Annotated in this window: 55 protein-coding genes (2 of these 55 cut by a window edge); 42 read left to right on the forward strand and 13 right to left on the reverse strand. The window is 68.0% G+C overall.

All coding sequences use genetic code 11. The annotated features are described in order from the left end of the window. From ctpL to LT948_RS07870, 26 genes are all read left to right on the forward strand, one after another. Positions 1-1,025 carry the 3' portion of a methyl-accepting chemotaxis protein CtpL gene (ctpL, locus tag LT948_RS07745; protein WP_023092660.1) on the forward strand. The gene continues 949 nt to the left of window position 1, outside the view, so the window shows 1,025 of its 1,974 coding nt (coding positions 950-1,974); its start codon lies beyond the left edge, outside the window; the stop codon is at positions 1,023-1,025. A 159-nt stretch (positions 1,026-1,184) separates the two neighbouring features. Next, positions 1,185-2,960, forward strand: a complete 1,776-nt coding sequence (locus LT948_RS07750) for a protein-disulfide reductase DsbD (protein WP_023092661.1) — start codon at positions 1,185-1,187, stop codon at positions 2,958-2,960. Between the two features lie 143 nt (positions 2,961-3,103). Then, positions 3,104-3,547 (forward strand): type II 3-dehydroquinate dehydratase, encoded by a 444-nt coding sequence (aroQ, locus tag LT948_RS07755; RefSeq protein WP_003095385.1) that lies wholly within the window; start codon positions 3,104-3,106, stop codon positions 3,545-3,547. 23 nt (positions 3,548-3,570) lie between these two features. Beyond that, positions 3,571-4,041, forward strand: a complete 471-nt coding sequence (accB, locus tag LT948_RS07760) for an acetyl-CoA carboxylase biotin carboxyl carrier protein (protein ID WP_023092662.1) — start codon at positions 3,571-3,573, stop codon at positions 4,039-4,041. A gap of 17 nt (positions 4,042-4,058) precedes the next feature. After that, positions 4,059-5,408 (forward strand): acetyl-CoA carboxylase biotin carboxylase subunit, encoded by a 1,350-nt coding sequence (gene accC / locus LT948_RS07765; protein ID WP_003095391.1) that lies wholly within the window; start codon positions 4,059-4,061, stop codon positions 5,406-5,408. A 110-nt stretch (positions 5,409-5,518) separates the two neighbouring features. After that, entirely contained in the window at positions 5,519-6,385 is an 867-nt protein-coding gene (locus LT948_RS07770) for an EI24 domain-containing protein (protein ID WP_003112326.1), read from the forward strand. An 80-nt stretch (positions 6,386-6,465) separates the two neighbouring features. Then, positions 6,466-7,350, forward strand: coding sequence for a 50S ribosomal protein L11 methyltransferase (gene prmA / locus LT948_RS07775; RefSeq protein WP_023092663.1), 885 nt, complete (start codon positions 6,466-6,468; stop codon positions 7,348-7,350). Between the two features lie 95 nt (positions 7,351-7,445). Beyond that, positions 7,446-8,723 carry a DUF3426 domain-containing protein gene (locus tag LT948_RS07780; RefSeq protein ID WP_023092664.1) on the forward strand — a complete coding sequence of 426 codons (1,278 nt, stop codon included), beginning with the start codon at positions 7,446-7,448 and terminating at the stop codon, positions 8,721-8,723. Between the two features lie 203 nt (positions 8,724-8,926). After that, complete coding sequence (gene dusB / locus LT948_RS07785; protein ID WP_003111229.1) at positions 8,927-9,925, forward strand: tRNA dihydrouridine synthase DusB; 999 nt, start codon at positions 8,927-8,929, stop codon at positions 9,923-9,925. Further along, positions 9,922-10,245, forward strand: coding sequence for a DNA-binding transcriptional regulator Fis (fis, locus tag LT948_RS07790; RefSeq protein ID WP_003121116.1), 324 nt, complete (start codon positions 9,922-9,924; stop codon positions 10,243-10,245). Before dusB ends, fis begins: the two co-directional genes overlap by 4 nt. Positions 10,246-10,324: 79 nt before the next feature. Continuing rightward, positions 10,325-11,932 carry a bifunctional phosphoribosylaminoimidazolecarboxamide formyltransferase/IMP cyclohydrolase gene (gene purH / locus LT948_RS07795; protein ID WP_003095406.1) on the forward strand — a complete coding sequence of 536 codons (1,608 nt, stop codon included), beginning with the start codon at positions 10,325-10,327 and terminating at the stop codon, positions 11,930-11,932. A gap of 103 nt (positions 11,933-12,035) precedes the next feature. After that, entirely contained in the window at positions 12,036-13,325 is a 1,290-nt protein-coding gene (purD, locus tag LT948_RS07800) for a phosphoribosylamine--glycine ligase (protein ID WP_023092666.1), read from the forward strand. Positions 13,326-13,428: 103 nt separating this feature from the next. Then, the gene (gene retS / locus LT948_RS07805; protein ID WP_003111227.1) at positions 13,429-16,257 is read left to right on the forward strand and encodes a hybrid sensor histidine kinase/response regulator RetS; all 2,829 of its coding nucleotides are present in this window, start codon (positions 13,429-13,431) and stop codon (positions 16,255-16,257) included. A gap of 561 nt (positions 16,258-16,818) precedes the next feature. Continuing rightward, complete coding sequence (locus LT948_RS07810) at positions 16,819-17,412, forward strand: MarC family protein (protein ID WP_003095417.1); 594 nt, start codon at positions 16,819-16,821, stop codon at positions 17,410-17,412. A 424-nt stretch (positions 17,413-17,836) separates the two neighbouring features. Further along, positions 17,837-19,102: an urea ABC transporter substrate-binding protein gene (gene urtA, locus LT948_RS07815; protein WP_003095422.1), complete on the forward strand. Its 1,266-nt coding sequence runs from the start codon at positions 17,837-17,839 to the stop codon at positions 19,100-19,102. A 158-nt stretch (positions 19,103-19,260) separates the two neighbouring features. Further along, entirely contained in the window at positions 19,261-20,850 is a 1,590-nt protein-coding gene (gene urtB, locus LT948_RS07820; protein ID WP_009314317.1) for an urea ABC transporter permease subunit UrtB, read from the forward strand. Then, entirely contained in the window at positions 20,847-21,926 is a 1,080-nt protein-coding gene (gene urtC, locus LT948_RS07825; protein ID WP_003105139.1) for an urea ABC transporter permease subunit UrtC, read from the forward strand. Before urtB ends, urtC begins: the two co-directional genes overlap by 4 nt. Beyond that, positions 21,923-22,780: an urea ABC transporter ATP-binding protein UrtD gene (gene urtD / locus LT948_RS07830; protein ID WP_003105136.1), complete on the forward strand. Its 858-nt coding sequence runs from the start codon at positions 21,923-21,925 to the stop codon at positions 22,778-22,780. Before urtC ends, urtD begins: the two co-directional genes overlap by 4 nt. Before the next feature lie 136 nt (positions 22,781-22,916). Continuing rightward, on the forward strand, positions 22,917-23,615 hold the full coding sequence (urtE, locus tag LT948_RS07835) for an urea ABC transporter ATP-binding subunit UrtE (RefSeq protein ID WP_003105134.1): 699 nt from the start codon (positions 22,917-22,919) through the stop codon (positions 23,613-23,615). Positions 23,616-23,698: 83 nt separating this feature from the next. Continuing rightward, positions 23,699-24,151 (forward strand): GNAT family N-acetyltransferase, encoded by a 453-nt coding sequence (locus LT948_RS07840; RefSeq protein ID WP_003095437.1) that lies wholly within the window; start codon positions 23,699-23,701, stop codon positions 24,149-24,151. 8 nt (positions 24,152-24,159) lie between these two features. After that, positions 24,160-25,002, forward strand: coding sequence for an urease accessory protein UreD (locus LT948_RS07845; protein ID WP_003116109.1), 843 nt, complete (start codon positions 24,160-24,162; stop codon positions 25,000-25,002). A gap of 1 nt (position 25,003) precedes the next feature. Then, positions 25,004-25,306: an urease subunit gamma gene (locus tag LT948_RS07850; protein WP_003095443.1), complete on the forward strand. Its 303-nt coding sequence runs from the start codon at positions 25,004-25,006 to the stop codon at positions 25,304-25,306. A gap of 8 nt (positions 25,307-25,314) precedes the next feature. Beyond that, positions 25,315-25,833, forward strand: coding sequence for an L-methionine sulfoximine N-acetyltransferase (locus LT948_RS07855; RefSeq protein ID WP_003099390.1), 519 nt, complete (start codon positions 25,315-25,317; stop codon positions 25,831-25,833). Positions 25,834-25,849: 16 nt separating this feature from the next. After that, positions 25,850-26,155: an urease subunit beta gene (locus tag LT948_RS07860; RefSeq protein WP_003095450.1), complete on the forward strand. Its 306-nt coding sequence runs from the start codon at positions 25,850-25,852 to the stop codon at positions 26,153-26,155. 62 nt (positions 26,156-26,217) lie between these two features. Beyond that, on the forward strand, positions 26,218-27,918 hold the full coding sequence (gene ureC, locus LT948_RS07865; protein ID WP_003095453.1) for an urease subunit alpha: 1,701 nt from the start codon (positions 26,218-26,220) through the stop codon (positions 27,916-27,918). A gap of 118 nt (positions 27,919-28,036) precedes the next feature. Further along, on the forward strand, positions 28,037-29,404 hold the full coding sequence (locus LT948_RS07870) for a hypothetical protein (protein ID WP_003110941.1): 1,368 nt from the start codon (positions 28,037-28,039) through the stop codon (positions 29,402-29,404). Positions 29,405-29,413: 9 nt separating this feature from the next. Here LT948_RS07870 and LT948_RS07875 read toward each other — a convergent pair whose 3' ends face one another. Continuing rightward, positions 29,414-29,680, reverse strand: coding sequence for a DksA/TraR family C4-type zinc finger protein (locus LT948_RS07875; protein ID WP_003095462.1), 267 nt, complete (start codon positions 29,678-29,680; stop codon positions 29,414-29,416). A gap of 125 nt (positions 29,681-29,805) precedes the next feature. Between LT948_RS07875 and LT948_RS07880 the strand changes: the two genes are divergently transcribed. Next, the gene (locus LT948_RS07880; protein ID WP_073657205.1) at positions 29,806-30,420 is read left to right on the forward strand and encodes a hypothetical protein; all 615 of its coding nucleotides are present in this window, start codon (positions 29,806-29,808) and stop codon (positions 30,418-30,420) included. A 100-nt stretch (positions 30,421-30,520) separates the two neighbouring features. After that, on the forward strand, positions 30,521-31,267 hold the full coding sequence (locus tag LT948_RS07885; protein ID WP_003095466.1) for a hypothetical protein: 747 nt from the start codon (positions 30,521-30,523) through the stop codon (positions 31,265-31,267). 6 nt (positions 31,268-31,273) lie between these two features. Here LT948_RS07885 and LT948_RS07890 read toward each other — a convergent pair whose 3' ends face one another. Continuing rightward, positions 31,274-32,137 (reverse strand): isocitrate lyase/PEP mutase family protein, encoded by an 864-nt coding sequence (locus LT948_RS07890; RefSeq protein WP_003135385.1) that lies wholly within the window; start codon positions 32,135-32,137, stop codon positions 31,274-31,276. A 207-nt stretch (positions 32,138-32,344) separates the two neighbouring features. Between LT948_RS07890 and LT948_RS07895 the strand changes: the two genes are divergently transcribed. After that, the gene (locus LT948_RS07895) at positions 32,345-33,610 is read left to right on the forward strand and encodes an Hsp70 family protein (RefSeq protein ID WP_003095476.1); all 1,266 of its coding nucleotides are present in this window, start codon (positions 32,345-32,347) and stop codon (positions 33,608-33,610) included. 174 nt (positions 33,611-33,784) lie between these two features. Here LT948_RS07895 and LT948_RS07900 read toward each other — a convergent pair whose 3' ends face one another. Next, a complete protein-coding gene (locus LT948_RS07900; RefSeq protein WP_003095479.1) occupies positions 33,785-34,201 on the reverse strand; it encodes a PsiF family protein in 417 nt (138 codons plus the stop codon). Between the two features lie 154 nt (positions 34,202-34,355). Between LT948_RS07900 and LT948_RS07905 the strand changes: the two genes are divergently transcribed. Together LT948_RS07905 and osmE are read left to right on the forward strand one after the other, a co-directional pair. Continuing rightward, complete coding sequence (locus LT948_RS07905) at positions 34,356-34,895, forward strand: MOSC domain-containing protein (RefSeq protein WP_003095483.1); 540 nt, start codon at positions 34,356-34,358, stop codon at positions 34,893-34,895. A gap of 88 nt (positions 34,896-34,983) precedes the next feature. Then, complete coding sequence (gene osmE, locus LT948_RS07910; RefSeq protein ID WP_003095488.1) at positions 34,984-35,328, forward strand: osmotically-inducible lipoprotein OsmE; 345 nt, start codon at positions 34,984-34,986, stop codon at positions 35,326-35,328. 43 nt (positions 35,329-35,371) lie between these two features. Here osmE and LT948_RS07915 read toward each other — a convergent pair whose 3' ends face one another. Next, positions 35,372-35,779 (reverse strand): Rho termination factor N-terminal domain-containing protein, encoded by a 408-nt coding sequence (locus LT948_RS07915; protein WP_003095492.1) that lies wholly within the window; start codon positions 35,777-35,779, stop codon positions 35,372-35,374. 146 nt (positions 35,780-35,925) lie between these two features. On the opposite strand from LT948_RS07915, the gene brlR reads away from it, so the two are divergent. Continuing rightward, positions 35,926-36,738: a c-di-GMP-binding multidrug transporter transcriptional regulator BrlR gene (brlR, locus tag LT948_RS07920; RefSeq protein ID WP_073657203.1), complete on the forward strand. Its 813-nt coding sequence runs from the start codon at positions 35,926-35,928 to the stop codon at positions 36,736-36,738. A gap of 1 nt (position 36,739) precedes the next feature. Here the strand turns inward: brlR and LT948_RS07925 are convergent, their stop codons facing one another. Continuing rightward, positions 36,740-38,809, reverse strand: coding sequence for an AsmA family protein (locus LT948_RS07925; RefSeq protein ID WP_003110936.1), 2,070 nt, complete (start codon positions 38,807-38,809; stop codon positions 36,740-36,742). 295 nt (positions 38,810-39,104) lie between these two features. Between LT948_RS07925 and LT948_RS07930 the strand changes: the two genes are divergently transcribed. Together LT948_RS07930 and LT948_RS07935 are read left to right on the forward strand one after the other, a co-directional pair. Then, positions 39,105-39,638 carry a ferritin-like domain-containing protein gene (locus tag LT948_RS07930; RefSeq protein ID WP_003095503.1) on the forward strand — a complete coding sequence of 178 codons (534 nt, stop codon included), beginning with the start codon at positions 39,105-39,107 and terminating at the stop codon, positions 39,636-39,638. A 275-nt stretch (positions 39,639-39,913) separates the two neighbouring features. Continuing rightward, entirely contained in the window at positions 39,914-40,186 is a 273-nt protein-coding gene (locus LT948_RS07935) for a hypothetical protein (protein ID WP_019486058.1), read from the forward strand. Positions 40,187-40,299: 113 nt separating this feature from the next. Here the strand turns inward: LT948_RS07935 and LT948_RS07940 are convergent, their stop codons facing one another. From LT948_RS07940 to LT948_RS07950, 3 genes are read right to left on the reverse strand one after another with little or no spacing between them, the layout of a single operon-like run. Then, entirely contained in the window at positions 40,300-41,067 is a 768-nt protein-coding gene (locus LT948_RS07940) for a molybdopterin-binding protein (RefSeq protein ID WP_009314323.1), read from the reverse strand. After that, entirely contained in the window at positions 41,064-41,678 is a 615-nt protein-coding gene (locus tag LT948_RS07945; RefSeq protein ID WP_009314324.1) for a cytochrome b/b6 domain-containing protein, read from the reverse strand. The genes LT948_RS07940 and LT948_RS07945 overlap by 4 nt, the downstream gene beginning before the upstream one ends. A gap of 53 nt (positions 41,679-41,731) precedes the next feature. After that, positions 41,732-42,355, reverse strand: coding sequence for a hypothetical protein (locus LT948_RS07950; protein ID WP_003095513.1), 624 nt, complete (start codon positions 42,353-42,355; stop codon positions 41,732-41,734). A gap of 137 nt (positions 42,356-42,492) precedes the next feature. On the opposite strand from LT948_RS07950, the gene LT948_RS07955 reads away from it, so the two are divergent. Both LT948_RS07955 and LT948_RS07960 read left to right on the forward strand, forming a co-directional pair. Then, positions 42,493-43,182 carry a heavy metal response regulator transcription factor gene (locus tag LT948_RS07955; protein ID WP_003123548.1) on the forward strand — a complete coding sequence of 230 codons (690 nt, stop codon included), beginning with the start codon at positions 42,493-42,495 and terminating at the stop codon, positions 43,180-43,182. Beyond that, complete coding sequence (locus tag LT948_RS07960; protein ID WP_058169810.1) at positions 43,161-44,552, forward strand: heavy metal sensor histidine kinase; 1,392 nt, start codon at positions 43,161-43,163, stop codon at positions 44,550-44,552. The genes LT948_RS07955 and LT948_RS07960 overlap by 22 nt, the downstream gene beginning before the upstream one ends. On the opposite strand, the gene LT948_RS07965 is transcribed toward LT948_RS07960, so the two are convergent. From LT948_RS07965 to LT948_RS07975, 3 genes are all read right to left on the reverse strand, one after another. Then, positions 44,543-45,859 carry an MFS transporter gene (locus LT948_RS07965; RefSeq protein WP_003095519.1) on the reverse strand — a complete coding sequence of 439 codons (1,317 nt, stop codon included), beginning with the start codon at positions 45,857-45,859 and terminating at the stop codon, positions 44,543-44,545. The two genes, LT948_RS07960 and LT948_RS07965, sit on opposite strands and share 10 nt — an antisense overlap. 219 nt (positions 45,860-46,078) lie before the next feature. Then, positions 46,079-47,167, reverse strand: a complete 1,089-nt coding sequence (gene desB / locus LT948_RS07970; protein ID WP_003110929.1) for a fatty acid desaturase DesB — start codon at positions 47,165-47,167, stop codon at positions 46,079-46,081. A 20-nt stretch (positions 47,168-47,187) separates the two neighbouring features. Beyond that, positions 47,188-48,288: a ferredoxin reductase gene (locus tag LT948_RS07975; protein ID WP_009878223.1), complete on the reverse strand. Its 1,101-nt coding sequence runs from the start codon at positions 48,286-48,288 to the stop codon at positions 47,188-47,190. 158 nt (positions 48,289-48,446) lie between these two features. Between LT948_RS07975 and desT the strand changes: the two genes are divergently transcribed. The 5 genes from desT (at position 48,447) to LT948_RS08000 (ending at position 51,703) form a co-directional block, all read left to right on the forward strand. Continuing rightward, a complete protein-coding gene (gene desT / locus LT948_RS07980; protein WP_003095524.1) occupies positions 48,447-49,076 on the forward strand; it encodes a TetR family transcriptional regulator DesT in 630 nt (209 codons plus the stop codon). 228 nt (positions 49,077-49,304) lie between these two features. Continuing rightward, positions 49,305-49,808: an urease accessory protein UreE gene (gene ureE / locus LT948_RS07985; RefSeq protein WP_003095526.1), complete on the forward strand. Its 504-nt coding sequence runs from the start codon at positions 49,305-49,307 to the stop codon at positions 49,806-49,808. Beyond that, positions 49,805-50,476 carry an urease accessory protein UreF gene (locus LT948_RS07990; RefSeq protein WP_003095528.1) on the forward strand — a complete coding sequence of 224 codons (672 nt, stop codon included), beginning with the start codon at positions 49,805-49,807 and terminating at the stop codon, positions 50,474-50,476. Before ureE ends, LT948_RS07990 begins: the two co-directional genes overlap by 4 nt. Before the next feature lie 10 nt (positions 50,477-50,486). Next, on the forward strand, positions 50,487-51,101 hold the full coding sequence (ureG, locus tag LT948_RS07995) for an urease accessory protein UreG (protein WP_003095530.1): 615 nt from the start codon (positions 50,487-50,489) through the stop codon (positions 51,099-51,101). A gap of 29 nt (positions 51,102-51,130) precedes the next feature. Beyond that, a complete protein-coding gene (locus LT948_RS08000; protein WP_073657326.1) occupies positions 51,131-51,703 on the forward strand; it encodes a HupE/UreJ family protein in 573 nt (190 codons plus the stop codon). A gap of 15 nt (positions 51,704-51,718) precedes the next feature. On the opposite strand, the gene LT948_RS08005 is transcribed toward LT948_RS08000, so the two are convergent. Next, entirely contained in the window at positions 51,719-52,741 is a 1,023-nt protein-coding gene (locus tag LT948_RS08005) for a FecR domain-containing protein (protein ID WP_073657327.1), read from the reverse strand. After that, positions 52,734-53,270, reverse strand: coding sequence for a sigma-70 family RNA polymerase sigma factor (locus LT948_RS08010; RefSeq protein ID WP_003095533.1), 537 nt, complete (start codon positions 53,268-53,270; stop codon positions 52,734-52,736). The genes LT948_RS08005 and LT948_RS08010 overlap by 8 nt, the downstream gene beginning before the upstream one ends. 198 nt (positions 53,271-53,468) lie before the next feature. On the opposite strand from LT948_RS08010, the gene LT948_RS08015 reads away from it, so the two are divergent. Further along, positions 53,469-55,930 carry the 5' portion of a TonB-dependent receptor gene (locus tag LT948_RS08015; RefSeq protein ID WP_277600516.1) on the forward strand. It continues 475 nt past the right edge of the window, so only the first 2,462 of its 2,937 coding nucleotides appear in the window; the start codon lies at positions 53,469-53,471; its stop codon lies beyond the right edge, outside the window.

Below are 55,930 nucleotides of genomic sequence, written 5' to 3' on the forward strand. Positions count from 1 at the left end.
TCATCGCCCTCGCCATCGACAGCCTGCAAAGGCGCCTGGCGCGGGTCCTCGGGCAACTGGTGCCGGCGCTCTCGGCCTGGGCCGACGGCGACTTCTCGCGCCCCATATCCCTGCGTACCCGCACCGAGGACCTGCGCAACCTGGAAGATTCGCTGAACCGCCTGCGCAGCTTCCTCGCCGAGCTGGTCGGCGCGATCCACCGCCGCGCCGAACAGGTCGCCGGCAGCAGCCAGACCCTGGCCGAGGTCAGCAGCGGCCTGCACGCCGGGGTCGAGCGCCAGGCCGGCGATACCGGGCAGATCCGCGACGCCCTCGGCGACATGGAAGCGGCGATCCAGCAGGTCGCCGGAGACGCCAGCCAGACCGCCGACGCCAGTCGCAGCGCAGGCCAGGCAGTGGAGCACGGCCAGCGGGTGATCGGCGAGAGCCTGGGCGGCCTGCGCGAGCTGGTCGACGAGGTGCAGGGCAACGCCCAGTCGATCGAGCGCCTGGCCGAGGAGTCGGCGACCATTGGCAGCGTGCTGACGGTGATCCGCTCGATCGCCGAACAGACCAACCTGCTCGCCCTCAATGCCGCCATCGAGGCCGCCCGCGCCGGCGACCAGGGCCGCGGCTTCGCCGTGGTCGCCGAGGAAGTCCGCTCGCTGGCCCAGCGCACCGCCGGCGCCACCGAGGAGATCCAGCAGCTCATCGGCCGCCTGCAACAGGCCGCGCGGCAATCGGTGGAGGCCATGCGCAGCCAGGTCGAGCATGCCGAACGCACCGCCGAACAGGCCGGCGCGGCGGAGGGCGCACTGGACGAAGTGGTCGCCGCGATCCATACCATCGGCGTGATGGCCGAACGCATCGCCGAAGGCTCGACCCAGCAGAGCCAGGCGGTCGGCGAGATTCGCTCGCACAGCGAACGTATCCACGCCCTGGGTGGGGAAAACCTGCGGCTGATCGGCCATAGCCGCGAACAGGGCGAGCAACTGCGGCAACTGGGCGGCGACCTGCGCACCACGGTGCAGGCCTTCCGCCTGTGACCCTGCGGCGACGTGCCGCAAGGCGCCAGAGGAACCGTCTGGCTTCGGACCGGTCGGATACCGCTCAGCGGAACCGGGGCAGGACCTGATCAGCCGCACGGGGCTCGATCGGGCCCGGCTTTCCGCTATCATTCCGGCTTTTGATCCGACGAGATATCCATGCGCCGCCTGCTGACCCTGATCCTCCTGCTGGTCGCCCTGCCCGCCGGCGCGGGCCTGTTCGACAGCCGTCCCGGCGCCTCCCTCGGCGGCGGCCTCGATGGCGGCGACTTCCTCAAGGTCGACCAGGCGTTCAAGCCCAGCGTCGAGCGCAGCGACGCGCAGCACGTGCTGCTGCGCTTCGTCAACGCCGAGGGCTACTACCTCTACCGCCACCGCTTCCAGTTCAAGGTCGAGCCAGCCCAGGTCAGCCTCGGCCAGGTGCAACTGCCGGCGGGCAAGCAGCACCACGACGAGTACTTCGGCGATACCGAGGTCTACTACAACATCGTCGACCTGGAGATTCCCCTGAACAACCCGGCCCGGCAGCCCTATACCCTGGTGGTGACCTACCAGGGCTGCGCCGACAAGGGCCTCTGCTACCCCCCGGAAACCAGGCGCTTCGACATCGACGGCGGTGCCGCGACGCCAGCCGCGAGCGACGCGGCCGGCAAGGGCCCGCTCGAGCACAAGGGCAAGCGCAGCCTGCTGTTCTTCTTCCTCGCCGGCCTGACCCTGACCTTCACCCCCTGCGTGCTGCCGATGCTGCCGATCCTCTCCGGAGTGGTCCTGCGCGGCCGGCCGGGCGGTGGTCGCGGCTTCGTCCTGTCGCTCGCCTACGTGCTGCCGATGGCGCTCTGCTTCGCCCTGCTCGGCGCGCTGATGGGCATGTTCGGCGCCAGCCTCAATCTCCAGGCGCAATTGCAGTCGCCCTGGGTACTGGTGCCATTCGCGGCGTTCTTCGCGCTGTTCGCCGTGGCCATGTTCGGCTTCTTCGAGCTGCGCCTGCCCGGCTTCATCCGCGAACCGCTCGACCGCCTGGCCGGCGATGCGCGCGGCGGCTCGATCCTCGGCGCGGCCACCCTCGGCGTGCTTTCCAGCCTGCTGGTCTCGCCCTGCGTCTCCGCCCCGCTGGCCGCCTCGCTGCTCTATATCAGCGCCAGCGGCGATGCCTGGGGGGGCGGCCTGCAACTGTTCGCCCTCGGCCTGGGCATGGGTACGCCGCTGGTGGTCTTCGGCGCCGGCGGCGGCGCCCTGCTGCCCAAGAGCGGAGCCTGGATGAACGGCGTGCGCAACGCCTTCGGCGTGCTGTTGCTGGCGGTCGCCGTGTGGCTGCTGGAGCGGGTGGTGTCCGGCCCGGTGGCGCTGATGCTCTGGGGCATGCTCGCCGGCGGCGCCGGCCTGGCCCTGGGCGCCCTCGAATTCACCCCGAAGAGCGCCGCACGCCGCCTGCTGCAACTGCTTGGCCTGATGTTCCTGACCTACGCGGTGGCCGCCTGGATCGGCGCCCTGCAGGGCGAGTCGGACCCGATCCATCCGCTGGGCCGCTCGGTGCCGTCGATCCACGCCGGGCCACCGAGCACGCCCGGCGAATGGCAGAACCTGACCACCCCGGCGCAGCTGGACGCCGCCCTGGCCGAGGCACGCCAGGCCGGCAAGCCGGTGCTGCTGGACTGGTATGCGGACTGGTGCATCAGTTGCAAGGTCATCGAGCGCCAGGTTCTCACCGATCCCACGGTGCAGGCACGACTGCCGGCCTACCGCCTGCTGCGCTTCGACATCACCGAAAGCAACCCGGCCCAGCGCGGCCTGCTGGACCGCTACAACCTGTTCGGTCCGCCGGCGATCCTGTTCTTCGCCCCGGGCGGTGACGAATGGAGCGACTTGCGCGTCATCGGAGAGATCGACGCCGCCGGGCTCGCCGAACGACTGCGCCGGGCCGCTACCCGGCAGTGACATGCGCTGACATACTTCTGCCGCAATTGCCGGTCAACATGCGGCGATCTACTGCAATCTAACAGTGACTGGACAGTCATACGGAAATTCCGGCATAGTGCCCGCTTGCCGTTTGCAGCCTGTACAGGACAATCAACAAGACAATGGCGACCCTCCTCGTATTGCACGGGCCGAATCTGAACCTGCTGGGCACCCGCGAGCCCGGCACCTACGGTTCGACCACCCTCGGGCAGATCAACCAGGACCTCGAGCGCCGCGCCCGCGAAGCCGGCCACCACCTGCTGCATCTGCAAAGCAACGCCGAATACGAACTGATCGACCGGATCCATGCCGCGCGCGACGAAGGCGTGGACTTCATCATCATCAATCCGGCGGCATTCACCCATACCAGCGTCGCGTTACGTGACGCGCTGCTTGCGGTGAGCATCCCATTCATCGAAGTGCACCTGTCGAACGTGCACAAACGTGAACCTTTCCGGCATCACTCCTACTTCTCCGACGTGGCGGTAGGGGTGATCTGCGGTCTCGGCGCCACAGGCTACCGCCTGGCCCTGGAATCCGCCCTTGAACAACTTCAACGCCCCTGACCTCACTGGGAGTGCTAGCGCTAATGGACATTCGTAAAGTCAAGAAACTGATCGAGCTGCTGGAAGAGTCCGGTATCGACGAGCTGGAAATCCGCGAAGGCGAAGAGTCGGTACGCATCAGCCGCCACAGCAAGACCGCCGCCCAGCCGGTGTACGCACAGGCTCCGGCCTTCGCCGCTCCGGTCGCCGCGCCGGCGCCGGCAGCCGCCGCTCCGGCCGCCGCTGCCGCGGAAAGCGCCCCGGCCGCTCCGAAGCTGAACGGCAACGTGGTTCGCTCGCCGATGGTCGGCACCTTCTACCGCGCCGCCTCGCCGACCTCGGCCAACTTCGTCGAAGTCGGCCAGAGCGTGAAGAAAGGCGACATCCTGTGCATCGTCGAAGCCATGAAGATGATGAACCACATCGAAGCCGAAATTAGCGGCACCATCGAGTCGATCCTGGTGGAGAACGGCCAGCCGGTTGAGTTCGACCAGCCGCTGTTCACCATCGTCTAAGCCGCGGGGAACCTGCGATGTTGGAAAAAGTGCTGATCGCCAACCGCGGCGAAATCGCCTTGCGCATCCTTCGCGCATGCAAGGAGCTGGGGATCAAGACGGTGGCGGTACACTCCACCGCCGACCGCGAGTTGATGCACCTGTCGCTCGCCGACGAATCGGTGTGCATCGGTCCGGCCCCGGCCACCCAGTCGTACCTGCAGATCCCGGCGATCATCGCCGCGGCCGAGGTCACCGGCGCCACCGCGATCCACCCCGGCTACGGCTTCCTCGCCGAGAACGCCGACTTCGCCGAGCAGATCGAACGCTCCGGCTTCACCTTCGTCGGCCCGACCGCCGAGGTGATCCGCCTGATGGGCGACAAGGTCTCGGCCAAGGACGCCATGAAGCGCGCCGGCGTCCCCACCGTGCCGGGCTCCGACGGCCCGCTGCCGGAAGATGAAGAGACCGCCCTGGCGATCGCCCGCGAGGTCGGCTACCCGGTGATCATCAAGGCCGCCGGCGGCGGCGGTGGGCGCGGCATGCGCGTGGTCTACGACGAATCCGAGCTGATCAAGTCGGCCAAGCTGACCCGCACCGAGGCCGGCGCGGCGTTCGGCAACCCGATGGTCTACCTGGAGAAGTTCCTGACCAACCCGCGCCACGTGGAAGTCCAGGTGCTTTCCGACGGCCAGGGCAACGCCATCCACCTCGGCGACCGCGACTGCTCCCTGCAGCGCCGCCACCAGAAGGTGATCGAAGAGGCGCCGGCCCCCGGCATCGACGAGAAGGCCCGCCAGGAAGTCTTCGCCCGCTGCGTCCAGGCCTGCATCGAGATCGGCTACCGCGGCGCCGGCACCTTCGAGTTCCTCTACGAGAACGGCCGCTTCTACTTCATCGAGATGAACACTCGCGTGCAGGTGGAGCACCCGGTATCGGAGATGGTCACCGGTGTCGACATCGTCAAGGAGATGCTGCGCATCGCCTCCGGCGAGAAGCTCTCGATCCGCCAGGAGGACGTGGTCATCCGCGGCCATGCGCTGGAATGCCGGATCAACGCCGAAGACCCGAAGACCTTCATGCCCAGCCCGGGCAAGGTCAAGCACTTCCACGCCCCCGGCGGCAACGGCGTGCGCGTCGACTCGCACCTCTACAGCGGCTACAGCGTACCGCCGAACTACGACTCGCTGGTCGGCAAGGTCATCACCTACGGTGCCGACCGCGACGAGGCGCTGGCGCGGATGCGCAATGCCCTGGACGAGTTGATCGTCGACGGTATCAAGACCAATACCGAACTGCACAAGGACCTGGTGCGCGACGCCGCCTTCTGCAAGGGCGGGGTGAACATCCACTACCTGGAGAAGAAACTGGGTATGGACAAGCACTGATCCGTCAGTCGCTGCGCACAAGGGCTGCCTCCGGGCGGCCCTTGTCGTTTCCGCCTGCCGGCCGCCCCAACGGTGCTATCCTCGTCGCCCCTCCACCACCGGACTCCTGCATGGAACGCATCCGCCGCTGGTACCGCCAATCGCTGGCCGCCGCGACCGAGGCCGCGACCTGCTTCGCCCTGGGTTTCAGGGAAAGCCTGCAACCCGCCGCACTCTTCCGCTCCGCGAGCCTGTGCATTCTCGTCAGCGTGCTGTGCACCTGGCTGTTCGTGCATTTCTTCGAACCGATCATCCGCCTCTGCGGCTGGGCCGCGCTGTACACGGCATTCAGCGTGGCCAACTTCGCCCTGATCCCCAGCGGCTCGCTGATCGAGGCCGGCAGCGGTGGCCCGTACTTCGATCCGCTGGCGGCCTTCAACGGCCTGGCGGGACTGGCGCAACTGGCGTTCTATTTCGTCGGCTATGCCGCGCTGTTCTTTGTCGCCCTGTACGCCGCCAGCATCGTCTTCGGCATCCGCCTGGGCCTACGCATCGGCCTGCTCGGACAACTGAAGGAACAGGTCCGCCAACGCTACCCGCGACTGGCACCTGCCTCCGGCGAAAGGATCTCGCTGTGGCGTGCCGCCGGCTTCCGCCTGGCACCCTGGCTGGGCGTTTCCGGATCGATCCTGGTCGGCCTGCTGGTTCCGCTCTACAACGGTGTACTCCTGCTGCTGGCGCTGGCCTACCTGAACATCCGCTTCCTGCTGCCCGCCACGCTGGCCGGGCTGGCCGATGCCGGCGAGCAGCTCGCCGTGCTTCGTGCTCGCCGCGGCAGCCTGTTGCTGTTCGGCCTGCTGATACTGCTTCTGGCGCTGGTGCCGCTGCTCAACCTGCTGCTGCCGGCGGTGCTCGGCGGCGGTACCTGCCACCTGGCCAATCGCGGCCTGGCGCAACTGCGCGGCGAGGCCACGGCAGAGAGTGGCAGCGCCGGCTAGCCTCAAGTAAGCTTGCGCGGTGGAAAACGGGTCGCCCCTGGGCGGCCCGTTTCGTTTACAGCCGCAACAGAGGTCGCCCCATGCCCTGGTTACAAGTTCGCCTGGCCATCACCCCGGAACAGGCCGAAACCTACGAAGACGCCCTGCTCGAAGTCGGCGCCGTCTCCGTGACCTTCATGGACGCCGAAGACCAGCCGATCTTCGAGCCGGACCTCGGCACCACCCCGCTGTGGTCGCGCACCCACCTGCTGGCGCTGTTCGAAGCGGACATCGACGAGACCGCCCTGCTCGCCCACCTCGCCTTGCTTACCGGCGGCGACCTGCCCGAGCACCATGTCGAGGAAATCGCCGACCAGGATTGGGAGCGCAGCTGGATGGACAACTTCCAGCCGATGCGTTTCGGCCGCCGCCTGTGGATCGTGCCGAGCTGGCACGCCGCCCCCGAGCCGGACGCGGTCAACCTGCTGCTCGATCCGGGCCTGGCCTTCGGCACCGGCACCCACCCGACCACCGCGCTGTGCCTGGAATGGCTCGACGGCCAGGAACTGGCCGGCCGGCAGGTGCTCGACTTCGGCTGCGGCTCGGGAATCCTCGCCATCGCCGCGCTGCTGCTCGGCGCCGAACGGGCGGTCGGCACCGACATCGATCCACAGGCCCTGGAAGCCTCGCGCGACAATGCCTCGCGCAACGGTATCGAGACCGCGCGGTTCCCGGTCTACCTGCCGGCGGAGCTGCCGCAGCGACAGGCCGACGTGCTGGTCGCCAATATCCTCGCCGGCCCGCTGGTTTCCCTCGCCCCGCAACTGACCGGCCTGGTACGTCCCGGCGGCCTGCTGGCGCTGTCCGGCATCCTCGCCGAGCAGGCCGAGGAGGTCCGCGCGGCCTACTCCGCACACTTCGATCTCGACCCGACCGCCGAGCGCGAAGGCTGGATCCGCATCAGCGGCCGCCGCCGCGCCGATTGATGGCGCACCGCCAGCCACCACTGATCCCGCCCCACTGCCTTCGTGCAAGAAGCTTGGGGTAGACTAGCCGCCGGATTTTTCCTACGGATCGCCGCATGAGCGAAAGCGTCATCACCCAATGTCCCCATTGCAGCACCAGTTTCCGCGTCAACGACGCGCAACTGGGCGCCGCCAATGGCGCGGTCCGCTGCGGCACCTGCCTGAAAGTCTTCAACGCCCTGCAACACCAGGTCGGTGGCGCGCCGCGCGCGAACGCTCCTTCGGCAGCCGAAGCGAAGCCGGCCGCCGCTCCGCCACCCGCGCCCAGCGTCGCGGCCGCCACCTCGGCCGCGCCCCCGGCAGCGCGCCCGCGCGACGAAACCCTGTGGATCCATGACGACCTCGACCTGGACAGCCTCAACCTCGACGAGGAACTGGCCAAGCTCGACGAATTCGAGCTGAACCAGGAGTTCTCCAGCATCGAGAAGGCCCCGCGACCGGCGGAGAGCCTGCTGGCGCGCCGCGACGACGAACGCGATCCACACGACGAACGCTGGGCCGAGGCGCTGATCGCCGATGCCGAACCGGCCCAGCCGGCGCGCGGCAACCCGCGCCAGGAACCGAGCCTCGGCGAACCGCTGGCGGAAGAGCGGGTATCCTTCGTGCCGCTGCGCCGCGCCGAGGATCCGCCGGAACTTCGCCTCAGCCTCGATGAGGACGATGACGACGAGCCCAGCCTCGGCAAGCGCCGCCACGGACTGAGCGCCCTGGATGAAGACGACGAGGAAAGCGCCGAGGAACAGTCCGTCGCGCCCCTGGGCAGCGCCCGCAAGCCGGACGAGGCGCCGGTCGAGAGTCTCGACCAGTTGCGCGACGAGCCGCTGCAACTGGCCTGGGAGAAGCCCCGGCGCCAATGGCCGCGGCGTCTCGGCTGGCTGCTGCTGATCCTGCTGGCGCTGGGCGGTCTCGCCGCTCAGTACGTCGCCTACCATTTCGACGAGCTGGCGCGCCAGGACGCCTATCGCCCCTGGTTCGCCCAGCTCTGCCCGGAAATCGGCTGCACCCTTCCCTCCAAGGTCGACGTGGAGCAGATCAGGAGCAGCAACCTGGTGGTCCGCAGCCATCCCGAATTCAGCGGCGCGCTGGTGGTCGACGCGATCATCTACAACCGCGCCAGCTTCTCGCAGCCGTTCCCGCTGCTGGAACTGCGCTTCGCCGACCTCAACGGCCACCTCATCGCCAATCGCCGCTTCAAGCCCGGCGAGTACCTCGGCGGCGAGCTGGCCGGACGAACGGAAATGCCACCGCAGGTACCGATCCACGTGTCGCTGGACATCCTCGACCCGGGTCCGAAGGCGGTGAACTACAGCCTGAGCTTCCATTCCCCGGAGTGACCGGAAAGACCTCGCCGGTCGCCGCCGGGCCGCTACGCCCACCCGCTCGCGCGGAGCGCCAGGCGCAAGTGCCGCTCGTCTTCCAACTGTAAGAACTAAGGAATCGGCTGTTCAGAATTTATCCAAAACAGCCTTTATCCGGTCATCCAGAGCGGGTATCATGCCCTCCCTTTTTTCGCAGCACCGCAAGACAGGGAAGCCCCATGTCGGTGGTACGCATCGGCCCATATACACTGCCCAACAGACTGATCCTCGCGCCGATGGCCGGGGTGACCGATCGTCCGTTCCGTCAGCTTTGCCGTCGCCTTGGCGCCGGGATGGTGGTATCGGAGATGGTGACCAGCGACGTCCGCCTGTGGAACAGCCGCAAGTCGCGCCTGCGCCTGATCCACGATGGCGAGGACGAGCCGCGCTCGGTGCAGATCGCCGGCGGCGATCCGGCCATGCTGGCCGAGGCCGCGCAGCGCAATGTGGAACTCGGTGCGCAGATCATCGACATCAACATGGGCTGCCCGGCGAAGAAGGTATGCAACAAGGCAGCGGGGTCCGCCCTGCTGCGGGACGAGGCGCTGGTCGCCGAGATCCTCGATGCCGTGGTCAGGGCGGTCGACGTACCGGTCACCCTGAAGATCCGGACCGGCTGGGACCGGGACAACCGTAACGGCGTCAGCGTCGCGAGGCTCGCCGAACAGGCGGGGATCCAGGCTCTTGCGGTACATGGCCGGACCCGCGCCGACCTGTACACCGGGGAGGCGGAGTACGAGACCATCGCGGCGATCAAGCAGGCCGTGTCGATACCGGTGTTCGCCAATGGCGACATCGATTCGCCGGAGAAGGCCAGGAAAGTCATCGAGCAGACCGGGGTGGATGCCCTGCTGATCGGTCGGGCCGCCCAGGGAAGACCGTGGATTTTCCGCGAGATCGACCATTACCTGCGGACCGGCGAGCACCTGCCGGCGGCGCCGCTTCCCGAAGTGCAGAGCATCCTGCTCGAACACCTCGCGGAGCTGCACCTTTTTTATGGGGAAGAAATGGGTGTGCGGATCGCCCGCAAGCATGTGGGGTGGTATCTCGCGACTCTGCCGGGCGCAAGGGAATTCCGCGCCCAGTTCAATCGTTTGCAGGACACGGATGCGCAGTGCGCCAGCGTCAGGCAGTTCTTCGCCGAGCGCCAGAATAACGGAACAGGGGTGGCCGCATGACAACGATGACGACCGAGACTTTAGTGAGTGGAACAACGCCCGTGAGCGACAACGCCAACCTGAAACAGCACCTCACCACGCCGACGCAAGAAGGGCAGACCCTGCGCGACAGCGTGGAGAAGGCATTGCACAACTACTTCGCCCACCTCGAAGGGCAGCCGGTCACGGACGTTTACAACATGGTGCTCTGCGAAGTCGAAGCGCCGCTGCTGGAAACCGTCATGAACCACGTCAAGGGGAACCAGACCAAGGCCTCCGAGCTGCTCGGCCTGAACCGCGGGACCCTGCGCAAGAAACTCAAGCAATACGACCTTCTTTAAGAGCGGCGGCGGGCTCCGGCCAAGGGCGCGCGTCCCGGCCGGCACCCGCGGCCGGAAGCCAGCCCTCAGGACCCTTGCAATGACCGACCAAACCACCCGCCTGCCCATCCGCCGCGCGCTGATCAGCGTTTCCGACAAGACCGGCGTCGTCGACTTCGCCCGTGAGCTGGTCGCCCTCGGCGTGGAAATCCTTTCCACCGGCGGCACCTACAAGCTGCTCCGGGACAACGGCATCTCTGCCGTGGAAGTGGCCGACTACACCGGCTTCCCGGAAATGATGGACGGTCGGGTGAAGACCCTGCACCCGAAGGTGCATGGCGGTATCCTCGGTCGCCGCGACCTGGACGGCGCGGTCATGGAGCAGCACGGCATCAAGCCGATCGACCTGGTGGCGGTCAACCTGTATCCCTTCGAGGCCACGGTGGCCAGGCCCGACTGCGACCTGCCTACCGCCATCGAGAACATCGACATCGGCGGGCCGACCATGGTCCGTTCGGCGGCGAAGAACCACAAGGATGTCGCCATCGTGGTCAATGCCGGCGACTACGCCGCCGTGATCGAATCCCTCAAGGCCGGCGGCCTGACCTACGCCCAGCGTTTCGACCTGGCCCTCAAGGCGTTCGAGCACACCTCCGCCTACGACGGCATGATCGCCAACTACCTGGGTACCATCGACCAGACCCGCGACACCCTCGGCACCGCCGACCGCGGCGCCTTCCCGCGCACCTTCAACAGCCAGTTCGTCAAGGCCCAGGAAATGCGCTACGGCGAGAACCCGCACCAGAGCGCGGCGTTCTACGTCGAGGCGAAGAAGGGCGAGGCCAGCGTCTCCACCGCCATCCAGTTGCAAGGCAAGGAGTTGTCGTTCAACAACGTCGCCGACACCGACGCCGCCCTGGAATGCGTGAAGAGCTTCCTCAAGCCGGCCTGCGTGATCGTCAAGCATGCCAACCCCTGCGGCGTCGCCGTGGTGCCGGAAGACGAAGGCGGCATCCGCAAGGCCTACGACCTGGCCTACGCCACCGATAGCGAATCGGCGTTCGGCGGCATCATCGCCTTCAACCGCGAGCTGGACGGCGAAACCGCCAAGGCCATCGTCGAGCGCCAGTTCGTCGAGGTGATCATCGCGCCGAAGATTTCCGCCGCCGCCCGCGAGGTGGTCGCCGCCAAGGCCAACGTACGCCTGCTCGAATGCGGCGAATGGCCAGCCGAGCGCGCCCCGGGCTGGGACTTCAAGCGGGTCAACGGCGGCCTGCTGGTACAGAGCCGCGACATCGGCATGATCAAGGCCGAGGACCTGAAGATCGTCACTCGCCGCGCGCCCACCGAGCAGGAGATCCACGACCTGATCTTCGCCTGGAAGGTGGCCAAGTTCGTCAAGTCCAACGCCATCGTCTACGCCAGGAACCGCCAGACCGTCGGCGTCGGCGCCGGCCAGATGAGCCGGGTCAACTCCGCACGGATCGCCGCGATCAAGGCCGAGCACGCTGGCCTGGAAGTGAAAGGCGCGGTGATGGCTTCCGACGCCTTCTTCCCGTTCCGCGACGGCATCGACAACGCGGCCAAGGCCGGCATCACCGCGGTGATCCAGCCGGGCGGCTCGATGCGCGACAGCGAAGTGATCGCGGCGGCCGACGAGGCGGATATCGCGATGGTGTTCACTGGCATGCGCCATTTCCGCCATTGAGTATCACGGCGGCTGAGCGCGATGCGGTCAGCCGCCCTACCCACGAATTTCACGCAGGGCGGATAACGCGGCGCGTTACCCGCCGTTGCGCCAGGAGAACCCCATGAACGTACTCATCATCGGCAGCGGCGGTCGTGAACATGCCCTGGCCTGGAAAGTCGCCCAGGACCCGCGCGTGGCGAAGGTCTTCGTCGCCCCGGGCAACGCCGGCACCGCCACCGAAGCCAAGTGCGAGAACGTCGCCATCGACGTGCTGGCCCTGGAGCAACTGGCCGACTTCGCCGCGAAGAACGTCCAGTTGACCATCGTCGGTCCCGAGGCGCCGCTGGTGGCAGGCGTGGTCGACCTGTTCCGTGAGCGCGGCCTGGATATCTTCGGCCCGACCGCCGGCGCCGCCCAGCTGGAAGGCTCGAAGGCCTTCACCAAGGACTTCCTCGCCCGCCACCGGATCCCCACCGCCGCCTATCGCAACTTCACCGAGGTCGAGTCGGCCCTGGCCTACCTGCGCGAGCAGGGCGCACCCATCGTCATCAAGGCCGATGGCCTGGCCGCGGGCAAGGGCGTGATCGTCGCCATGAACCTGGACGAAGCCGAAGCCGCCGTGCGCGACATGCTCGCCGGCAATGCCTTCGGCGACGCCGGCTCGCGCGTGGTGATCGAGGAGTTCCTCGATGGCGAGGAGGCCAGCTTCATCGTCATGGTCGACGGCCAGAACGTGCTGCCGATGGCCACCAGCCAGGACCACAAGCGCGTCGGCGATGGCGACAGCGGGCCGAACACCGGCGGCATGGGCGCCTACTCGCCGGCCCCGGTGGTCACCGCCGAGGTCCACCAGCGGGTGCTGGACGAAGTGATCTACCCGACGGTGCGCGGCATGGCCGAGGAAGGCAACGTCTATACCGGCTTCCTCTATGCCGGCCTGATGATCGACAAGAGCGGCGCGCCCAAGGTCATCGAATTCAACTGCCGCTTCGGCGATCCGGAAACCCAGCCGATCATGGTCCGCCTGGAGTCATCCCTGGTCCTGCTGGTCGAGGCCGCCCTGGCCAAGGCGCTGGACAAGGTCGAGGCGACCTGGGACCCGCGTCCGACCGTTGGCGTGGTGCTGGCCGCCGGCGGCTATCCGGGCGACTACGCCAAGGGCGAGGTCATCGAAGGCCTGGCCGAGGCCGCCGCGCTGGACGGCAAGGTGTTCCACGCCGGCACCGCGCTGAAGGATGGCCAGGTGGTCACCTCCGGAGGCCGCGTTCTCTGCGCCACCGCCATCGGCGAGAGCGTATCCGCCGCCCAGCAACAGGCCTATCGCCTGGCCGAGAAGATCCGCTGGAACGGCTGCTTCTACCGCAAGGACATCGGCTACCGTGCCATCGCCCGCGAGCGCGGCGAGTCCTGACCGGGCCCGAGGCCGCGGGCGCCGCACGGCGCTTCCGCGGCCTATGCCGTTGCCACGGCCACTTGGCTATAATCCGGCCATTCACCTTCGAAGGGACTTCGCCGTGGTACGGCTTCGGATCGCCATAGGACTACTCGTCAGCTTCCTGCTGCTTCTGCTCGGTCCGATGTCGCCGGCGGTCGCGGACGACGCCGGCGTTTCCAGCGTTCCCCTGCAAACCACCGCCACTACTCCCAGCGCCAACCAGAACTGGCGCCTGCTGCGCGACGAGAGCGCGCAACTGCGGATCGCCGACGTCCTCCAGCGCAAGGAGCAGTTCCGCCCGCTGGCCAAGCGCTCCTTCATCTTCCCCGCCAGCCCCCAGGCGGTCTGGCTGCAGGTCCAGCTTCCCGCGCAGAAGGTGCCGAGCTGGCTGTGGATCTTCGCCCCGCGGGTGCAGTATCTGGACTACTACCTGGTGCAGGACGGCCAACTGGTGCGGGACCAGCACACCGGCGAGTCGCGACCGTTCCAGGAGCGCCCGCTGCCCTCGCGCTCCTACCTGTTCTCGCTGCCGGTCGACGGCAAGCCGATGACCCTGTACGTGCGGATGACCTCCAACCATCCGCTGATGGCCTGGTTCGACCAGATCGACGAAGCCGGCCTGGTCGGCCTGGAGAAGCCCGCCTACGCCTTCGGCATGCTGCTCGGCGGCATGCTCCTGCTGCTGATGTACAACCTGATCCGCTTCGCCTACTCGCGCAGCGCCAGCAGCCTGTGGCTGGCGGCGGTGCACGCGGCGCTGGCGGTCTGCGCCGCGGCGAACCTGGGGCTGGTGGCGTTCTGGCTGCCGGGACTCAAGTTCAACCAGTCGCTGACCGCCGACCTCGGCGCCCTCGGCGCCGCGGTGAGCCTGCTGTGGTTCGCCTGCAGCTTCTTCCGCGGCACTGCGGAAAGCCGCCTGAACCGCCTCCTGCAAGGCGAGGCGCTGTTGATCCTGGCGGTCGGCGCGATCATCGCCTTCACCCAGCAACTCTGGTTCAGCTGGCTGATCTACCTGCTGGTGATCCTCAGTTCGCTCAGCGTCCCGCTGGTCGCGGCCTGGCACTGGTATCGCGGCTACCAGCCGGCGCGCCTGATCGTTGCCGGGATGATCGTGTTCAACGCCGGCTTCATGGTGTTCCTGCCGGTACTGTTCGGCACCAAGCAACTCGATCCGGGCTGGCTGGTGCTCGGCGTGTTCAGCTTCGCCACCCTCGCCGGGCTGGTCCTGAGCGTCTCGCTCACCGAACGCCAGCGGCTGATCCAGCAGCTCAACCTGCAACAGCGCACCAGCGAGGCGGCGCACACCGCGGAATTGCAGACCAAGGCCGAGTTCCTGGCCAAGATCAGCCACGAGATCCGCACGCCCATGAACGGCGTGCTGGGGATGACCGAACTGCTCCTCGGCACCCCGTTGTCGGCGAAGCAGCGCGACTACGTGCAGACCATCCACAGCGCCGGCAACGAGCTGCTCACGCTGATCAACGAGATCCTCGACATCTCCAAGCTGGAGTCCGGGCAGATCGAGCTGGACGAAGTGCAGTTCGACCTCAACGCGCTGATCGAGGACTGCCTGGATATCTTCCGGGTCAAGGCCGAGCAGCAGCGCATCGAGCTGATCAGCTTCACCCAGCCGCAGGTGCCGCGGGTCATCGGCGGCGATCCGACGCGCCTGCGCCAGGTGGTCCTGAGCCTGCTGGACAACGCGTTCAAGCAGACCGAGGAAGGCGAGATCCTGCTGGTGGTGGCCCTCGACGACCAGGGCGAGACGCCACGCCTGCGCATCGCCGTGCAGGACAGCGGCCACCCGTTCGACGCCAAGGAGCGCGAGGCGCTGCTCACCGCCGAGCTGCACAGCGGCGACTTCCTTTCCGCCAGCAAGCTCGGCAGCCACCTCGGCCTGATCATCGCCCGCCAACTGGTGCGGCTGATGGGCGGGGAGTTCGGCATCCAGTCCGGCAGCAGCCAGGGCACCACCCTGTCGCTGACCCTGCCGCTCGACCCGCAGCAGTTGGAGAACCCCACCGCCGACCTCGACGGCCCGCTGCAGGGCGCCCGGCTGCTGGTGGTGGACGACAACGAAACCTGCCGCAAGGTGCTGGTGCAGCAGTGCAGCGGCTGGGGCCTGAACGTCAGCGCGGTGTCGTCCGGCAAGGAGGCGCTGGCCCAGTTGCGCACCAAGGCGCACCTGCGCGAGTACTTCGACGTGGTCCTGCTCGACCAGGACATGCCCGGCATGACCGGCATGCAACTGGCGGCGAAGATCAAGGAAGACCCCAACCTCAACCACGACATCCTGCTGATCATGCTCACCGGGATCAGCAACGCGCCGAGCAAGATCATCGCCCGCAACGCCGGGATCAAGCGCATCCTGGCCAAGCCGGTGGCCGGCTACACGCTGAAGGCGACCCTCGCCGACGAACTCGCCCAGCGCGGCGTCAGCGGCGTCACCAACTACCTGCAACCGGCCAAGGAAGCGCAGGCGCCGAGCCTGCCGAGCGATTTCCGGATCCTCGTCGCCGAGGACAACAGCATCTCCACCAAGGTCATCCGCGGCATGTTGAACAAGCTCAACCTGCAGCCGGACACCGCCAGCAACGGCCAGGAGGCGCTCAGCGCGATGAAGGCGACCCAGTACGACCTGGTGCTGATGGACTGCGAGATGCCGGTGCTCGACGGCTTCTCCGCCACCGAACAGCTACGCGCCTGGGAAGCCCACGAACAGCGCCCGCATACCCCGGTGGTGGCGCTCACCGCGCACATCCTCAGCGAGCACAAGGAACGCGCGCGGCTGGTCGGCATGGACGGGCACATGGCCAAGCCGGTGGAGCTGTCGCAATTGCGCGAGCTGATCGCCTACTGGGTCGGCGAACGCGACCGCCGCCGCCAGGGCGACGCCCTGCCCTCCTGAGGGCAGCGACGTTCTCCGGCGCAGCACCCGGCCTCCGCCACGGCGGATAACCGCACGCGGTTATTCGCCCTACGCCCCGGTGGCCCCGGCTCCCGTAGGGCGCATAGCGCCAACGGCGTTATCCGCCGACACCGCCACTTCCGCCACGGCGGATAACCGCACGCGGTTATTCGCCCTACGCCCCGGTGGCCCCGGCTCCCGTAGGGCGCATAGCGCCAACGGCGTTATCCGCCGACACCGCCACTTCCGCCACGGCGGATAACCGCACGCGGTTATTCGCCCTACGCCCCGGTGGCCCCGGCCCCCGTAGGGCGCATAGCGCCAACGGCGTTATCCGCCGACACCGCCACTTCCGCCACGGCGGATAACCGCACGCGGTTATTCGCCCTACGCCCCGGTGGTCCCGGCTCCCTTAGGGCGCATGACGCCAACGGCGTTATCCGCCGACATCCGGCCTCGTTGTCACATGCCACGCGAACCGGCATATTGCCAACCCGCCGGACATCGCACCGGCCCGTCGCACGCTATGCTCATGCCCACCCCCGGACCGGAAGCGCCTCCATGCATTTGCTGTTCAGCGTCTACCTGAAGATGCTGGTGCTCTATAGCCCCTTCTTCGTGCTGTCCTGCTTCATCAGCCTCAGCCGCGGCTTCGGCCCGCGCGACCGCAAGCGCATGGCCTGGCGGGTGGCCCTGGCGGCGCTGATCGCCAGCGTCGCGCTGTACCTGTTCGGCCGCTACATCTTCATCCTCTTCGGTATCACCGCCGACGCCTTCCGCATCGGCGCCGGCAGCGTGCTGTTCATCTCCGCGCTGGGCATGGCCCAGGGCCGCGCGGCGGTGCAGAGCGACAACGTGCAGCAGGACGTGACCATCGTCCCGCTGACCATTCCTCTCACCGTCGGCCCCGGCACCATCGGCGCGCTGCTGGTGATGGGCGTCGGCCAGGGCTGGGAGGCCAAGCTGATCTCCCTGGTGGCGATCTTCCTCGCCTGCCTGACCCTCGGCACCACGCTCTATCTTTCCGACCGCATCGAACGCCTGCTTGGCGACCAGGGCCTGCAGATCGTCAGTCGCCTGATGGGTCTGTTCGTCTGCGCGCTGGCGGCGCAGATCATCGTCACCGGCCTGAAGGGTTCGCTGTTCCCAGGCTGAGCGCACCAGCCTGAGGCGGACACCCTGGATGCCGCGCCCTGACGCACCGCAGTGGTGCCCGGGCGAAGCGGCGGCGCTCCCATGGACGCGCCGCCGGCGGTAGGGAGGGAGGTCAGCGCGACGCCTCCCCATCCGGAGCCCACGACCCCTTCTCCGTCGATATCCGGCGAAAACCCGTTGAAAACGCCGCCTTCACCGGCATAGCCAGGCCTGCTCGGCATGCTTCCCCGGCGACTCGCGGCGCCTTTTCGCCGACCGATACCGGCCAGCGCCAAGAAGAGGCACAGCCTTTGCTCTGAAGCCTCGACGAAGAGATCCAGGCCGCAGTGCGCACCCCGCCGTCCACCGGACGGATGCCCGACGACAAGCACGACGCCTCCTGAAAACTGCCGCCCCGACCGCTGGTGAATGGAGAACAACACCAATGAAACGTCGCAGTCTGCTCAAGGCCTTCACGCTGTCCGCGTCCATCGCTTCCATGGGCCTGTCCTGGTCCATCCAGGCCGCCGAAACCATCAAGGTCGGCATCCTTCACTCGCTGTCCGGGACCATGGCGATCTCCGAGACCTCGCTGAAGGACATGGCCCTGATGACCATCGACGAGATCAACGCCAAGGGCGGGGTCAACGGCAGGAAGCTGGAGGCGGTGGTGGTCGATCCCGCGTCAAACTGGCCGCTGTTCGCGGAAAAGGCCCGCCAGTTGCTGACCCAGGACAAGGTCGCGGTGGTCTTCGGTTGCTGGACCTCGGTGTCGCGCAAATCGGTGTTGCCGGTATTCGAGGAACTCAACGGATTGCTGTTCTACCCGGTCCAGTACGAGGGCGAGGAACTCTCGCCAAACGTCTTCTATACCGGCGCGGCGCCGAACCAGCAGGCGATCCCGGCGGTGGAGTACCTGATGAGCGAGGACGGCGGCGGTGCCAGGCGCTTCTTCCTGCTCGGCACCGACTATGTCTACCCGCGCACCACCAACAAGATCCTGCGCGCCTTCCTGCACAGCAAGGGCGTGGACGACAAGGACATCCAGGAGGTCTACACGCCGTTCGGCCACAGCGACTACCAGACCATCGTCGCCGACATCAAGAAGTTCGCCGCAGGCGGCAAGACCGCGGTGGTCTCCACCGTCAATGGCGACTCCAACGTGCCCTTCTACAAGGAACTGGCCAACCAGGGCCTGGAAGCCACCGAGGTGCCGGTGGTGGCCTTCTCCGTAGGCGAGGAAGAACTGCGCGGCATCGACACCAAGCCGCTGGTCGGCAACCTCGCGGCATGGAACTACTTCGAGTCGGTGAGCAATCCGGTCAACGAGAAGTTCGTCGCCGACTGGAAAGCCTACGCCAAGGCGAAGAACCTGCCGAACTACGCCACCGCGGTGACCAACGACCCCATGGAAGCCACCTACGTCGGCATCCACATGTGGGCGCAGGCCGTGGAAAAGGCCGGCAGCACCGAGGTCGACAAGGTTCGCGAGGCGATGGCCGGACAAAGCTTCAAGGCGCCATCCGGCTACACGCTGGTCATGGACAAGAGCAACCACCACCTGCACAAGCCGGTGATGATCGGCGAGATCCAAGACGACGGCCAGTTCGAAGTGGTCTGGAAGACCCCCGAACCGCTTCGCGCGCAACCCTGGAGCCCGTTCATCCCGGGCAACGAGAAGAAGCCGGAGCATGCGCTGAAGAGCAACTGAGTTCTGCCGTGAAGAACCCTGCCCCCCTGACCAGGCGTTCCCCTGAACGGAACGGGAACGCCCCGGTCGCGCGCCGAACGGCCCCCTCGCCCTTCAGGGAGAGGGCGGGGGAGAGGGGCAACGACCGGCCACACCGCACGTCGCCCAGGAACCCCAGCATGCCCCTTGCCCTCCTCACCCGCCCGCTCCAGGCCTGTGTCCTGGTCCTGGCCGCCCTTCTCGCGGTGGCGGCCCACGCCGGACCGGCGCAGGACTTCGCCGCTGCCGACAACGGCGGTCGCGCCCACCTGCTCGAACACTGGGCGGCGACGCCCGACGCCGGTCGCCTGGCCTTTCTCGAAGCGCTGCGCCACAACCGCATTGCGCTGGACAGCCGCCAGCAGCCATTCCTCCTCGGCGCCGACCAGCGTTTCCAGGCCGCCGAAGGCGACGCCCTGCCGGACGGCGAGCCGAAGCCGCTGCGCCTGAACAATCGCCTGCGCGGCCTGCTCAACACCGCCCTGGCCAGCCACCAGTTGGTGGCCAACGAAGTGCCGCTGCGGCTGGCCGCCGCGCAGCAGTTGCAGAAGACCGCCAAGGCCGCGCAACGGCCGCTGCTCGAAGCGCGCCTGCGGATCGAGAGCGACGCTGGCGTGAAGGAAGCCCTCGGCCTGGCCCTGGCCAACCTGCAACTCGGCGATCCCGACCCGGCGCTACGCCTTTCCGCCGTGCGCCTGCTCGGCGAGTCCGGCGATCCGCTGGCGCGAACCCGCCTGGAGAACCTGCTCGACCCGGCGGTGGAACCGGAGGAAGGCGTGCGCATCGCCGCCGCCACCAGCCTGGCCCAGGTCAAGCGCCGGCTGCTGGTCGGCGACCTGCTCGGCCAGGCCTTCAGCGGCCTGTCGCTGGGCTCGATCCTGCTGCTCGCGGCGCTCGGCCTGGCGATCACCTACGGCCTGCTCGGGGTGATCAACATGGCCCACGGCGAAATGCTCATGCTCGGCGCCTACTCCACCTACGTGGTGCAACTGCTGTTCCAGCGCCTGGCGCCGGAATGGCTGGCGCTCTACCCGTTGCTGGCGCTACCGGTGGCGTTCTGCGTCAGCGCCGCCATCGGCATGGCCCTGGAGCGCACGGTGATCCGCCATCTCTACGGCCGGCCGCTGGAAACCCTGCTCGCCACCTGGGGCATCAGCCTGGTGCTGATCCAACTGGTGCGGATGCTGTTCGGCGCACAGAACGTCGAGGTAGCCAACCCGGCCTGGCTGTCCGGCGGCATCCAGGTGCTGCCGAACCTGGTGCTGCCGTGGAACCGCATCGTCATCATCGGCTTCGCCCTGTTCGTGCTGCTCCTCACCTGGCTGCTGCTGAACCGCACGCGGCTCGGCCTGAACGTCCGCGCGGTGACCCAGAACCGCAACATGGCGGCCTGCTGCGGGGTGCCCACAGGGCGCGTGGACATGCTCGCCTTCGGTCTCGGCTCGGGCATCGCCGGGCTCGGCGGGGTAGCCCTGTCGCAGGTCGGCAACGTCGGCCCGGACCTCGGCCAGGGCTACATCATCGACTCCTTCCTGGTGGTGGTGCTCGGCGGCGTCGGCCAGCTCGCCGGCAGCGTCCTCGCCGCCTTCGGCCTCGGCGTGGCGAACAAGATCCTCGAACCGCAGATCGGCGCGGTGCTGGGCAAGATTCTGATCCTCGCGCTGATCGTCCTGTTCATCCAGAAACGCCCGCAGGGACTGTTCGCCCTGAAAGGGAGGGTCATCGATTGAACCAGCCACTCACCGTCACCCTCGCCCGCCGGGCCGGCGGCCGCGTCACCGCTATCGCGCTCGGCGCAGCCTTCGCCACGCTGCTGGCCATGCCGCTGCTGCACCTGCTGCCGGCGGACAGCGCGCTGCACCTCTCGGCCTACAGCCTGACCCTGACCGGCAAGATCCTCTGCTACGCCATCGTCGCCCTCGCCCTCGACCTGGTCTGGGGCTACGCCGGCCTGCTGTCCCTCGGCCACGGGCTGTTCTTCGCCCTCGGCGGCTACGCCATGGGCATGTACCTGATGCGCCAGGCCTCCGGCGACAGCCTGCCGGCGTTCATGACCTTCCTTTCCTGGAACGAATTGCCCTGGTACTGGGCCGGCACCCAGCACTTCCTCTGGGCGCTGTGCCTGGTGGTGCTGGTGCCCGGCGCGCTGGCCTTCGCCTTCGGCTACTTCGCCTTCCGCTCGCGAATCCGCGGCGTGTACTTCTCGATCATGACCCAGGCCCTGACCTTCGCCGGCATGCTGCTGTTCTTCCGCAACGAGACCGGTTTCGGCGGCAACAACGGCTTCACCGACTTCCGCAGCATTCTCGGCTTCCCGATCACCGCGCCGGGCACCCGCGCCGCCCTGTTCCTCGCCACCGTCGCGCTGCTCGCGGCCAGCCTGCTGCTCGGCTGGCGCCTGGCGCGGAGCAAGTTCGGCCGGGTCCTCACCGCGCTGCGCGACGCCGAGAACCGCCTGATGTTCTGCGGCTACGACCCGCGCGGCTACAAACTCTTCGTCTGGACCCTGAGCGCGGTGCTCTGCGGCCTCGCCGGCGCGCTGTTCGTGCCGCAGGTGGGGATCATCAACCCCAGCGAGATGTCGCCGACCAACTCCATCGAAGCCGCCGTCTGGGTCGCCCTCGGCGGACGCGGCACCCTGCTCGGCCCGCTGCTCGGCGCCGGCGTGGTGAACGGCGCGAAGAGCTGGTTCACCGTGGCCTTCCCGGAATACTGGCTGTTCTTCCTCGGCGCGCTGTTCATCGTCGTCACCCTGTACCTGCCGCGCGGCCTGCTCGGCCTGCTGCGCAAGGAGAAGGAGCAATGAGGACCACCCCGCACCTGATGCTCGAACCGGCCTTCCACCCCGGCCTCGATACCGCCGGCAGCGGCCGCGACGCCATCGGCCTGGGCGCCGCCACCAGCGGCCGGCTGGACGCGCGCCACGGCACCATCCTCAGCCTGGAAGACATCAACGTCAGCTTCGACGGCTTCAAGGCCCTGCGCGACCTGACCCTGTACATCGGCGTCGGCGAATTGCGCTGCATCATCGGCCCCAACGGCGCCGGCAAGACCACCCTGATGGACGTGATCACCGGCAAGACCCGCCCGCAGAGCGGTACCGCGTATTTCGGCGACACCCTCGACCTGACCCGCATGAGCGAGGTGCAGATCGCCCAGGCCGGGATCGGCCGCAAGTTCCAGAAGCCCACGGTGTTCGAGGCCCTGAGCGTGTTCGAGAACCTCGAACTGGCGCAGAGGGCCGACAAGTCGGTGTGGGCCAGCCTGCGCGCGCGGCTCGACGGCACGCAGAGGGAACGCATCGAGGAGGTGCTCGCCACCATCCGCCTGCTGGAGTCGCGGCAGCGTCCGGCGGGTTTGCTGTCCCACGGCCAGAAGCAGTTCCTCGAGATCGGCATGCTGCTGGTGCAGGAACCGCAGTTGCTGCTGCTCGACGAGCCGGTGGCGGGCATGACCGATGCCGAGACCGAATTCACCGCCGAGCTGTTCAAGTCCCTGGCGCGCAAGCACTCGCTGATGGTGGTGGAGCACGACATGGGTTTCGTCGGCAGCATCGCCGACCATGTCACCGTGCTGCACCAGGGCCACGTGCTGGCCGAAGGCTCGCTGGCGGAGGTACAGGCCGACGAACAGGTGATCGAGGTCTACCTCGGTCGCTGACGCCAGCCATCCGCTCGGCGGGTAGCGCCTGCCAAGTGGCGCCCGTCGCGTAGGGCGAATGACCGCTCGCGGTTATCCGCCGAGCCAGGTTGGGAATCGCAGTGAAGAACCATCACGGGACAAATGGAAGAGAACCATGCTGCAAGTCGACAAGCTCCACCAGTACTACGGCGGTAGCCATATCCTCCGTGGCCTGAGCTTCGAGGCGAAGGTGGGCGAGGTGACCTGCCTGCTCGGTCGCAACGGGGTGGGCAAGACCACCCTGCTGCGCTGCCTGATGGGCCTGGTCCCGGCCCGCGAGGGCCAGGTCGCCTGGGAAGGCCGTTCGCTCACCGGACTCAGGCCGCACCAGCGGGTCCGCGCCGGGATCGCCTACGTGCCGCAGGGACGGGAAATCTTCCCCCGGCTGACGGTGGAAGAGAACCTGCTGATGGGACTGTCCCGTTTCAGCGCCAGGGACGCCCGGGCGGTGCCGGACTTCATCTACGAGCTGTTCCCGGTCCTGCGCGAAATGAAACAGCGCCGCGGCGGCGACCTCTCCGGCGGCCAGCAGCAGCAACTGGCGATCGGCCGCGCCCTGGCCAGCCAGCCGCGACTGCTGATCCTCGACGAACCCACGGAAGGCATCCAGCCTTCGGTGATCAAGGAGATCGGCACGGTCGTCCGCAGCCTGGCGGCGCGCGGCGACATGGCGATCCTGCTGGTCGAGCAGTTCTACGACTTCGCCGCCGAACTGGCCGACCAATACCTGGTGATGGCGCGCGGCGAGATCGTCCAGCAGGGCCGCGGCCGCGACATGGAGAGCGAGGGCGTGCGCGGGCTGGTGGCGATTTGAACGGACTGGGACACACTGCCGCTGGCGCAACCGGGGCCTGCGCTGGCAATCTCTATGCCCTCGTCTTTCCGCAGGAGGTCGAAATGACCGTCACTCTGCGCCCGGCCGTCCAGGCCGACGCGGGCTTCGCCGCGCTCTGCGTCGCCGCCGCCTATGCCCCGTGGATCGCGGTGATCGGCCGCAAGCCCTGGCCGATGACCCAGGACTACCACGAGGTGATCGCCAGCGACCGGGTCCTCATCGCCGAGCACGACGGCCAGCCGGTCGGCCTGCTGGTGACCCGGGAAACCGCCGACGGCTTCCTCGTCGACAACCTCGCCGTGCTTCCCGAATGCAAGGGCCAGGGCATCGGCCGACAGCTGCTGGAACGCGCCGAGCGCGACGCGACGAGCCTCGGCTACCGCTCGCTGTACCTCTACACCAACGAGCGGATGACGGAAAACATCGCGCTCTACGCCAGGGTCGGCTACCTCGAATACGAACGCCGCCAGGAAGAGGGATTCCGCCGCGTGTTCATGCGCAAGGCCCTGGCCTGACCCGACCGATGACCGCCGCCCTCCCCGACCTGAGCTTCCACCCCGCCTGGCACGCCCAGCTGGAGCTGGCCTACGCCCGCGCCGGCGACGCCACACGCCCGGTGACGCGGCGCCACGCCGGACCGCTGCGGGTGCAGAAGCACCTCTACGCCGAAGGCCCGGAAGTCTGCCAGCACATCCTCGTGCATCCGCCCGGCGGCATCGCCGGCGGCGACAGCCTGGCCTTCGACGTGCGCCTCGGCGAACGCGCCTGGGCCCAGCTCACCAGCCCCGGCGCGGCCAAGTGGTACCGCGCCGCCTGCCCGTCGCGGCAGACCCTGGAGATCCACCTGGAGCCCGGCGCCACCCTGGAATGGCTGCCGCAGGAAAGCATCGTCTTCGCCGGCGCCCAGGCCGAACTGGAAACCCGTATCCAACTGCGCGGCGACGCCCGCCTGTTCTACTGGGACATGGTCGCCCTCGGCCGCCCGGCCAGCGGCGAGCGCTTCGCCAGCGGCCATTTCGTCGCGGCCCTGGACATCCGCCGCGACGACCGCCTGCTCTGGCACGAGCGCCAGCGCATCGACGGCGGCGACCGCCTGCTCGACTCGCCGATCGGCCTCGCCGGGCACCCGGTGCTGGCGACCCTGGTCGCCAGCGGCGAGATCGACACCGACCTGCTGCAACGCTGCCGCGCGCTCCCCTGCGCCGGCCGCGGCAACCTCAGCCAGTTGCCCGGCGGCCTGCTGGTGGCGCGCTGCCTGGCCGACGAGGCGCTGCACGCGCGAGCCTGGCTGATCGAACTCTGGCGCCTGCTGCGGCCGGCGCTGCTCGGCCGCGAGGCCGTTCCCCCACGCATCTGGAGTACCTGAGATGGACTTGTCCCCCCGCGAGAAAGACAAGCTGCTGATCTTCACCGCCGGCCTGCTCGCCGAGCGCCGGCTGGCACGTGGTCTCAAGCTGAACTACCCGGAGGCGGTGGCGCTGATCTCCGCCGCCCTGCTGGAGGGCGCGCGCGACGGCCGCAGCGTCGCCGAACTGATGCACTACGGCACCACCCTGCTGAGCCGCGAGCAGGTGATGGAGGGCGTGCCGGAGATGATCCCGGACATCCAAGTGGAGGCCACCTTCCCCGACGGCACCAAGCTGGTGACCGTCCACCAGCCCATCGCCTGAGGCCGCCCATGAGCGCTTCGATCCGCGACGCCGGCGTCGCCGACCTGCCCGGCATCCTCGCCATCTACAACGACGCCGTGGGCAATACCACGGCGATCTGGAACGAAACCCCGGTGGACCTGGCCAACCGCCAGGCCTGGTTCGACACCCGCGCCCGCCAGGGCTACCCGATCCTGGTGGCGAGCGACGCCGCCGGCGAAGTGCTCGGCTACGCCTCCTACGGCGACTGGCGACCCTTCGAGGGCTTCCGCGGCACCGTCGAGCACTCCGTCTACGTGCGCGACGACCAGCGCGGCAAAGGCCTCGGCGTGCAACTGCTACAGGCGCTGATCGAACGTGCGCGGGCCCAGGGACTGCACGTCATGGTGGCCGCCATCGAAAGCGGCAATGCCGCCTCGATCGGCCTGCACCGGCGCCTCGGCTTCGAGATCAGCGGGCAGATGCCGCAGGTGGGCCAGAAGTTCGGCCGCTGGCTCGACCTGACCTTCATGCAACTGAACCTCGACCCGACGCGCAGCGCGCCCTGAGCCCCAAGGAGCCCCCATGATCCCCGGTGAATACGACATCCAGCCCGGCGATATCGAACTCAACGCCGGCCGCCGCACCCTCGCCCTGAGCGTGGCGAACACCGGCGACCGGCCGATCCAGGTCGGCTCGCACTACCACTTCTTCGAGGTCAACGACGCCCTCGCCTTCGACCGTCCGGCCACCCGTGGCATGCGCCTGAACATTGCCGCCGGCACCGCGGTGCGCTTCGAACCGGGGCAGAGCCGCGAGGTGGAGCTGGTGGAAATCGGCGGCGGACGGCGGGTATACGGCTTTGCCGGGCGGGTGATGGGGGACCTCTAGGGCCCCACTGGCCAGGTTCGACCAAAGACAGCGAACACCGACGATCGCCAAAGGAGCGTTCGATGAAAATCAGCAGACAAGCCTACGCCGACATGTTCGGCCCCACCGTCGGCGACCGCGTGCGCCTGGCCGACACCGACCTGTGGCTCGAGGTGGAACGGGACTTCACCGTCTATGGCGAGGAAGTGAAGTTCGGCGGCGGCAAGGTCATCCGCGACGGCATGGGCCAGAGCCAGCTGGGCGCGGCGCAGGTGGTCGACACGGTGATCACCAATGCGCTGATCCTCGACCACTGGGGCGTGGTCAAGGCCGACGTCGGTCTCAAGGACGGGCGCATCCAGGCCATCGGCAAGGCCGGCAACCCGGACATCCAGCCCGGGGTGAACATCGCCATCGGCGCCGGCACCGAGGTGATCGCCGGCGAGGGCATGATCCTCACCGCCGGCGGCATCGACACGCACATCCACTTCATCTGCCCGCAGCAGATCGAAGAGGCGCTGATGAGCGGCGTCACCACCATGATCGGCGGCGGCACCGGCCCCGCCGCCGGGACCAACGCCACCACCTGCACCTCCGGTCCCTGGCACATGGCGCGGATGCTCCAGGCCGCCGACGCCTTCCCGATGAACATCGGCTTCACCGGCAAGGGCAACGCCAGCCTGCCGCTGCCGCTGGAGGAGCAGGTGCTCGCCGGCGCCATCGGCCTGAAGCTGCACGAGGACTGGGGCAGCACCCCGGCGGCGATCGACAACTGCCTGGAGGTGGCCGAGCGCCACGACATCCAGGTGGCGATCCACACCGACACCCTCAACGAATCCGGCTTCGTCGAGACCACCCTCGGCGCCTTCAAGGGCCGCACCATCCACACCTACCACACCGAGGGCGCCGGCGGCGGCCACGCACCGGACATCATCAAGGCCTGCGGCTTCGCCAACGTGCTGCCCAGCTCGACCAACCCGACACGGCCGTTCACCCGCAATACCATCGACGAGCACCTGGACATGCTGATGGTCTGCCACCATCTCGACCCGGCCATCGCCGAGGACGTGGCCTTCGCCGAGTCACGCATCCGCCGCGAGACCATCGCCGCCGAGGACATCCTCCACGACCTCGGCGCGTTCAGCATGATCAGCTCCGACAGCCAGGCCATGGGCCGGGTCGGCGAAGTGATCACGCGCACCTGGCAGACCGCCGACAAGATGAAGCGCCAGCGCGGCCGCCTCGACGGCGACGGTGCGCGCAACGACAACTTCCGCGCCAGGCGCTACATCGCCAAGTACACCATCAACCCGGCGATCACCCACGGCATCAGCCATGAAGTGGGCTCCGTCGAAGCCGGCAAGTGGGCCGACCTGGTGCTCTGGCGCCCGGCCTTCTTCGGCGTCAAGCCGAGCCTGATCCTCAAGGGCGGGGCCATCGCCGCCAGCCTGATGGGCGACATCAACGGCTCGATCCCCACGCCGCAGCCGGTGCACTACCGGCCGATGTTCGCCAGCTACGCCGGCAGCCGTCACGCGACCAGCCTGACCTTCGTCAGCCAGGCCGCCTTCGCCGCCGGCGTACCGCAGCAGCTCGGCCTGCGCAAGGCCATCGGCGTGGTCAGCGGCTGTCGTGGTGTGCAGAAGACCGACCTGATCCACAACGGCTACCTGCCGACCATCGAGGTCGACGCACAGAACTACCAGGTACGCGCCGACGGCCAGTTGCTCTGGTGCGAACCGGCGGACGTGCTGCCGATGGCGCAGCGCTATTTCCTGTTCTGATTCCCACGCGACGGGTCCCGGCGCCACGCCGGGACGTCGACCGCTCCGTTCGGACAGCTTGGCTTGTCGGCACTAGCGGCGACAATGGCGCCTCCCCGCAGCCGCCGGCAGTCCGTCCATGTCCTCCCGCCAATCGTCCCGCAACGCTTCCACCCCGTATCTGGCCAAGGCCTTCCAGGCGACGGCCATCGTCGTGGTCAGCTACTTTCTCTACTGGACCTACCAGCTCTACCAGTACGGCGAGATTCCCATCAGCAAGAAGGACGTGATGCTGCGCCAAGCCATCCTCGCGCGCTTTCCGGCGGACTACGAGGTGGAGATCAAGGGCGCCGACCTGCTCGGCTTCGGTGAGAAATTCCTGGTCGCCTACGGCAATCGGCGCTTCGTCGGCAAGGCCTTCGCCATGGACGACCAGGTCATCGAGCGCCTGGAGCGGAACCAGGGACGGACCAACCTGCCGCTGGTGAAGGTGTTCTACATCGCCGAACCCGGCCTCCTCTCCTCGCTGCTCAACCTCTCCCCGTTCCTGGATATCCAGAAGAACATGGTCGAGCTGAGCCTCCGGGAATACCGGAAGATCCAGTTGGTCCCCTTCGATCCGGACGCGAAGCGGAAACCGCGCGAGCAGTTCGAAACCGATTATGCCTTCCCCCAGCTGTTCAGCCTCAGCCAACTGGAAGTCGCCGACTACGACGGCGACGGCCGCGACGAACTGCGCCTGGGCTACCTGTCCTACGCCGGCGGTTCGGGAGGGACGCGCTGGTCGGTGATCTACGACCTGAAGGACGGCGCGCTGACCGCCCATTCCGGCTATCCGGAAATGCTCGACATCGACGTCGCCCGGTTCATCCAGGCGGTCAACCTGTACGCCGGCCTCGACGGCACCCTGCCGCGCGACCAGCGTCAGCTGGAAGACGTGGTCGGCCGAGGCAGCGAGCGCTTCGCGCTGACCGCCGCGGAGCGCCAGGCACTGGTCGCCGACCCGCCGCAGCGGGACGACTACGCCAGGGTCCTGATGAGCCTTTCGCCGCGCTCGCCCTACGCCCCCGATCGCTTCATCGACCTCGGCGATGGCAGCCGACTGAGCCTGGCCCCGCGCCATACCGACGATTACTCGACCTTCCTCGACATCGGCGGGAAGAAAATCTTCGTCGAAGCCTTCTACGTCGACGACGACGCCTGCCACTGGTGCGAGCATCGCTGGCGAGTGATGGCCTTCCATTACGACGACGGTCGCTGGATCTCGGACCGCACCATCAACGGCGACGGCTTCAACGGGCAGTGGCTGCGCAACGCGGAGCCGCTGGGCCTCAACGACGTTTTCGGTACCTACCGCGACCAGGGCCCGGCGGGCCTGGCCTGGTCCTTCATCGACCCGCGCTGGACCGCCTCCAGCCAGCATGACCTGGACGATCCGCTGGGCGTGGGGATGCGCACCCTGTCGCCGGTGGAGCAATGGGTGAAGGAACGCTATCGGGAAAACTGAGGCAGGCCTTCAGCGCAACTGGCTGTCCTTGCTGCCGCGGCGGTTGTAGCCGCTGAACTTCGCCTGTTCCCTGTCGTGCTCGGCCTGGCAGTTGACGCACAGGCGCACGCCGGGAATCGCCCGGCGCCGCGCCTCGGGGATCGCCGCGTCGCACTCTTCGCAATGGGTCAGGCTCTCGCCACGGGGCAACTGGCTGCGCGCACGAGCGATGGCATCCTCGATCGTGCTGTCGATCTGTTCCTGCACCGCACCGTCGTTCGCCCACCCGCTGGCCATGACTGACTCCTCTGGCTGAAACCCTGGAACCTCCAGATATGGGCGTTCGCCCGCGGCTTTGCAAGGGCGGCGCGACCATCGGCCTGGCGTGGCACAATCGCCAGCCAAGCCTGAAGGTACACCGCATGATGGGACCGTTCCGCCGCCTCGCCCACCTGATCGACCAGGGCCGCCAGCTCGACGCCGCGCTCGCCGGCGATCCGTTCGCCCTGCCGGCGCCGGAGGACCGCTATAGCGTCCGGCAACTGCACGGCCTGTATCCGCGCCGTCATCCCGGTCTCTACGCACCGCTGCTCGGCAGCCTGGCGCTGCTGCTCGGTGCCGCGCCGCTGGGTCTTGCCGCGCTGCGCCTGGCATTGCCGGAGGCTCCTTTGCAGCCGCTGGGCTGGCTCTCCGCCCTGCCGCTGCTGGCGGCCTGGCTGTGGCTGATCGCCCTGCTCTCCCGCGGCGCCAGCCTCGGCCCGCGCCTGGCCCGCGACGCCAGCCTGCTGCTGGTCGGCGCCGGGCTCCTGCTGCGCCTGGCCAGCGGCGAGACGTCGGGCCTGGTGGCGCTCGGCGGCGGCGCCTGTGCCTGGCTGCTGTTCAACAGCCGGGCGATGCAACGCTACATGGAACTGGTCTACGCCCAGCGCCTGTACCGCGCCCAGTCGGCCAACCGCCCCGGTTCGGCGCAGCGGCGCCTGGCCAACCAGGCCGCCTACCGCGAACGCAAGCGACGCGAGCGCTCCGGGCGATCCTGAACCAGACTGTCGCCCTGCGACCTTCTGCGCATTGGCGGGCGCCGCCACCAGCGCGTAGGGTAACGCGCTCTCTCTCCTCGGCCTCAAGGACGACCCGGACATGAAGATCGACTCAGCCTCCAGCTCTCCGAGCCTGGCCCAGCGGCAGCTGATGACCCGCACTCCCGACCAGGATTTCCAGCGCGACTTCCAGGCCGCCTACGCGCGCCTCGCGGTCGCCGCCGAAGGCAGCGCGGAGCAGGCCGGGGCGCTGGCCGACACCCTCGGCGCCACCCAGCTGGAATACAGCCGGGTGCGCGGCGTCAGCCTGGAAGACCAGTTGCGCTTCGCCCATGTGCTCAACCGCGCCTGCGAAAACGGCGCGCAACTGGACGCCCGCGGCTTCCTCGCCCGCCTGGGCGCCGACGACCTGCAGGCGCTGCAGCGCAACATGGGCCTGGCCGAGCCGATCCGGGTCGAGGCGCTGAGCGAGGAAGGCGCGCGCAACCTGCTGCTGCCGGAAGGCTACAGCGTCGACCTGGACGGCGACGGCATCACCGAGGTGGGCGCCGCGAAGATCCGCCACTTCCCCCCGCGCGACGCACCGCAGGCCTTCCTCGACCAGTGGCTGGCGCTCACCGCCGGCATGGACGGCGCCGCCTATTCGAACGCCCGCGACGGGTTGCAATGGGCTTTCGACATCCGCGCCATGGCCGGCCAGCCCCTGGCCACCGACCAGTTGGCCAGCTACCGCACGGCGGTGGACGACTACCTGGGCATGCTCGCCGAGCACCGCCACGCCCTGGTTCCCGGCCAGTACGAACGCGACCTACCGCTGTACCAGGCGTTGCGCCAGCGCCTGGCCTGAGGTCGCCTACTCTTTGACTTCCATGTAGTCGCGGGCCCAGGCCTGGTATTCCTCGGGGAAGGTGTACTTCTTCGACAGCTCCGAGGCGGTCAGGTCCGAGGCCACCGCCCCGCGCTCCTCGCGCAGGCAGTCGTAGGTCGCCTTGATCGCGGCGAAATAGGCGGCGTGGCCGTTGACCACGACACGCACACCGAGCCGCGCCAGGCGGGCGTCGTCGCGCAGTTGCGGATTACCGTAGGTGACCAGCATCAGCGGGATGTGCAGGTGCTCGGCGATCGCCTCGAGGTGGGCGAAGTCGCGCACGCCGACCAGGCAGATGCCATCGGCGCCGGCTTCCTGGTAGGCCAGGGTGCGCTGGATCACCGCATCGACGTCGATCAGTTCGGCGTTGGTCCGGGCAATGATGGTCAACGCCGGGTCGACCCTCGCCTCCAGGGCCGCGCGGATCTTGCCGACGCCTTCCTCGACGCAGATCAGGTCGGTGGACTTGCGCCCGAACTGCGCCGGCAGCAGGGTGTCCTCGATGGTCAGCGCAGCGATTCCGGCGCGCTCCAGTTCGACCACCGTACGCATTACGTTCAGCGCGTTGCCGTAGCCGTGGTCGGCGTCGGCGATCACCGGCAGGCGCGTCACCCGGCCGATGCGGGTGGCCTGCTCGACGAATTCGCTGAGGGTGATCAGGGCGAAGTCCGGCGCCGCCAGGACCTGCAGGGAAGCCACCGAACCGCCGAGGATGCCGCACTCGAAGCCGAGGTCGGCGGCGATGCGCGCCGACATGGGATCGAACACGGAAGCGGTGTGGTAGCAACGGGAGGAGTCCAACAGCGCGCGAAACATCGCACGCAACTCATGGTGTGAGGCTCTATGCATGACGAAATCCAGGACAACACGGCAAGACGGAGTGGGAAAGCAGCGCCAACATAGCACCATGCGCGGGCCCCTTGGCAAATCCGTATACAAAGGTCGGGGCGGCCCGCACGGACGTCCCAGGACGCTTCCTGCCGATCGCCGGCGGTGAAATCCGCGACGCTCTCGCATACACTGCGCGGCCGTTTTTTTCCCGGACCGTTTCGCGCCATGAACCCGAGCACCGCCGCCCGCGCCCTGGGCATCGATTTTGGCACCTCCAACTCCACCGTCGGCTGGTGGCGGCCGGAGGTCGAACCGCTGATCGAGCTGGAGGACGGCAAGATCACCCTGCCCTCGGTGGTGTTCTTCAACGTCGAGGAGCGCCGCCCGGTCTACGGCCGCCAGGCGCTCGGCGAGTACCTGGAGGGCTACGAGGGCCGGCTGATGCGCTCGCTGAAGAGCCTGCTGGGCTCCAAGCTGCTGAAGAGCGAGACCACCGTGCTCGGCAGCGCCCTACCGTTCAAGGACCTGCTCGGCCTGTTCATCGGCCAGCTCAAGGCGCGCGGCGAGGCCGCCGCCGGGCAAGCCTTCGACGCGGTGGTGCTGGGTCGCCCGGTGTTCTTCGTCGACGACGACCCGGAGGCCGACCGCGAGGCCCAGGACACCCTGGTGCAGGTGGCCAACAAGCTCGGCTTCAAGGAGGTTTCCTTCCAGTACGAACCGATCGCCGCGGCCTTCGACTACGAGCGCGGCATCCAGCGCGAGGAACTGGTCCTGATCGTCGACATCGGCGGCGGCACCTCGGACTTCTCCCTGGTGCGCCTGGCGCCGGAGCGGCGCAACCTGGCCGAGCGCCAAGACGACATCCTGGCCACCGGCGGCGTGCACATCGGCGGTACCGACTTCGACAAGCAGCTCAGCCTGGAAGGCGTGATGCCGCTGTTCGGCTACGGCAGCCGGATGAAGAGCGACGCCTTCATGCCCACCAGCTACCACCTGAACCTGGCCACTTGGCACACCATCAACGCGGTGTACGCGCAGAAGTCGCAATTGGCGCTGAAGAACATGCGCTACGACATCGTCGACAGCACCGGCATCGACCGCCTCTTCAGGCTCATCGAGGAACGCGCCGGGCACTGGCTGGCGATGCAGGTGGAAGACAGCAAGATCCGCCTGACCGAAACCGAGCGCCTGCACCTCTCGCTGGAGCGCATCGAGGCCGGGCTCGGCGTGGAGCTGACCCGTGGGCTGTTCGAGAACGCCGTCGACGGACTGCTGGAGCGCGTGCGCAACAGCGTCGCGCAACTGCTGGCCTCGGCCGGGGTCGACCCGGACCGGGTCGACACGGTGTTCTTCACCGGCGGTTCGAGCGGCATTCCGGCGCTGCGCCGGAGCGTCTCGGCGATGCTGCCCAACGCCCGTCATGTCGAGGGCAACCTGTTCGGCAGCATCGGCAGCGGCCTGGCCATCGAGGCGAAGAAGCGCTATGGCTGAGCCGCCCTGGTCGTGCCCCTGCCCTATAGGGGGATAAGGTCACACCGGGCCCGCCATGGCGGATAACCGCGAGCGGTTATCCGCCCTACGCCAGGACCACGCCACACCCGTCCGCAGGGCGGATAACGCCACAGGCGTTATCCGCCGCCACACCGAGCCCGACGAGGGTGGGGCTCACTTCTTCAGGCAGGTGCTCATGAACGCCTTGCGTTCGTCGCCCTTGAGCGCCTTGGCGGTGGCGTCGGCGTTGCAGGTCTTCATCTTCTCCTGCTGGGTCGCCGCCTTGGCGCTGCCGCCGGCCTTCAGGCAACTGCTCATGAATGCCTTGCGCTCGTCGCCCTTGAGCGACTTGGCGCTGGCGTCGGCGTTGCAGCTCTTCATCTTCTCCTGCTGGGCGGTGGCCTTGCCGCCGGCAGGCGCGCCGGCCTTCAGGCAGCCGCTCATGAACGCCTTGCGTTCGTCGCCCTTGAGCGCCTTGGTGGTGGCCTCGGCGTTGCAGGCGGTCATCTTCTCCTGCTGCGCGGTGGCAGCGAAACCATGGGCCGAGACGGCCATGGCCAATACGAACATCGGGATACGCAGGATATTCATCGAACTCTCCTTGAAGGGCTGCACGTTCGCATGCAGGTGCGCTGAAGTCTAGCGACTGCGGCGGGCTTTGCAGGGGCTGGGAACGCGTCCTGTGCGCTTGCGACAAGCGTCATGTTTCGCGGCTAGACTGACGCTTCGCACGAGGAGGAGTTCCATGCAACAGGTCATCGCGGTGAGCCTCTGCGCCACCCACGCGTTCAGCAAGCAAGTGCGTCCCGCCATCCGCCTCCTGAAAGGCCTCGGCGTCGAGGGCGACGCCCACCACGGCGTCACCGTGAAGCACCGCTCGCGGGTGCGGCAGGACCCGACCCAGCCGAACCTACGCCAGGTCCACCTGATCCACGAGGAACTGCACGACGAGCTACGCGCCAGCGGCTTCGCCATCGGCCCAGGGACCATGGGCGAGAACATCACCACCCGTGGCGTCGACCTGCTCGGCCTGCCCACCGGCACCCGCCTGCGCCTGGGGGAAAGCGCCCTGGTCGAGCTGACCGGCCTGCGCAATCCCTGCTCGCAGCTGGACAACTACCAGCCCGGACTGACCGCCGCCGTGCTCGGCCGCGACGAACAGGGCAACCTGATTCGCAAGGCCGGGGTGATGGCGATCGTCCTGGAAGACGGCGAGGTTCGCCCCGGCGACGCCATCGATATCCAGCTGCCACCCTTGCCGCACCGGGCCCTGGAGAAGGTCTGAGGCAATCCGCCGCGATTCCGGGCGAACTCTGCGCGAGGGCCTGCGTTCCAATGTTGGCAAGCACCGCTCAACCACAAGGAGTCACAGCATGTACAAGCAGTCACTGGCGGCACTGTTCGTGATGGCAACCCTGGCCGGCTGCGCGTCGACCAAGGTGCAGAACCCGGTCAACTACATCACCTTCCGCAACGAACCGCTGGTCAAGGATGTCGAGAAAGGCATGAGCCAGCAGGAAGTCCTGCGCATCGGCGGCACGCCTTCCGGCACCCAGAAGCGCCTGATGAAACCGGGGAGCTGCAACAGCTACATCCTCAATAAGGACGGCCAGCAGCAGCCGTTCTACGTCAGTTTCGACGGCAGCGGCAAGGTCGACGGCTCGGGCTTCCTGAGCTGCTCCGAGCTGGACCGCCACGAGCGCGACGCCCGCCCCTGACGGCTCGACGCCCCGCTTCCTTACGGAGGCGGGGCGTCTGCGTTCAGGCCCGGGACAGGGCCTCGATCAGTTCAGCCTTGCGCATCGTCGAACGACCGCGGATGTCGCGCTTGCGCGCCAGCTGCATCAATTCCTCGCGGGTCATCTCGCTCACCGAGGTGCTGCCCTGACGTTTGCCACGGCTCGCCGAGCCGCGGTTGGCCGGTCTCCCTGAGCGGGCCTGGGCGGCGCGATGGGCCGAGTCCTTGCGGTCGGCGCGCTTGGCCGTCTCGCTCTTGGCGCGGCCGGAACCGCCCTTGCGCTCGCCGCCGCCGGACTGCTTGTTCACCGTCGCCCAGGCGCGCGCCTCGGCTTCCGATTCGCTCACACCCTTGGCCTTGTAGCTCTCCTCGATGTGCTCGGCCTTGCGCTGCTGCTTGTCGCTGTACTTGCTCTTGTCGCCACGGGGCATGGGGATATCTCCCTTTGCGATGGGTTCACTGTTGGGACCGGGAGGCGACGGCGGACGTTCAGAGAAAGTGCGCACCGGCACAAACCCCTTGACCTTGCCCCAGGGGCAATCCGTAGTCTGCCGCTATCCCGCAGCAGGAACCGGAAATGCTCACCATCGGCCAACTGGCGCGAATCTTCGAGATCTCCACCAAGACGCTTCGCCACTACGATGCCATCGGCCTGTTCGTCCCCGCGCGCACCGGTAGCGACAACGGCTACCGCTACTACCAGCCGGAACAGATCGAGCAGCTCTCGCGCATACTCGCGCTGCGCCGGCTGGACGTTCCGCTGGAAGCCATCGACCGCCTGAAACGCGATGGCGCGCTGGACGACCCGCAACGCCTGCGGCATTTCCTGCAACGACACCAGCACACCCTGCGCGAAGAAATAAGCGCCCGCCAGCGCCTGCTGGCGGAACTCGACCGAACCCTGGCGACGCTCGCCCACTGGAGGATCCGCAACATGCATGCACGAATCGTCGAACGTCCCGCCTTCAGCGTGGTGGGCATGAAATACTTCGGCAGCGCCCCCGGCGACACCATCGGCCAGCTCTGGGAGCGCTTCATCCCGCGCGAGCACGAGATCGCTGGCAAGCACGATCCCGAGGTCTCCTATGGCATCTGCGCGCAGCAGCCCAACGGTGAATTCCACTACGTCGCCGGCTTCGAGGTGCAGGAAGGCTGGCCGGTGCCGGAGGGCATGGTGCGCTTCCAGGTGCCGGCGCAGAAGTACGCGGTGTTCACCCACAAGGGCACGGCGCCGCAGATCGCCGAGAGCTTCCAGGCGATCTACAGCCACCTGCTCGCCGAACGCGGCCTGGAGCCCAAGGCGGGGGTCGACTTCGAATACTACGACCAGCGTTTCCGCGGACCGCTGGATCCGAACTCGCAAGTCGACCTGTATATCCCCATCTACTGACTCAGCGCTTGCCGGCCGGCGCCTTGGCCGGCTGGCGCATGCGTTGCAGCAGGGCGGTGCACTGGTTGTCGTCGCTCTTGCTCGGCGCCACCAGAGCCAGCAGGCTGGCCGCCGGGCCCACCGCCACGCCGAGGGCGATCATTCCCGCGCCGCGCGCCACCAGCGGCCCGGCGTGGACCCCGGCGTCGGGCTTGGCGAAGGTGCCGCGCACGTACAGCGGCGAGCGCAGCGAGAAGATCCGCAGGCCCTTGCTGTGCGGGGTGACATCGAGGTCGAGCTTCTCGTTGGCGAAGTTCACCGTGCCGTCGACGTTGACCAGCGCGTTCTCGGTGTCGAAGACGAACAGCCGGCTGGTCATCAGGCCCTTCTGCAGGCCGAAGTCGGCGGCCGCGCAGTTGATCTTCACCTCGTCGTCGCCGAACAGCTTGGTCACCAGGTAGTTTCCGACATTGAGGCCGGCGATTTCGGTCAGGCCCTTGCTGATCGCGCCGTCGTTGATCAGCATCTTCAATTCGCCATCGGCGCCGCCGAGGATCTTCGCCACCGAATTGCCACTGCCGCTGAGACTGGCGTCGCCGTTCAGCTCGCCGAAGCTGGTCTGCATCGGCGCGAAGCCGGGGAACAACTGCTTCAGCTTGAAGCCCCGCGCGCTCATCTTCACTCGGCTCTGCATCGGCTGCTTGCCGCCGTCCAGGCGGATGTCCGACTCCAGCTTGCCGCCGGCCACGCCGAAGCGCAGGGGCTCCAGGCGCAGCAGGCCGTCGTTGAGCACCAGATGGGTATAGAGGTCGCTGATCGGCAACTGGTCGCTGTGGACGATACGCTTGCCGGTGAATTCCACGTCGGCGTCCATGTCGCGCCAGCGCTCGGTACGGAATTCCTCCACCGGCAGCACCTTGTCGCCCGGCTGGCGGCTGGTCTGCCCGCGCTTCTGTTTCTCGGCATTGCTGTCGGCGCCGATCAGCGGGCCGAGGTCGGCAAAGCGCAGTTGCTCGGAGGTCAGCTTTCCGGACAGCTTCGGCCTAGGCTGGCGAGCGACGAAGGTCAGGCTGCCGTGCAGGTCGCTGGCGCCGACCTTGCCGTTGAAGTTCTCGTAGCGGAACAGTGCGCCGCCCTCCTCCTTGAGCCGCGCCAGCAGGTGTCCGTCGGTGGAGTAGGCCGGAGTGTCCGGCAGGGTGATGCCGGTCAGCGGATAGAGATTGGCCATGCTGGTCCCGGACAGCTTCAGGCGCAGGTCGAGGGCGCCGAGGTTGAGCGGGTCGGTCAGGGTGCCGACCACCGCGGCACGGGTGCTGCCGGCACTGACCTCGGCCTGTAGCGGGAAGGGCTTGCTCGCATCCTGCAACGCCAGCATCCCGCCGACCTTGCCCGAGCCGGCCAGAGCCTGGCCCTTGTAGGTGCCCTTGACCTTCCAGCCGAACACATAGTCCTGGGCGTTCGCCGCATCGCCCGTGGCCAGCGCCTTGCCGGCCAACTGGCCGAACGGCACCGGCTTGCCGAGCGGGTCGACCAGCACTTCCAGGCGGGTCTTCAAACGCTGGTCGTCGAGGCTGACGCTACCCTTGTCGAAACCGATCTCGCGGATGTCCAGTTGCCAGGCGGACGGCTCGTCGCTGTCGCTGGCAGGCAGGTCGAAATCCCAGTTGGCGCGGCCGTCGGCCAGGCGCAGGAGGTCGGCGCGCGGCTGGGTCAGCTTGATCTGTGGAATGCGGATGGTCTGCCAGAGCAACGGCAACGGCGCGAGGCGGAATTCGATGCGTTCCAGGCTGGCGAACTCGCTCGCCTTGGTCTTGCCCGCCGTCCACTCCGGGTTGCCGAGGGTGATGTCCTCGGCGCTGAAGCGCGGCCAGGGGATCCAGGCGCGCCAGCCTTCCTCGCCCTCCTCGCGGCGCCAGGCCACGGCGAGGTTGCCGTTGATGGCGAACGGGCGGTTCAGCGCCGCCGAGACCTTTTCGTTGAGGGTGGGCTTGATCAGGTTCCAGTCAAAGGTGGCGATGAACACCACCAACGCCGCCAGCAGCAGGACCAGGCTGGCGAGGCTCCAGGTCAGGATCTTTCGGCCGCGCGTCATGCACAACTCCTTTTCGCCGCGTCGGTTGTCGGGCAGGCGCGGCAGCGCGCCTCGCTCAGCCCGTCAGTGTGCAGGCTGGCCCATGGACTCGCCAGCGCGAATACGCCGGCCCGTTCCGTTAGGACCGGCGAAACGCCGGCATTGCTCCCCGTCCCACGCATTTCAGGCAAAAGGCCAGTTCGGCGGCGGGTCGATAAAACTTTTTCGACCGCGCGGGACTCACACCTTAGGTAAGCAGAAAAAGCCGGCCGCAGAGCCGGCCCTTTTCACCGGATCAGCCTCAAGGAGAAAACCGATGACCACCGTTCAACTGACGGACGTCCAGACCCTTCGCGACCGTGCCCGCAAGAACATCCAGGAAGGCGCGGTCACCGAAGGCTATTCGGCCGATCGCCAGACCGTCCTGCGCCTGCTCAACGAAGCGCTCGCCACCGAGCTGGTCTGCTTCCTGCGCTACAAGCGCCACTACTTCATGGCCACCGGCCTTAAGGCGAGCATCGCCGCCGCCGAGTTCCTCGAGCACGCCAACCAGGAAATGCAGCATGCCGACCAGTTGGCCGAGCGCATCATGCAACTGGGCGGCGAGCCGGACTTCAATCCGCGCGGCCTGGAGGAGCGCTCCCATGCCGAATACGTCGAAGGCAAGACCCTGAAGGACATGGTCACCGAGAACCTGATCGCCGAGCGCATCGCCATCGACAGCTATCGCGAGATCATCACCTACCTCGGTAACGACGACCCCACCACCCGACGCATTTTCGAGGAAATCCTGGCCCAGGAAGAAGAACACGCGGACGACATGGCCGACATCCTCGACGACCTCGCCTGACTCCAGAGCAAGACCCGTCCGAGAGCCGGCGCCCGCAGCGCCGGCTTTTCTTTTCACCTTATTTATCCAATTTATCGATTAAATAGAGAAAAGCTAACTATCCTTTACGAAATCTGCGAAATCACAAAAATAATCAATTAACTTACTGATAAGTAATAAGAAAACAAATAATCACCCATGTCGATAGACACTATCATCGCACTTCGTTTTTAAATCGACTTATCCGAACTGAAAATGACTCCAACGCAATCGACAACCCACTCGGAGTCACCGTCATGAAAGCTTCCCTGATCCTCGGCCTCGCCCTCGCCACCCTGACCGCCAACGCCGCCTTCGCCGCCGACGGCTCCAGCCGCACCATCGACCGGCTGCACCAGGACATGTCCAGCGTCGAACTGCGCATCACCGACAACGGCAGCGAGCAGACCATCGACCGCCTGCACAAGGACATGACCAAGGCCGAAGCCCGCCTGGCCGACAACGGCAGCGAACAGACCGTGGACCGCCTGCATCGCAGCATGAGCCGTTTCGACCTGCGCACCGCCTGACCGCTCGTTACGCCGCAAGGCGCGAGAAAAGCCCGGCTCGATGCCGGGCTTTCCTATTTTCCCATCCCTGTCGCGCTGGGCGCATGGCCCGAGGCAAGCCGCACTCTCCCGCCTCAGACTCCGCTGAACCAGTTGTAGCCCTGGTCCTCCCAGTAACCTCCGGGATTGCTGTTGCTGACGAAGATCTCCACCACGTGCTTGGCGTTCTTGAAGCCGAGCTTGGTGGGAATCCGCAGGCGCAGCGGATAGCCGTTCTCCTCCGGCAGCGCCTGCCCGGACATCTCCAGCGCCAGCAGGGTCTGCGGATGCAGCGCGCTGGGCATGTCGAGGCTGGAGTAGTAGCGGTCGGCGCACTTGAAGCCGACGTACTTCGCCGAGGTGTCGGCGCCGACCAGCTCCAGAAAGGTGCGCAGCGGCACTCCGCTCCACTGGCCGATCGCGCTCCAGCCCTCGATGCAGATCAGTTGCGTGACCTGGCTGGCCTGCGGCAGCCGGCGCAGTTGCTCCAGGCTCCAGGGGCGCTTGTCGCGGACCCGCCCGGAAACCTGCAGGCGGTATTCCGGCAGGTCGATCTCCGGCACGTTGTAGGCCGGGTAGAACGCGTTGAAGGGGAACGGCGAGGCCACCTGCAACGGATCGAAGGTCGGCGCCAGCCGCGTACGGCTGAACAGCCAGGCCTGGACCCGGTCGTTCCAGCGCGACATGGCCCAGAGTACCTTGTCGACCGAATCGCCATCCTGTAGCCGGCACCCCGAGAGCATCGCCAGGGCGCCCAGGGACAGGCCGCCGCGCAACAGCAGGCGGCGTTGCAAATCGACCATCTGCCGCTCGCTGGACGGGTCGATCGCGATCTTCGCGCGCTTCTTCTCCGGCCCCTTCATCCTTCGCTCCTCCGTCCGCGCCGCCACTCGCGTCCGATGATCATCGGCACCAGGGTGCGCGGCACCAACAGCACCAGCAGCAGGTGCACGACGACGAACCCGACGACCCCGGCCATGGCCAGGAAATGCACCCAGCGCGCACCCTGGAAGCCACCGAACAACACGGTCAGCCCGTGCAGTTGCACCGGTTTCCAGATCGCCAGCCCGGACAGCACCAGCAGCGCGCCGAGCCCCAGGACCAGCCAGTACAGCAGGCGCTGCACCGCGTTGTAGCGGCCCGGCTCATGGACCAGGCGCAGGCCGAGGGCGAGGCGCAGGTCGCGCCAGACGCCGGCCGCGCTCAAAGGCAGGAAGTCGCGACGAAAATGCCCGCTGGACAGTCCGTAGGCGAGGTAGCACAGGCCGTTGCCGAGCAGCAGCCACATGGCGGCGAGATGCCAGGCGATGGAACCGCCGAGCCAGCCGCCGAGGGTAGCCCAGGCGGGAAAACGGAAATCCAGCAGCGGCGAAGCGTTGTAGATGCCCCAGCCGCTGCCGATCAGGCAGGCCATGGCATAGGCATTGAGCCAGTGGCAGAGTCTCACCGGCCAGGCGTGCAACGCACGGTTCATGGCTTTTCTCCCAGGAAACCCGGCCGGGACGGACGCGCCGTCCCGGCGAAACCTCACATCGGCGGGGTCACGCCGTCCTTGCCGACCGAGATGGCCAGGGCGGTGAGGCTGCCGTCGGCGCCCTTCTGCGGGAACAGCACGACCTTGGCGCCAGGCTTGAGCAGGCTGCGCTCGCCCGGCTCCAGGCTGACGATGGGCACGTCGTCCGGCACCACCACAGTCTTCTCACCATCGCCGTATTTCACCGTCATGCGCCGGCCCTGGCTGACCACCAGGTTGCCGACCGTACCGTTGGTCATGGTCGAGGCGCTGCCATCGGCGTTCTCCCAGGGCCGGTGGCCTTCGCCGCTGCCGCGCAGGCTGGGGGCGAAGACATGCACCTCGAGGGCCTTCAGGGTGCCGTCGGGCTGCGGCACGGCGGCGGTGCCGATGAAACTGTCGGGCTGGATGTCCTCCGGCTTCGCCAGCGACACGGCGCGGATCGCGGTCTTGTCGGTGAGCCTGACCGTCAGTTGCTGGCCGTTGCGGGCCTTCAGTTGCAGGTGGTCGTCGGCGGCCTGCTGGATGGTGCCGCGCAGCGGTTGCAGCATGCCCGCAGGCGGTTGCGCGGCGAAGCTGGCGGCACTGGCCAGGAGCAGGCCGAAGAGCAGCGCGGGGGAAGCCTTGAGTCGAAGCATCGGTCGATCCTCGGTGGGGTTGAGCCTCGATGGTCGCCCCGCCGGCGGTACCCGGAGATGACTTTCGCATGACAAAAATGTCACCGAGTCCGCGCCGCGCGCTGGCTAGAATGGCGGCGAACGAGGGGGAACGAGACATGCGCATCCTGGTGATCGAAGACGATACGAAGACCGGCGAGTACCTGAAGAAGGGCCTCGGCGAGTCGGGCTATGCGGTCGACTGGTCGCAGCACGGCGCCGACGGTCTCTACCTGGCGCTGGAGAACCGCTACGACCTGGTGGTCCTCGACGTGATGCTGCCCGGCCTGGACGGTTGGCAGATCATGGAAGTGCTGCGCAAGAAGCACGATGTGCCGGTGCTCTTCCTCACCGCCCGCGACCAGTTGCAGGACCGTATCCGCGGCCTCGAACTGGGTGCAGACGACTACCTGGTGAAACCCTTCTCCTTCACCGAGTTGCTGCTGCGTATCCGTACCCTGCTGCGCCGCGGCGTGGTCCGCGAGGCAGAGCAGGTGCAACTGGCCGATCTGCACCTGGACGTGCTGCGGCGCAAGGTCAGCCGCCAGGGGCAGGTGATCGCCCTGACCAACAAGGAGTTCGCCCTCCTGCACCTGCTGATGCGCCGCGAGGGCGAGGTGCTGTCGCGCACCCTGATCGCCTCGGAGGTCTGGGACATGAACTTCGACAGCGACACCAACGTCGTCGACGTGGCGATCAAGCGCCTGCGCGCCAAGGTCGACAATCCCTTCCCGAACAAGCTGATCCATACCGTGCGCGGCATCGGTTACGTCTGCGAGGAGCGCCCGTGCCCGCCCGCCGCTCCCTGACCCTCTACGCGGCGCTGCTGTTCGCCGCGGTGGCGGCGCTGGTGGTCAGCGCGGTCGGCTTCTACCTGTACCGCTCGGTGGAAGAGGCGATGCTGCGGCGCAGCGACGTGATGGTCGCTGGCCGGGTCGAGCACTTCCGCAACCTGCTGCGCGACAACCTCACCCTGGCCGAGCTGAAGGCGCGCCCGCGTCTGTTCGAGAACATGCTCGGCAACGAGCAGGACATCCTGCTCCTCGGTCAGCCCGGCGAGGCGCCGATCGTCGCGGTCAACCCGCGCCACGAACGCCTGCCGTCGCTACGGGTGGTCGCCGCCGGCCAGGCGTTGAATCCGTCCGTCGTGCACGCCGCACTGACCCACGACGGCATCCCGATGCGCGTGCTCGCCGCCGAGGTCCTGGTCGGCGGCCGCGAGCCGTTGCAGATCACCGCCGCGCACCTGCTGCTGGGCGAGACGCGGATGCTCGCCCAGTACCGCGACCGGGTCATCGCCGCCGTGCTGCTGGCGTTCCTTGGCACCGCCCTGCTCGGCTGGCTGGTCCTGCGCCACGGCCTGCGCCCGCTGCGCACGCTGGCGGCGAAGGCGGCGGAGATCCATCCGACCAGCCTGGATACCCGCCTCGACGTCGCCGCCGCGCCTGCCGAGTTGCAGCAGGTGGCACAGTCGTTCAACGCGATGCTCGAACGCCTAGACGACGGCTACCAGCGCCTGCAGCAGTTCTCCGCCGACCTCGCCCATGAGATCCGCACGCCCATCGGTTCGCTGATGGGCCACGGCCAGGTGGCCCTGCGCCAGCCACGCAGCAACGAGGAGTACCAGGCGCTGATCGCCTCCAACCAGGAAGAGCTGGAGCGCATCGCACGGATGGTCGAGAGCATCCTGTTCCTCGCTCGCGCCGACGACGTGCGGGCAGCGGTGGAGCGCAGCCGCCTGGACCTGGGCGAAGAACTGCGGCGCCAGGCGGAGTATTTCGAAGGGCTGGCCGAGGAACGTGGGCTGAGCCTCGACGTCCAAATCAGCGGCCAGCTACGCGCCGATCCGCAACTGTTCCGCCGGGCGCTGAGCAACCTGCTGGCCAACGCCATCCGCTACGCCAGCGCCGACAGCCTGATCGAAGTGCGCGGCCTGCGCCGCTCGGGGGAATTCCTGCTGAGCGTGGAGAACGCCTGCGACAGGCTGCCGGCCGAGCCGCTGTCGCGCCTGTTCGACCGTTTCTACCGTGGCGACGCCGCGCGCAGCGACGCCCAGTCCAGCGGTCTCGGCCTGGCCATCGTCCAGGCGATCATGCGCCTGCACGGCGGCCGCGCCGAAGCGAGCGCCCCGGCTCCGGGACGCATCCGCTTCGAGCTGGCGTTCCCGGCTCAGGACTGAGCGGGCTTCTCGCCGGCGTCCGGCTCGCCGTCGGAGCGGCCGATATTCGCCGGCGCCTCCACCACCAACTCCTCCGGCACTTCCTCGACGCGCGGGTCGAGGGTGGCGGCCATCGGGCTGACCGTGTCCGGCATCGCCACGTGTTGCAGCGGCGCCTCGTCGACCCGGTGTTCGCCGGTGACGCGCTTGGGCTGCACCCAGAACACCAGCAGCACCGCGTAGCCGGACACCAGCATGTAGAACAGCCCCGGACCGAAGTGGCGCATCAGCGCGCCGGCCACCAGCGGGCCGATACAGGCGCCGACCCCGTAGGTGGTCAGCAGCATCGCCGACAACGCGACCCGGCGCGGCTGCTCGACGTGGTCGTTGGCCAGCGCCACCGCCAGCGGGTAGAGGGTGAACAGCAGCATGCCGGTAACGAACCCGTTGGCCAGCAGCAGCCAGTACGGCAGCGTCACCAGCCCCCACATCGGGATCGAGGCCAGGCACAGCAGCACCGCATTGCCGCGGATCAGCCAACTGCGGTCGAGGCGGTCGGACAGCCAGCCCAGCGGCCACTGCGCACAGAAGCCGGCGACGATGCACATGCCGACGAAGAAACTCGATTGCGAGGCATCCAGGCCGTTGCGGTTGGCGTAGACCGGCGCCAGGCCGTAGAAGGCGCCGACCATCAGGCCGGCGATGAAGATGGTGCCCAGCGCCTGCGGCACGCGTTGCCAGAAGAAACGCACTTCCAGCGGCGCGGCGACCAGCTTGGCCGGGTGCACGCGACGGGTCATGGCCAGCGGGATCAGGCACGAGGCGAAGCAGATGGCGACCAGCAGCAACGGCTTGTAGTCGAGGGTCGGGCTCAGCGCCAGCAGGCCCTGGCCGAGCACCAGGCCAAGGTCGACGGCGACCATGTAGCCGGCGAACACCTTGCCGCGCTGGTGGCTCTCGGCCTGCTCGTTGAGCCAGCTCTCGATCACCATGTACTGGTTCATCATCACCGCACCGGTGATGAAGCGCAGCAGCAGCCAGACTTCCAGCTGATCGACCAGGGCATGCAGCAGCACGGTCACGGTGGCAATCCCGGCGCAAGCCACGTAGGAGCGGATATGGCCGAAGCTGGCGATCAGCTTGTGTCCGAATTTTCCACCGCAGACCAGGCCGAAATAGTAGGACGCCATCAGCCCGCCGACCCACAGGTCGCCTGCGCCTTCCTGGGTCAGGCGCAGGCCGATGTAGGTGGTGAACAGGCCGGAGCCGGCCAGCATGAGCAGGGTGGCGGTGTAGAGCGCGGGAAAGGTGACGAGCGGGCTGAACATGACGGTTCCTGGACGGACGGGCCCCACGGCCGGCATCCGCCGAGCATTGATAGGTTCGGGAAGGATCGACGCTGCTGGCCGATCGCGGGCGCAGGCCGTCCTGCGTTCGGCGAGACTCCGACGCCGCGCGGCGGCCGGAAGCCACGTCGCGGCGCACAGGGCGGCATTATCCCCGCTCCGGAGCGGCCCCGCCACGGGCGCCGCGAGCGTTCCGTCGGCTCAGCTGCGCCCCGCCGGGAGCGGCTCGCGCGGCGGCAGCCGATATACCCAGATGCGCCGCAAGACAGTGAGGAATTGCCGTCCCAGGCGTCCGCTGTTGTAGGTCTGCCCGTAGCGCCGGGCGATTTCGCGGACCTCGCGGGACAGCGCGGCGTAGCGACGCGCCGGCAGGTCCGGGTAGAGATGATGCTCGATCTGGTGGCTGAGGTTGCCGGTCAGGATGTGGAACAGCGGCCCGCCCTCCAGGTTGCTGGAGCCGCGCAACTGGCGCAGGTACCAGTGGCCACGGGTCTCCCCCTCCAGCACCGAGGGCGGGAAGACCACCGCCTTCTCGGTGAAGTGGCCGCAGAAGATCACCGTGAAGGTCCACAGGTTGCGCAGCACGTTGGCCAGCAGGTTGCCGACGAACACCGCGCCAAAGCCGCCGGCGAACAGGCCGAGAAGCGGGAACAGCAGGTAGTCCTTGGTCCACTGGCGACCCAGCTTGGCACGCAGGGGGCGTAGCAGCGGCATGAGTTCGGCCTTGTCCAGGCGCCCCTTGGCGTACTTGTCCAGGCGCAGATGCTGGATCGCCACCGCGTACTGGAACAGCAGCGCCTGCAGCGTCACCCACAGCGGTTGCCAGCGGTAGAACGGCTTCCAGCGCTGCTCCGGGAACAGGCGCACGACCCCGTAGCCGACGTCGTCGTCCTTGCCCAGCACGTTGGTGTAGGTGTGGTGGATATGGTTGTGGGTGTGCCGCCAGAAGTCGGACGGCCCGGCGATATCCCACTCGTAGGCGCGGCCGGCGAATTCCGGATCGTTCATCCAGTCGTACTGGCCGTGCATGACGTTGTGGCCCAGTTCCATGTTCTCGAGGATCTTGCCCAGGCCGAGAAGCAGGCTACCGAGCAGCCAGGTCGGCGGCAGCCAGCCGAACATCAGCAGCGCCCTGCCGCTCCAGCAGCAGACGCGCACCGCCGCGCGGACCCGGCGGATGTAGCGCGCGTCGTCCGCGCCGAGATCGGCCAGGGTACGCTGGCGCAGGGCGTCGAGTTCGGCGCCGAAGGCCGCCAGTTGTTCCGGGGTCAGTTCGCGGTCGTCGCGCATCGCAGGGCTCGCAGGTCGGTTTACAGGTCCAGCGCCAGGTCGCCGTGGGCGGCGCTGACGCAGAGGCGGATAGGCTGGCCGGGCTCGCTGCACAGCGCGCCGCTGCGCAGGTCGCGCACGCAGCCGCTGAGCAGGACGCAGGTGCAACTGGCACAGATGCCCTGGCGGCAACCGTGGGCCGGGCGCAGGCCGTGGGCCTCGGCCTGTTCCAGCAGGCTGGCGGCGCTGTCGCCGGAGACTTCCCGCTGCGACCGGGCGAAGCGCAGGCGCACTTCGCGCGGCGCCTCCCCGCTGCGCCAGCGCGGGACGCTGAAGGATTCCGTCTGCAAGCCGGCGAAGCGTGCCCCCAGTTGCTCGCCCACCGCCTCGACGAAAGCCGCCGGCCCGCAGGCCAGGGCCTGGCTGCGCGCCAGGTCGGCTGCCCAGCCGTCCAGGTGGCGCGGCTGGAAATGCCCCTCCAGGCAGCCATCGGCCCGCGCCCCGCGGGTCAGGCTCCAGCGCAACTCCAGGTTCGGGTGGCGCGCCGCCAGCGCCTCCAGCTCGCCGAGCCAGGCGCGCTGGCCGGGATGACGGGCGTAGTGCAGCCACAGCACGGGACCGCGATAGCCGTTCTCCAGCGCCTCGCGGAGCAGGCCGAGCAAGGGCGTCAGGCCGCTGCCGGCGGCCAGCAGGCAGACCGCCTCGGCCTGCATCGGCCAGCGCAGATCGCCTTGCGCGGGCTGCAACTCGACACGCTGGCCGACCGCCAGGTGTTCGCACAACCAGGGCGAGAGCAGCCCGTCCGGGTGACGCTTGACGGCGATTTCCAGGCGCTCGCCGACCACCCGGGTCAGGCTGTAGCTGCGCCCGACCCGCACCCCGTCGCGCTCCGCCAGCAGCTGGATGTGCTGGCCCGGCCGCGCCGGCGGCCAGCCGGGGGCGGTACGCAGGGCCAGGGCGAGCATATCGTCGGCCACCCAGTAGCGTGCCTCGACCCGCGCATAGTGGCGGTTCAGCGACGCCAGCGGATGGGCGTGGCGCAGCAGGCCGTCGACATCGGCCTCGCGCAGCCAGCCACGGGCGGCGAGACGGCGCAGGGGTGCGAGCAAGGGGGTCAGGAGAGCGAGGGGAAGCAAGGCCATCGAGAATATTTCAGTGAACGATCGTTCACAAAACTTTGCCCGTTCCGCGCAATCGAGTCAACAAGCGTTCACTGATGTATCCTTCGACCGCTGCCGTCCCCGGTTCGACCGGGTCGCGGGGCTTTTGCTACAGTCGCCGGTCCGCCAAAGGAAGCCGTATGTCCTCACCCCGCGCCGAACAGAAACAGCAGACCCGCCACGCGCTGATGAGCGCCGCGCGCCACCTGATGGAAAGCGGGCGCGGCTTCGGCAGCCTCAGCCTGCGCGAAGTGACGCGCGCCGCCGGCATCGTCCCGGCCGGCTTCTATCGGCACTTCAGCGACATGGACCAGCTCGGCCTGGCGCTGGTCGCCGAGGTCGACGAGACCTTCCGCGCCACCCTGCGCGCGGTGCGCCGCAACGAGTTCGAACTGGGCGGGCTGATCGACGCCTCGGTGCGCATCTTCCTCGACGCGGTCGGCGCCAACCGCTCGCAGTTCCTCTTCCTCGCCCGCGAGCAATACGGCGGCTCGTTGCCGATCCGCCAGGCCATCGCCAGCCTGCGCCAGCGCATCACCGACGACCTGGCCGCCGACCTGGCGCTGCTGAACAAGATGCCGCATCTCGACGGCGCGGCCCTCGACGTGTTCGCCGACCTGGTGGTGAAGACCGTCTTCGCCACCCTTCCGGAGCTGATCGACCCACCCGCCGCCGACCTGCCGCCGCACCTGATGCCGGCCGCGAAGATCACCCACCAGCTGCGTTTCATCATGATCGGCGGCAAGCACTGGCACGGCCTGCCCGACTGACCCCACACCTCCCCAGCGGACCTCCGGCTCGGCGTTCGCCCGCGGACTAGACGCGCGCGCACCTTTCCGGTGCGGCAAAAAGTCGTTGCGCACCAACCTGGCGCGCTGCAATATTTTGTTACATCCCTATAGCCCCGTTTTCCCGGTACAGGCGTCCCGCATCGACCTGGCAAGGCCCTTGCTGGTGCTTGTTGTGATTCCTTTCCTGTCGCATTGCGGAAACTGCCCATGCTGGTCATTCACCAACGCCTGCCCGCCCGCTCGCCCCGCTGGGACGAAGAACTCCACCTCACCTACGAGGCGCGCAGCAAGAGCCGCCTGCGCTGCTTCGCGGCGAGCGGCGAGGAGGTCGGCCTGTTCCTCGAGCGCGGCCAGCCGCCGCTGGCCGACGGCGACTGCCTGGAGGCCCGCGACGGTCGCCTGGTGCGGGTCGTCGCCCGCTCCGAACGTCTGCTCCACGTCACCTGCGCCAGCCCGCTGGAACTGACCCGCGCCGCCTACCACCTGGGCAACCGTCACGTCGCCCTGCAGGTCGGCGACGGCTGGCTGCGCCTGCTCGACGACTACGTGCTGAAAGCCATGCTCGAACAGCTCGGCGCCACGGTGGAGGCCATCGAGGCGCCGTTCCAGCCGGAGCACGGTGCCTACGGCGGAGGCCACCACCACTCGCACCATGGCGAGGCGGAGTTTAACTACGCGCCGCGCCTGCACCAGTTCGGCGTGCGCCGGTGAACAGCATCTGGGCGCGCCTGCGCCTGGCCAGCTCGCAGTTGCCGATCGGCGGATACAGCTACTCCCAGGGACTGGAGGCGGCCCTCGACAATGGCTGGGTGCGCGACGCCGAGAGCGCGCGGACCTGGCTGGTCGACCAGTTGCAACTGAACCTGGCGCGCTTCGAGGCGCCGCTGCTGGCCGGCCTGCTGCGCGCCGCGCTGATCGGCGACTGGGCCGCCTGCGATGCGGCCAGCGAACGCCATAGGGCCAGCCGCGAGACCCGCGAGCTGGCCCAGGAGAGCCGGCAGATGGGCTTTTCCCTGCACCAATTGCTGGAGGCCCTGCCCGAGCTCGACGCTCCCGGCCGCGCCTGGCTGGCGCGCCAGGACCCGCCCAATCTCGCCGCCGCCTGGGCGATGGCCGCGCGCGCCTGGCGCCTGGACGCCGAGGAGGCGCTCAGTGCCTGGTTCTGGAGCTGGCTGGAAAACCAGTTGGCGGTGCTGATGAAAACCCTGCCGCTCGGCCAACTGGCCGCGCAGAAACTTGCTTCCAGCCTACTGCCGGAACTCGACCGCGCCTGCGCCGAGGCGCTGCGGCGGCCCGCCGTCGAGGGCAGCGCCGCGTTCGGTCTGGCGCTGGCCAGCATGACCCACGAAACCCAGTACAGCCGTCTGTTCCGTTCCTAGGAGAAACCCCATGACATCCCAACCCCTGCGTGTCGGCATCGGCGGTCCGGTGGGCTCCGGCAAGACCGCCCTGACCCTGGCCCTGTGCCGCGAACTGCGCGAGCGCTACAACCTCGCGGTGGTCACCAACGACATCTATACCCAGGAAGACGCAGAGTTCCTGGTGCGCAACGAGGCCCTCGCCCCCGAGCGGATCATCGGCGTGGAAACCGGCGGCTGCCCGCACACGGCGATCCGCGAGGACGCCTCGATCAACCTGGAGGCGGTGGACCAGCTCAACCGGCGCTTCCCCGGCCTCGAACTGATCCTGGTGGAATCCGGCGGCGACAACCTGTCGGCCACCTTCAGCCCCGAGCTGTCCGACCTGACCCTCTACGTGATCGACGTTTCCGCCGGCGACAAGATCCCGCGCAAGGGCGGCCCCGGCATCTGCAAGTCGGACCTGCTGGTGATCAACAAGATCGACCTGGCGCCGCTGGTCGGCGCCTCCCTCGACGTGATGGACCGGGACGCCCGGCGCATGCGCGGCGACAAGCCGTTCGTGTTCAGCAACCAGAAGACCGGCCAGGGGCTGGACGAAATCATCGCCTTCATCGAGCGCCAGGGCCTGCTGACCGCCGCCTGACGCCACCTCGCAACGACAAGGAACCGCCAATGAAACTGCCCAAGCTGTTCGCCACCCTCGCCCTGCTCGCCGCGCCGGCGCTGGCCTTCGCCCACCCCGGCCACGGCGAACACGGCCTGGTCGCCGGCCTCGCCCATCCGCTCACCGGCCTCGACCACCTGCTGGCGATGTTCGCCGTCGGCCTCTGGGCCGCCCAGCAACAGGGAGCCGCGCGCCTCGCCCTGCCCTGCACCTTCGTCGGCACCATGCTGGTCGGCGGGCTGCTCGGCTTCGAGGGCCTGCAACTGCCGTTCATGGAGACCGGCATCGCCGCCTCGGTGCTCGCCCTCGGCCTCTGCGTGGCCCTCGCCGTGCGCCCGCCGCTGGCGCTGGCGATGGCCGCCACCGCGCTGTTCGCCCTGGCCCACGGGGTCGCCCACGGCCTGGAGCTGCCGGACCTCTCCAGCCCCTGGCTGTACGCGCTCGGTTTCGTCGCCGCCACCGCCGCGCTGCACGCCGCCGGCTACGCGCTGGTGCGCTTCCTGCCGCAGGCGGCCGCGCCCCTGGTACGTCTCGCCGGGCTGGCCTCGGCGGGCGCCGGGGTCTGGTTGCTGGCCGGCTGAGCCGCCGCGCCTCCCTCAGCGCCTGATCAGCACCCGCCGACCTTGGTGCACGAGGCGCAGGCCATGGGTCTGCGCCAGCATCGCCAGGGCCAGCGGCAGGTCGTCGATGGGAAAGGTGCCGGAGACCCGAAGCGGGTCCAGCGACGGCTCGCACTCGATGCTCTCGCCCCCGTAGCGCATCAGTTCTCCCGCCCACTGCCGCAGCGGCATGTCGTCGGCCACCAGCAGGCCCTGGCGCCAGGCCAGCGCGGCCTCGCTGGCGGACTCGACGGGGCCGATCCGCTGGCGATCGAAGCGCACCCGCTGGCCAGCCTCGATCACCCGGCCATCCGCCGCACTCGCGGCGCCCTCCGGACGCACCTGGACCGCGCCTTCGTACACCGCCAGCACTGTCTCTGCGCCCTCGCGTCGGACGCTGAAGGCGGTACCCAGCGCGCGCATCAGGCCCTGTTCGGTGCGCACCAGGAACGGCCGCGGCGGCTCGCGCCGATCCGCCGCGGTGCGGAGGTAGATCTCTCCGCGATACAGGCGCAGCAGGCGCTGGCCGGCGTCGTAGCGCACGTCCAGCGCGCTGTCGGTGTTCATCTCGACCTGGCTGCCGTCCTCCAGCACCAGATCGCGCCGCTCGCCGACGGCAGTGAGGTAGTCGGCGCCGAAGCCGTCGCGCCAGACCTGGGCGCGCCATCCCCACCAGACCAGCGGTGCGCCGCCGAGCAGCAGGGCGAGGCCGCGCAGGACCGCGCGCCGGCCGCTGCCGGACGGACGCTCGAGCGCACGCCGGGCCAGCGCCGACGGCAGCGAACCGATATTCGCCAGCAGACGCTCGGCGCGCCGCCAGGCGCGCTGGTGCTCGGGGCTGCGCGAGCGCCAGGACTCCAGCTCGGCCTGCTGCGCCGGAGCCAGCGGCCCCTCCTGCATCAGCAGCAGCCAGGAGGCGGTCTCCCTGAGCACCTGCGGGGCGATCGCCTCGGCGGCCGGCGGCCCGGAAAGCTCCGTATCGCCCGCCTGCGGCGCCCGGCTGGAAGCGCGGTCATTCATCGGGCATCAGGCTCAGGCAGGTCACGTAGGCCTGGTGGATGAACTTCTTCACCGTCGGCAGCGCGACGCCCAGCGCCTGGGCGATGTCCTTCTGCTTCATGCCGTCCAGCGTCGCCATCAGGAATGCCTGTTTCACCCGCGGTCGCAGGGTGTCGAGCAGCGCGTCGATCTCGTGCAGGGTCTCGACGATCACACTCTGTTGTTCCGGCGACGGCTGCAACGGCTCGGGCAACGTGGCCAGGGCCTCCAGCCAGGCGAGTTCCAGCGATTGGCGACGGCGCCAGCTGACCAGCACGCAGTTGGCGATGCGGGTGAGGTAGGCGCGCGGCTGACGGATCGCGTCACGCTGGCCGCCATCGCGGCTGGCGAGGATGCGCAGGAAAGTGTCGTGGGCCAGGTCGTCGGCCACGCCACGTCCCCAGGAGCGAAGGCGGTAGGCCAGCCAGTTGCGCAACCAGGCATGGTTTTCACGGTAGAGCGTGGCGACGCAGTCGCGGTCCGCTTGCAGGCAGGGGCTTGGCGCATTCATCGGAGGCGCATTCATCGGAATAGTCGGCTGGCTTCAATCGCAAATGAAAACTATTATCACTAATTTTCCGCTGACCACAATGCCGACGCCCTTCCTCGACCGGCCCCGCCGAACCCGAAATATCCCTTTTCCGATCTCGTGCGACAGAGGGAATGAGAGCCCGCAATGACGGGCGCCAACCCTGCGAGCGAAGAAGTCATGTCCCTACAACGCCCTATCCCCAGCCTGGCGCGTCCCTTGTCGCGCCTCTCCCCGCTCACCCTTGCCCTGCGCTGCGCCCTGCTCGGCCTGTCGGCGGTCGGCGCCGGCCTGCTCGGCGGCGGCCTGGCCCACGCGCAGAGCGTCGGCCAGCACAGCGCGGCTACCCGCCTGGACGACGCCACGCCGCGCAGCTACGACATCCCGGCGGGTTCGCTGGGCGCCTCCCTGGGCGCCTTCGCCAGCCAGTCGGGCCTGCTGCTGTCCTTCGACCCCGCGCTGACCCGCGGCCGCACCGCGCCGGCGCTCAAGGGCCGCTACAGCGTACTGGAAGGCTTGCAGCGAGTGCTGTCGAACACCGGCCTGCAGGTCGCGGCGGGAACCTCCGGCGCCTACCTGCTGGTCGAGCCGCGCATGTCCGGAGAAGCCCCGGCCGACCTGTCGCCGGTGGTGGTCTCGGCCGCCGAGCTGGCCGATCCGCAGAAGGAAACCTATACCGCGCCGCGCTCGTCGGTGTACCTCTCCAGCGAAGACATCGACCGCTTCGGCCGGGTTTCCGTGGGTGACCTGCTCCAGGGCATCCCGGGCGTACAGGTCGGCGACAGCCGCAACGGTGGCGCGCTGGACGTCAACATCCGCGGCATCCAGGGGCAGAGCCGGGTGGCGGTGCGGGTCGACGGCGCGGAGCAGGCGCTGGACGTCTACCGCGGCTACGCCGGCACCCAGCAGCGCAGCTACATCGATCCCGACCTGGTCAGCAGCGTGACCGTCGACAAGGGTCCCTCGACCCGCTCGGGCGCGATCGGCGGCAGCGTGGAAATGCGCACCATCGGCGTCAAGGACATCCTGGTCGACGGCAAGGACCTCGGCGTGCGCTTCACCGGCAACGTCTGGAACAACGGCGTCGCCCCGCAGCACCGCAGCGCCAGTTCGAAGACCGAGAATCTCAGCAGCGTGCCGCACGATGACCGCGGCAGCCTGTTCGGCTCCCAGGCCAAGTCCGGCAGCGCCGCCTTCGCCTACCGCAACGAGCATCTGGACCTGGTCGCCGCCTATGCGCAGCGCAATCAGGGCAACTACTTTTCCGGCAAGAAAGGCCAGGACCGCTATCGCGTCTACAACCGCTACGGTCGCGAGGAAAGCAGCGTAGCCAAGGTCTACAACGCAGGAGAGGAAGTGCTCAACTCGTCGTCGGAGACCGAGTCCTACCTGCTCAAGGCGACCTGGCGCATCGCCGACGAGCACACCCTGGACCTCGGCTATCGTCGCTACGACGGGCGCACCGGGGAGATCATGCCGTCGGACATCTTCCGTTTCGGCACCGCCGGCATCTACCAGTACCCATTGAGCGAAGTGAAGATCGACACCTACACCGCACGCTACCGTTACCTGCCCGAGAACAATCCGCTGGTGGACCTCAGTACCGGCCTGTGGATGACCGAGGCGAAGAGCGACATGCTGACCTCGGTGCTGGCACCGCGCTCCCAGGCCTATCGCTCCGACCGCAACTGGACGCGCCAGGACAACCGGCGCATCGGCGGCGACCTGAACAACGTGGCGCGCTTCGAAACCGACTTCGGCGATTTCAAGCTCGACCTCGGCGGCTCGTTCCAGGTCGAAGACATCCAGCCGCAGAAAAGCGTGGTCACCACCCTCCACGACATCAACGCCAACCGCACCCTGAGGGACGCCACCCGCCAGGAATACGGCCTCAACGGCAAGCTCGAGTTCAAGCCGGTCGAGCGCCTGACGCTATGGGGCGGCGGCCGCTACAGCCACTTCAACAGCAAGGACAACGGCATCTCCGCCTCGCCGCGGCGCGAGGATCGCGACATGCGCTTCATCACGGTGAGCAGGCCCGGCTACTACGGCTCGATGATGTGGTTCCCCGACCAGAACGGCCAGTACACCGACGCCACCGATCCGCGCCTCAACAACGGCATCGTCACCAACAACACCAACAATCCGTTCGAAGGCATTCCCTTCGACGAGTTCGGCCCGGCCAACGTGACGGTCCATCCCTCGCGGGTCACCAACGTGGTCACCGGCTACAACTACAGCAAGAAGGGCAGCAGCCGCGGCGGCGGTTTCTCGCCGGCATTCGGGATCAATTTCGAGCTGGCCCCGGATACCTTCGTCTACGCCTCCTACACCGAAGGCCTGCGCCTGCCGTCGCTGTTCGAGACCAGCCAGGGCACTCTCCAGGTCGAGCCGGGCAAGGACCTCAAGCCCGAGCGTTCGCGCAGCTGGGAGATCGGTGCCAGCGCGCTGCGCGACAGCCTGTTGGCCGACGGCGACTCGGCGGCGATCAAGCTGGCCTACTTCAACAACACCATCAAGAACTACATCACCCGCTATTACGATCCGGGCCAGATGGGCCTGATGACCTTCAGCAACACCGACAGCTACCGCACCAGCGGTCTCGAACTGCAATCGCACTACGACGCAGGGCGGGTGTTCGC

Origin of the sequence: Pseudomonas sp. CP-1 (assembly GCF_021213715.1) — a bacterium.
In the GTDB taxonomy this organism is placed as follows: Bacteria; Pseudomonadota; Gammaproteobacteria; order Pseudomonadales; family Pseudomonadaceae; genus Pseudomonas; species Pseudomonas aeruginosa.

Bases quoted from the DNA above. Each gene is read 5' to 3' on its own strand.
- accB (WP_023092662.1), top strand. From the start codon at position 3,571: ATGGACATTCGTAAAGTCAAGAAACTGATCGAGCTGCTGGAAGAGTCC.
- LT948_RS07780 (WP_023092664.1), top strand. From the start codon at position 7,446: ATGAGCGAAAGCGTCATCACCCAATGTCCCCATTGCAGCACCAGTTTC.
- LT948_RS07850 (WP_003095443.1), top strand. From the start codon at position 25,004: ATGGACTTGTCCCCCCGCGAGAAAGACAAGCTGCTGATCTTCACCGCC.
- LT948_RS08000 (WP_073657326.1), top strand. From the start codon at position 51,131: ATGAAACTGCCCAAGCTGTTCGCCACCCTCGCCCTGCTCGCCGCGCCG.
- brlR (WP_073657203.1), top strand. From the start codon at position 35,926: ATGCTCACCATCGGCCAACTGGCGCGAATCTTCGAGATCTCCACCAAG.
- fis (WP_003121116.1), top strand. From the start codon at position 9,922: ATGACAACGATGACGACCGAGACTTTAGTGAGTGGAACAACGCCCGTG.
- urtB (WP_009314317.1), top strand. From the start codon at position 19,261: ATGCCCCTTGCCCTCCTCACCCGCCCGCTCCAGGCCTGTGTCCTGGTC.
- dusB (WP_003111229.1), top strand. From the start codon at position 8,927: ATGTCGGTGGTACGCATCGGCCCATATACACTGCCCAACAGACTGATC.
- LT948_RS07880 (WP_073657205.1), top strand. From the start codon at position 29,806: ATGATGGGACCGTTCCGCCGCCTCGCCCACCTGATCGACCAGGGCCGC.
- desT (WP_003095524.1), top strand. From the start codon at position 48,447: ATGTCCTCACCCCGCGCCGAACAGAAACAGCAGACCCGCCACGCGCTG.
- LT948_RS07915 (WP_003095492.1), bottom strand. From the start codon at position 35,779: ATGCCCCGTGGCGACAAGAGCAAGTACAGCGACAAGCAGCAGCGCAAG.
- LT948_RS07890 (WP_003135385.1), bottom strand. From the start codon at position 32,137: ATGCATAGAGCCTCACACCATGAGTTGCGTGCGATGTTTCGCGCGCTG.
- LT948_RS07750 (WP_023092661.1), top strand. From the start codon at position 1,185: ATGCGCCGCCTGCTGACCCTGATCCTCCTGCTGGTCGCCCTGCCCGCC.
- LT948_RS07935 (WP_019486058.1), top strand. From the start codon at position 39,914: ATGAAAGCTTCCCTGATCCTCGGCCTCGCCCTCGCCACCCTGACCGCC.
- LT948_RS07900 (WP_003095479.1), bottom strand. From the start codon at position 34,201: ATGAATATCCTGCGTATCCCGATGTTCGTATTGGCCATGGCCGTCTCG.
- LT948_RS07965 (WP_003095519.1), bottom strand. From the start codon at position 45,859: ATGTTCAGCCCGCTCGTCACCTTTCCCGCGCTCTACACCGCCACCCTG.
- LT948_RS07870 (WP_003110941.1), top strand. From the start codon at position 28,037: ATGTCCTCCCGCCAATCGTCCCGCAACGCTTCCACCCCGTATCTGGCC.
- ureE (WP_003095526.1), top strand. From the start codon at position 49,305: ATGCTGGTCATTCACCAACGCCTGCCCGCCCGCTCGCCCCGCTGGGAC.
- LT948_RS07930 (WP_003095503.1), top strand. From the start codon at position 39,105: ATGACCACCGTTCAACTGACGGACGTCCAGACCCTTCGCGACCGTGCC.
- accC (WP_003095391.1), top strand. From the start codon at position 4,059: ATGTTGGAAAAAGTGCTGATCGCCAACCGCGGCGAAATCGCCTTGCGC.
- LT948_RS07975 (WP_009878223.1), bottom strand. From the start codon at position 48,288: ATGGCCTTGCTTCCCCTCGCTCTCCTGACCCCCTTGCTCGCACCCCTG.
- prmA (WP_023092663.1), top strand. From the start codon at position 6,466: ATGCCCTGGTTACAAGTTCGCCTGGCCATCACCCCGGAACAGGCCGAA.
- LT948_RS07940 (WP_009314323.1), bottom strand. From the start codon at position 41,067: ATGAAGGGGCCGGAGAAGAAGCGCGCGAAGATCGCGATCGACCCGTCC.
- LT948_RS07925 (WP_003110936.1), bottom strand. From the start codon at position 38,809: ATGACGCGCGGCCGAAAGATCCTGACCTGGAGCCTCGCCAGCCTGGTC.
- urtA (WP_003095422.1), top strand. From the start codon at position 17,837: ATGAAACGTCGCAGTCTGCTCAAGGCCTTCACGCTGTCCGCGTCCATC.
- urtE (WP_003105134.1), top strand. From the start codon at position 22,917: ATGCTGCAAGTCGACAAGCTCCACCAGTACTACGGCGGTAGCCATATC.
- LT948_RS07855 (WP_003099390.1), top strand. From the start codon at position 25,315: ATGAGCGCTTCGATCCGCGACGCCGGCGTCGCCGACCTGCCCGGCATC.
- purD (WP_023092666.1), top strand. From the start codon at position 12,036: ATGAACGTACTCATCATCGGCAGCGGCGGTCGTGAACATGCCCTGGCC.
- LT948_RS07810 (WP_003095417.1), top strand. From the start codon at position 16,819: ATGCATTTGCTGTTCAGCGTCTACCTGAAGATGCTGGTGCTCTATAGC.
- LT948_RS07955 (WP_003123548.1), top strand. From the start codon at position 42,493: ATGCGCATCCTGGTGATCGAAGACGATACGAAGACCGGCGAGTACCTG.
- LT948_RS07895 (WP_003095476.1), top strand. From the start codon at position 32,345: ATGAACCCGAGCACCGCCGCCCGCGCCCTGGGCATCGATTTTGGCACC.
- ureC (WP_003095453.1), top strand. From the start codon at position 26,218: ATGAAAATCAGCAGACAAGCCTACGCCGACATGTTCGGCCCCACCGTC.
- LT948_RS07905 (WP_003095483.1), top strand. From the start codon at position 34,356: ATGCAACAGGTCATCGCGGTGAGCCTCTGCGCCACCCACGCGTTCAGC.
- LT948_RS07845 (WP_003116109.1), top strand. From the start codon at position 24,160: ATGACCGCCGCCCTCCCCGACCTGAGCTTCCACCCCGCCTGGCACGCC.
- LT948_RS07950 (WP_003095513.1), bottom strand. From the start codon at position 42,355: ATGCTTCGACTCAAGGCTTCCCCCGCGCTGCTCTTCGGCCTGCTCCTG.
- LT948_RS07770 (WP_003112326.1), top strand. From the start codon at position 5,519: ATGGAACGCATCCGCCGCTGGTACCGCCAATCGCTGGCCGCCGCGACC.
- LT948_RS08010 (WP_003095533.1), bottom strand. From the start codon at position 53,270: ATGAATGCGCCAAGCCCCTGCCTGCAAGCGGACCGCGACTGCGTCGCC.
- aroQ (WP_003095385.1), top strand. From the start codon at position 3,104: ATGGCGACCCTCCTCGTATTGCACGGGCCGAATCTGAACCTGCTGGGC.
- LT948_RS07945 (WP_009314324.1), bottom strand. From the start codon at position 41,678: ATGAACCGTGCGTTGCACGCCTGGCCGGTGAGACTCTGCCACTGGCTC.
- LT948_RS07840 (WP_003095437.1), top strand. From the start codon at position 23,699: ATGACCGTCACTCTGCGCCCGGCCGTCCAGGCCGACGCGGGCTTCGCC.
- LT948_RS07875 (WP_003095462.1), bottom strand. From the start codon at position 29,680: ATGGCCAGCGGGTGGGCGAACGACGGTGCGGTGCAGGAACAGATCGAC.
- purH (WP_003095406.1), top strand. From the start codon at position 10,325: ATGACCGACCAAACCACCCGCCTGCCCATCCGCCGCGCGCTGATCAGC.
- desB (WP_003110929.1), bottom strand. From the start codon at position 47,167: ATGCGCGACGACCGCGAACTGACCCCGGAACAACTGGCGGCCTTCGGC.
- LT948_RS07860 (WP_003095450.1), top strand. From the start codon at position 25,850: ATGATCCCCGGTGAATACGACATCCAGCCCGGCGATATCGAACTCAAC.
- osmE (WP_003095488.1), top strand. From the start codon at position 34,984: ATGTACAAGCAGTCACTGGCGGCACTGTTCGTGATGGCAACCCTGGCC.
- LT948_RS08005 (WP_073657327.1), bottom strand. From the start codon at position 52,741: ATGAATGACCGCGCTTCCAGCCGGGCGCCGCAGGCGGGCGATACGGAG.
- urtD (WP_003105136.1), top strand. From the start codon at position 21,923: ATGAGGACCACCCCGCACCTGATGCTCGAACCGGCCTTCCACCCCGGC.
- ureG (WP_003095530.1), top strand. From the start codon at position 50,487: ATGACATCCCAACCCCTGCGTGTCGGCATCGGCGGTCCGGTGGGCTCC.
- LT948_RS07885 (WP_003095466.1), top strand. From the start codon at position 30,521: ATGAAGATCGACTCAGCCTCCAGCTCTCCGAGCCTGGCCCAGCGGCAG.